The organism is Lewinella sp. 4G2 (assembly GCF_001625015.1).
Lineage (GTDB): Bacteria > Bacteroidota > Bacteroidia > Chitinophagales > Saprospiraceae > Neolewinella.
Window position 1 is genome coordinate 3,171,929 of record NZ_LVWJ02000014.1, and the last position, 57,671, is coordinate 3,229,599.

Annotated in this window: 46 protein-coding genes and 1 tRNA gene (2 of these 47 running past the window's edge); 17 read left to right on the top strand and 30 right to left on the bottom strand. The window is 55.9% G+C overall.

Annotation, left to right across the window (positions count from 1 at the left end):
* Positions 1–376: the 5' end (the start) of a DUF547 domain-containing protein gene (locus A3850_RS20030; RefSeq protein ID WP_082921806.1), read on the bottom strand. It extends 749 nt beyond the left edge of the window; the window shows 376 of its 1,125 coding nt (coding positions 1–376); its start codon is at positions 374–376; its stop codon lies beyond the left edge, outside the window.
* Positions 377–553: 177 nt separating this feature from the next.
* Here A3850_RS20030 and A3850_RS13170 point away from each other — a divergent pair.
* Both A3850_RS13170 and A3850_RS13175 read left to right on the top strand, forming a co-directional pair.
* Positions 554–638: transfer RNA gene (locus A3850_RS13170), tRNA-Ser, on the top strand.
* A 141-nt stretch (positions 639–779) separates the two neighbouring features.
* Positions 780–1,904, top strand: coding sequence for an Mrp/NBP35 family ATP-binding protein (locus A3850_RS13175; RefSeq protein ID WP_197494054.1), 1,125 nt, complete (start codon positions 780–782; stop codon positions 1,902–1,904).
* 3 nt (positions 1,905–1,907) lie between these two features.
* Here the strand turns inward: A3850_RS13175 and A3850_RS13180 are convergent, their stop codons facing one another.
* Both A3850_RS13180 and A3850_RS13185 read right to left on the bottom strand, forming a co-directional pair.
* Positions 1,908–2,768 carry an NlpC/P60 family protein gene (locus A3850_RS13180; protein WP_157501139.1) on the bottom strand — a complete coding sequence of 287 codons (861 nt, stop codon included), beginning with the start codon at positions 2,766–2,768 and terminating at the stop codon, positions 1,908–1,910.
* 494 nt (positions 2,769–3,262) lie between these two features.
* Positions 3,263–4,093, bottom strand: a complete 831-nt coding sequence (locus A3850_RS13185) for a queuosine precursor transporter (RefSeq protein ID WP_082921807.1) — start codon at positions 4,091–4,093, stop codon at positions 3,263–3,265.
* Between the two features lie 254 nt (positions 4,094–4,347).
* Here A3850_RS13185 and A3850_RS13190 point away from each other — a divergent pair, with 254 nt between their 5' ends.
* Positions 4,348–5,247 (top strand): hypothetical protein, encoded by a 900-nt coding sequence (locus A3850_RS13190; RefSeq protein ID WP_157501141.1) that lies wholly within the window; start codon positions 4,348–4,350, stop codon positions 5,245–5,247.
* A gap of 23 nt (positions 5,248–5,270) precedes the next feature.
* Here A3850_RS13190 and A3850_RS13195 read toward each other — a convergent pair whose 3' ends face one another.
* The 7 genes from A3850_RS13195 to A3850_RS13225 all read right to left on the bottom strand — a co-directional run bounded on the left by A3850_RS13195 (position 5,271) and on the right by A3850_RS13225 (position 16,739).
* Positions 5,271–6,287, bottom strand: a complete 1,017-nt coding sequence (locus A3850_RS13195) for a hypothetical protein (protein ID WP_068217214.1) — start codon at positions 6,285–6,287, stop codon at positions 5,271–5,273.
* Positions 6,288–6,344: 57 nt separating this feature from the next.
* The gene (gene gldG / locus A3850_RS13200; protein ID WP_068217216.1) at positions 6,345–8,081 is read right to left on the bottom strand and encodes a gliding motility-associated ABC transporter substrate-binding protein GldG; all 1,737 of its coding nucleotides are present in this window, start codon (positions 8,079–8,081) and stop codon (positions 6,345–6,347) included.
* 120 nt (positions 8,082–8,201) lie between these two features.
* Positions 8,202–9,425: a DEAD/DEAH box helicase gene (locus A3850_RS13205; protein ID WP_068217219.1), complete on the bottom strand. Its 1,224-nt coding sequence runs from the start codon at positions 9,423–9,425 to the stop codon at positions 8,202–8,204.
* 29 nt (positions 9,426–9,454) lie between these two features.
* Positions 9,455–11,872 (bottom strand): TonB-dependent receptor domain-containing protein, encoded by a 2,418-nt coding sequence (locus A3850_RS13210; protein WP_068217222.1) that lies wholly within the window; start codon positions 11,870–11,872, stop codon positions 9,455–9,457.
* Positions 11,873–11,968: 96 nt separating this feature from the next.
* The gene (locus tag A3850_RS13215) at positions 11,969–13,099 is read right to left on the bottom strand and encodes a DUF4249 domain-containing protein (RefSeq protein WP_068217229.1); all 1,131 of its coding nucleotides are present in this window, start codon (positions 13,097–13,099) and stop codon (positions 11,969–11,971) included.
* A gap of 98 nt (positions 13,100–13,197) precedes the next feature.
* Positions 13,198–15,042 carry a DUF1501 domain-containing protein gene (locus tag A3850_RS13220; protein WP_068217232.1) on the bottom strand — a complete coding sequence of 615 codons (1,845 nt, stop codon included), beginning with the start codon at positions 15,040–15,042 and terminating at the stop codon, positions 13,198–13,200.
* A gap of 74 nt (positions 15,043–15,116) precedes the next feature.
* Positions 15,117–16,739 carry a DUF1800 family protein gene (locus A3850_RS13225; protein ID WP_076639951.1) on the bottom strand — a complete coding sequence of 541 codons (1,623 nt, stop codon included), beginning with the start codon at positions 16,737–16,739 and terminating at the stop codon, positions 15,117–15,119.
* Between the two features lie 227 nt (positions 16,740–16,966).
* Between A3850_RS13225 and A3850_RS19560 the strand changes: the two genes are divergently transcribed.
* The 4 genes from A3850_RS19560 (at position 16,967) to A3850_RS13240 (ending at position 20,872) form a co-directional block, all read left to right on the top strand.
* Positions 16,967–17,347 carry a single-stranded DNA-binding protein gene (locus A3850_RS19560; protein ID WP_076639952.1) on the top strand — a complete coding sequence of 127 codons (381 nt, stop codon included), beginning with the start codon at positions 16,967–16,969 and terminating at the stop codon, positions 17,345–17,347.
* 20 nt (positions 17,348–17,367) lie between these two features.
* Positions 17,368–17,694: a single-stranded DNA-binding protein gene (locus tag A3850_RS13230; RefSeq protein ID WP_068217237.1), complete on the top strand. Its 327-nt coding sequence runs from the start codon at positions 17,368–17,370 to the stop codon at positions 17,692–17,694.
* A 199-nt stretch (positions 17,695–17,893) separates the two neighbouring features.
* Positions 17,894–20,170 (top strand): glycogen debranching protein GlgX, encoded by a 2,277-nt coding sequence (gene glgX, locus A3850_RS13235; RefSeq protein WP_068217240.1) that lies wholly within the window; start codon positions 17,894–17,896, stop codon positions 20,168–20,170.
* A 207-nt stretch (positions 20,171–20,377) separates the two neighbouring features.
* Positions 20,378–20,872: a phosphoribosyltransferase family protein gene (locus tag A3850_RS13240; protein WP_068217243.1), complete on the top strand. Its 495-nt coding sequence runs from the start codon at positions 20,378–20,380 to the stop codon at positions 20,870–20,872.
* A gap of 50 nt (positions 20,873–20,922) precedes the next feature.
* Here the strand turns inward: A3850_RS13240 and A3850_RS13245 are convergent, their stop codons facing one another.
* Together A3850_RS13245 and A3850_RS13250 are read right to left on the bottom strand one after the other, a co-directional pair.
* Entirely contained in the window at positions 20,923–21,735 is an 813-nt protein-coding gene (locus A3850_RS13245) for a ChaN family lipoprotein (protein WP_231915324.1), read from the bottom strand.
* Positions 21,736–21,834: 99 nt separating this feature from the next.
* On the bottom strand, positions 21,835–23,457 hold the full coding sequence (locus tag A3850_RS13250; protein ID WP_068217248.1) for a CTP synthase: 1,623 nt from the start codon (positions 23,455–23,457) through the stop codon (positions 21,835–21,837).
* Between the two features lie 165 nt (positions 23,458–23,622).
* Here A3850_RS13250 and A3850_RS13255 point away from each other — a divergent pair, with 165 nt between their 5' ends.
* The 3 genes from A3850_RS13255 to A3850_RS13265 are packed head-to-tail and all read left to right on the top strand — an operon-like array spanning position 23,623 to position 26,115.
* Complete coding sequence (locus tag A3850_RS13255) at positions 23,623–24,594, top strand: aspartyl protease family protein (protein ID WP_068217251.1); 972 nt, start codon at positions 23,623–23,625, stop codon at positions 24,592–24,594.
* Between the two features lies 1 nt (position 24,595).
* Complete coding sequence (locus A3850_RS13260) at positions 24,596–24,832, top strand: hypothetical protein (RefSeq protein ID WP_068217254.1); 237 nt, start codon at positions 24,596–24,598, stop codon at positions 24,830–24,832.
* A 47-nt stretch (positions 24,833–24,879) separates the two neighbouring features.
* On the top strand, positions 24,880–26,115 hold the full coding sequence (locus A3850_RS13265; RefSeq protein WP_068217256.1) for a pyridoxal phosphate-dependent aminotransferase: 1,236 nt from the start codon (positions 24,880–24,882) through the stop codon (positions 26,113–26,115).
* On the opposite strand, the gene A3850_RS13270 is transcribed toward A3850_RS13265, so the two are convergent.
* The 8 genes from A3850_RS13270 to A3850_RS13305 form a co-directional block, all read right to left on the bottom strand.
* Positions 26,088–28,595 (bottom strand): TonB-dependent receptor domain-containing protein, encoded by a 2,508-nt coding sequence (locus tag A3850_RS13270; RefSeq protein ID WP_068217257.1) that lies wholly within the window; start codon positions 28,593–28,595, stop codon positions 26,088–26,090. The two genes, A3850_RS13265 and A3850_RS13270, sit on opposite strands and share 28 nt — an antisense overlap.
* Positions 28,585–29,937 (bottom strand): HTTM domain-containing protein, encoded by a 1,353-nt coding sequence (locus A3850_RS13275; protein WP_068217260.1) that lies wholly within the window; start codon positions 29,935–29,937, stop codon positions 28,585–28,587. The genes A3850_RS13270 and A3850_RS13275 overlap by 11 nt, the downstream gene beginning before the upstream one ends.
* Positions 29,938–29,953: 16 nt before the next feature.
* On the bottom strand, positions 29,954–31,021 hold the full coding sequence (locus tag A3850_RS13280) for an imelysin family protein (RefSeq protein WP_068217264.1): 1,068 nt from the start codon (positions 31,019–31,021) through the stop codon (positions 29,954–29,956).
* Between the two features lie 41 nt (positions 31,022–31,062).
* A complete protein-coding gene (locus A3850_RS13285; protein ID WP_068217268.1) occupies positions 31,063–32,256 on the bottom strand; it encodes a DUF4856 domain-containing protein in 1,194 nt (397 codons plus the stop codon).
* Between the two features lie 119 nt (positions 32,257–32,375).
* Entirely contained in the window at positions 32,376–32,855 is a 480-nt protein-coding gene (locus tag A3850_RS13290; protein WP_068217271.1) for a YkgJ family cysteine cluster protein, read from the bottom strand.
* Entirely contained in the window at positions 32,855–33,625 is a 771-nt protein-coding gene (locus A3850_RS13295) for an SGNH/GDSL hydrolase family protein (RefSeq protein WP_197494055.1), read from the bottom strand. Before A3850_RS13295 ends, A3850_RS13290 begins: the two co-directional genes overlap by 1 nt.
* A 49-nt stretch (positions 33,626–33,674) precedes the next feature.
* On the bottom strand, positions 33,675–33,896 hold the full coding sequence (locus A3850_RS13300) for a 4Fe-4S binding protein (protein WP_068217280.1): 222 nt from the start codon (positions 33,894–33,896) through the stop codon (positions 33,675–33,677).
* The gene (locus A3850_RS13305) at positions 33,893–35,071 is read right to left on the bottom strand and encodes an NAD(P)/FAD-dependent oxidoreductase (RefSeq protein WP_068217283.1); all 1,179 of its coding nucleotides are present in this window, start codon (positions 35,069–35,071) and stop codon (positions 33,893–33,895) included. The genes A3850_RS13300 and A3850_RS13305 overlap by 4 nt, the downstream gene beginning before the upstream one ends.
* A gap of 169 nt (positions 35,072–35,240) precedes the next feature.
* Here A3850_RS13305 and msrA point away from each other — a divergent pair, with 169 nt between their 5' ends.
* Complete coding sequence (gene msrA / locus A3850_RS13310; RefSeq protein ID WP_082921809.1) at positions 35,241–35,822, top strand: peptide-methionine (S)-S-oxide reductase MsrA; 582 nt, start codon at positions 35,241–35,243, stop codon at positions 35,820–35,822.
* Positions 35,823–35,863: 41 nt separating this feature from the next.
* Positions 35,864–36,889, top strand: coding sequence for a low specificity L-threonine aldolase (locus tag A3850_RS13315; RefSeq protein ID WP_068217286.1), 1,026 nt, complete (start codon positions 35,864–35,866; stop codon positions 36,887–36,889).
* On the opposite strand, the gene A3850_RS13320 is transcribed toward A3850_RS13315, so the two are convergent.
* Both A3850_RS13320 and A3850_RS13325 read right to left on the bottom strand, forming a co-directional pair.
* Entirely contained in the window at positions 36,886–37,596 is a 711-nt protein-coding gene (locus A3850_RS13320) for a hypothetical protein (RefSeq protein WP_068217288.1), read from the bottom strand. The two genes, A3850_RS13315 and A3850_RS13320, sit on opposite strands and share 4 nt — an antisense overlap.
* A 108-nt stretch (positions 37,597–37,704) precedes the next feature.
* A complete protein-coding gene (locus A3850_RS13325; protein WP_068217291.1) occupies positions 37,705–38,610 on the bottom strand; it encodes a thymidylate synthase in 906 nt (301 codons plus the stop codon).
* Positions 38,611–38,885: 275 nt separating this feature from the next.
* On the opposite strand from A3850_RS13325, the gene A3850_RS13330 reads away from it, so the two are divergent.
* From A3850_RS13330 to A3850_RS13340, 3 genes are all read left to right on the top strand, one after another.
* Entirely contained in the window at positions 38,886–39,752 is an 867-nt protein-coding gene (locus A3850_RS13330; RefSeq protein WP_082921810.1) for an SDR family NAD(P)-dependent oxidoreductase, read from the top strand.
* Positions 39,753–39,918: 166 nt separating this feature from the next.
* On the top strand, positions 39,919–41,223 hold the full coding sequence (locus tag A3850_RS13335; protein WP_068217295.1) for a dicarboxylate/amino acid:cation symporter: 1,305 nt from the start codon (positions 39,919–39,921) through the stop codon (positions 41,221–41,223).
* 338 nt (positions 41,224–41,561) lie between these two features.
* Positions 41,562–43,001: an NAD(P)/FAD-dependent oxidoreductase gene (locus tag A3850_RS13340; RefSeq protein ID WP_068217298.1), complete on the top strand. Its 1,440-nt coding sequence runs from the start codon at positions 41,562–41,564 to the stop codon at positions 42,999–43,001.
* A 345-nt stretch (positions 43,002–43,346) separates the two neighbouring features.
* Here the strand turns inward: A3850_RS13340 and A3850_RS13345 are convergent, their stop codons facing one another.
* From A3850_RS13345 to A3850_RS13380, 8 genes are all read right to left on the bottom strand, one after another.
* Positions 43,347–44,834 (bottom strand): Na+/H+ antiporter NhaC family protein, encoded by a 1,488-nt coding sequence (locus tag A3850_RS13345; RefSeq protein ID WP_068217301.1) that lies wholly within the window; start codon positions 44,832–44,834, stop codon positions 43,347–43,349.
* Positions 44,835–45,007: 173 nt separating this feature from the next.
* Complete coding sequence (locus tag A3850_RS13350) at positions 45,008–45,376, bottom strand: diacylglycerol kinase family protein (protein WP_068217303.1); 369 nt, start codon at positions 45,374–45,376, stop codon at positions 45,008–45,010.
* Positions 45,373–45,588, bottom strand: coding sequence for a hypothetical protein (locus tag A3850_RS13355; RefSeq protein ID WP_068217306.1), 216 nt, complete (start codon positions 45,586–45,588; stop codon positions 45,373–45,375). The genes A3850_RS13350 and A3850_RS13355 overlap by 4 nt, the downstream gene beginning before the upstream one ends.
* 89 nt (positions 45,589–45,677) lie before the next feature.
* Positions 45,678–47,039, bottom strand: a complete 1,362-nt coding sequence (locus A3850_RS13360; protein WP_068217309.1) for a vanadium-dependent haloperoxidase — start codon at positions 47,037–47,039, stop codon at positions 45,678–45,680.
* Positions 47,040–47,456: 417 nt separating this feature from the next.
* On the bottom strand, positions 47,457–48,875 hold the full coding sequence (locus A3850_RS13365; protein ID WP_068217312.1) for a cytosine permease: 1,419 nt from the start codon (positions 48,873–48,875) through the stop codon (positions 47,457–47,459).
* A 64-nt stretch (positions 48,876–48,939) separates the two neighbouring features.
* Positions 48,940–50,313 (bottom strand): FGGY-family carbohydrate kinase, encoded by a 1,374-nt coding sequence (locus tag A3850_RS13370; RefSeq protein ID WP_068217315.1) that lies wholly within the window; start codon positions 50,311–50,313, stop codon positions 48,940–48,942.
* A 56-nt stretch (positions 50,314–50,369) separates the two neighbouring features.
* The gene (locus A3850_RS13375; protein ID WP_068217318.1) at positions 50,370–51,647 is read right to left on the bottom strand and encodes a TIM barrel protein; all 1,278 of its coding nucleotides are present in this window, start codon (positions 51,645–51,647) and stop codon (positions 50,370–50,372) included.
* A gap of 263 nt (positions 51,648–51,910) precedes the next feature.
* Positions 51,911–54,016, bottom strand: a complete 2,106-nt coding sequence (locus A3850_RS13380; RefSeq protein WP_068217321.1) for a bifunctional aldolase/short-chain dehydrogenase — start codon at positions 54,014–54,016, stop codon at positions 51,911–51,913.
* A gap of 811 nt (positions 54,017–54,827) precedes the next feature.
* Between A3850_RS13380 and A3850_RS20520 the strand changes: the two genes are divergently transcribed.
* Positions 54,828–56,138: a tyrosine-type recombinase/integrase gene (locus A3850_RS20520; RefSeq protein WP_082921812.1), complete on the top strand. Its 1,311-nt coding sequence runs from the start codon at positions 54,828–54,830 to the stop codon at positions 56,136–56,138.
* 449 nt (positions 56,139–56,587) lie between these two features.
* On the top strand, positions 56,588–57,671 hold the 5' portion of the coding sequence (locus A3850_RS13395; protein WP_068217328.1) for an IS256 family transposase. Its footprint extends 164 nt past the window's final position; 1,084 of the gene's 1,248 nt are visible here — the first part of the coding sequence; it begins with the start codon at positions 56,588–56,590; the stop codon falls past the right edge of the window.

Consider the following 57,671-nt stretch of genomic DNA (forward strand, 5'->3'; position numbering starts at 1 on the left):
CCGCCACGGGAGCGTTCACGACCGGACTGGAGGTGACGGGCTCCGCTGCAGGACGGACCGGCGTAGAAGGAGCTGATGCGGTAACCGCTGGCGCAGAGACGGCCGTCGGCTTTACTCTTGGGTTGATCTTCGGTTTTTCAGTATCAATAGAACTTGGGGTGGGTTCCGGCATTCTTTCTGGCTCGACGGTACTGGGGTCCACATTACGGGTGAACTCTACCTGATCCTGTTTGACGGGTAGGTCTTTTTGGACGGGTGCCTCCGCCACGGAGGGCTGACTTTTGGTGCTAGCATCGTCACTCCGAGCCCGCGTTCCACAGGAGATGAGTAGAAGAACGGTGATAAGAAGGCTAAGTGATTGAAGGGTTAATTTCATTATTCGGCTGGGTGGTACGCTGGGGTAACGTTCAATCAGGCCTACGGGGTTTGCCAGTACCGATAAGATTCTACGCAGCGGCGGGTGGAATACTTTGTGTAAGAACTTTTGCGAGCCAAATTGTTGTTCCTTCCCCGGCGGCGATATACCTTTGCGGCCAGCTAAATCAGCACTACCGGAGGAATGGCAGAGCGGTTTAATGCACCGGTCTTGAAAACCGACGTACCGAGAGGTACCGGGGGTTCGAATCCCTCTTCCTCCGCAACGAAATGGCCCGACGTTCCCCCCCGAACGCTCGGGTCATTTTGGTTTTGGGCTGCCTTCAACTACTACTGGACTTCCTTTCCCCGTACGCTCAACCCTGGGGTAGGGGAGGCGTTAGTCGAGTTAACTGCTTATTACTATGGAAGAATCGAAGATCGTCCGGGCACTGGCCGGCGTACAGGACCCCAACACCGGTACGGATATCATCACCGCCAATATGGTCCTGCACCTCAAGGTGGATGCCCCGAACGTCAGCTTCACCCTCCAGCTGCCGAAGTTGGATAATGATTATAAGCAGCAACTAAACTTCGCCTGCCAGGAGGCCATCTTAGGCATTTATCCCGAAGCGAACGTGCACGTCCACATGCAAAACCCATCTTCCGCTGCACCTGCGTCAGCGCCAAATGGAGCACCGGGTGGGCCGCAAAAAGCGAACCCGCTGCCGCACGTGCGAAACATAATCGCCGTGGCCAGTGGTAAAGGTGGGGTAGGGAAGTCTACCGTGGCCGTCAACCTGGCCCTGGCTTTGCAAGAGATTGGTGGCGCCGTCGGCCTGCTGGATGCTGACGTTTACGGGCCCTCTGCGCCAACGATGCTGGGCCTGGTAGGGCAGAAACCGAAGGTGGAAAAGGTATACGGTAAACCGAAGATCAAGCCACTGTTCGCCTACGGAATGCCAGTGATGAGTACCGGATTTGTGGTGGAACCCGAACAAGCCGTCGTCCTCCGGGGCCCCCGCCTGAGTGGTATCATCAAGCAGTTCCTGGAAGAATGTATCTGGCCGCCACTGGACTACCTCATTATCGACTTACCCCCAGGGACAGGTGACGTGCAACTCAGTTTGGTACAAACGGTGCCCGTAACTGGTGCCGTTCTGGTTACGACCCCACAGGATGTCGCCCTTGCCGATGCGGTAAAGGCAATGAATATGTTCTTCCTGCCAGACGTTCAGGTTCCCGTGCTCGGGGTCGTCGAAAATATGTCCTGGTTCACTCCCCGCGAACTGCCGGATAACAAGTATTACCTCTTCGGGAAGGATGGTGGAAAAACGCTGGCCAAAAAATCCAACAGTATGCTGCTGGGCCAAGTGCCGCTGATCGAAGGCATCCGCGAAGGGGGAGACGACGGCAAGCCGGCTTTCCTAGACCGTGACGACGAAATGGTCCGTGAGGTCTGGTTGAAGGTAGCCAAGAACGTTGCCCGCCAAACCGCCCTGCGCAACGAAATGATGGAGCAGACGCCCATTGTTCAGATCAAGTCCTAGACCTTAAAAGATCGCTAGCTGATTCTCGGCCTGTTCTTCAATTCGCTCCTGCTTGCTGAGGAGGATGCCCGTGTTGTCGCTATCCGGCAACAGGCGTTTGGCGATGCGCAGCCGGTGGGTATAGCGCCCGAGCTCGTAGTTGTAGATACCGAAGTGATCGACGGCGTCAATCCGCACCCGGTCCCCCACGTGGAGGATGGTGCTATCCGGCAGCAAAATGCCTACGTGGTTGATTTCCCGCTTCCGGTTATCGAAAAACGCCAGGTCACCTACTTGGGCCTGGACCATGAAGTCTACCATCCGCCCACTGCCGGCCATGGCCTCTGCGGTACGTGGCAGCTTAACGTTGATGAGCCGGTACAGTAGTTGGATGAGCGCAGAAGCATCCACGCCAACTGGCGTCCGACCACCGCGCATGCCGGGAGCATACAGCCATTTGCGGGCGAAACGAATGAGCAGATCAGCATCCGTTCGTAAATCCTCGGAAAGGGCCGCCTGCCCTGAGTAATTAAAGGTTTTGCCGCCGTGGGTGAGTCGCAAACCATCATATTCCGGTAGTCTGGCCCCGAAGGTGATGGGGATACCTTCCCGTTCGCCGAGGATGGTAGAGAACAGGTCGAGATTGAACGCAGGGTTATCCCGCTGCAAACGGAAAGTTCGCTCATCCACCCCAATCAACTGGTCGGTGCGGACGTAGCCTTCAAACTCATCATCGGAGCAACGGATGTGTGCAAAGTGCTTGCCCGCTTCCAGGATGGTCACGGGTTCACCGAAGAGCAGTTGGGAACTGAGCTCCGCGTCCTTTTTGGGGCGGGCCAGGATGGCTGCGGCGGCGAATTTGCCGGTGGCGAACTTTTGCATCATGGGGCGAAGGTAAGCACCTTGTTCTTCACGTTGGTTGACCTCCGGTTGGTTGACCCCAGGTAGGTTGACCCCAGGTTGGTTGACCTTTAGGTCAACACTGATCTGCCGGTTGCTAATAATTCCAGTCACGTTTAGTCGTATTCAGTATTTAATCTGGTTTAGCACATGTTCGTTACACTTCTTTTGTGACCACCACGAAGTAGCAGCGCAGCTAAAAGAAGCAAAAGCTTTGTCCTGTAACCGTGGCTTAACGCGATTTTCCGGTGGAAAGGCTAAAATCTGCCAACTCGCCAAACGTCCTTTGCGCTAAGCTTAAATCATTTGATTGCATTATTCTTTTGGCCTTCAATCAATCTTTCGCGTGCTCAAACAGTGCAGATTTCTTAACGCCTTTCCACCGGAAAATCACTACCACGGTTAAGGGACGGATGCCGTTTAGGGGAATAGGTATCTCGTCTAAATCTAAAATCTAGCTTCTAATATCCCTAGAAATTCTAACGTCCTCGAAGACTTCTCTGCCGCAACGCCAAACTTACCTCTTCCCCCAAATAGTTATTGATCAACCGGTGGGCTAGGTAGATCACTGGGGTGAGGAGGATGGCGGAGACAAATTTGAAAACGTACTGAACGGTAGCTACGGCGAGGATGCGGGACCAGGGCCAAGGATCGGCAACCCCGTCAAAAAGCTCGGGGCCAAGTTTGAAGGCGACGTAGAGGACGACAAAACTGTCCACTAACTGGCTGATGACCGTGGAGCCGGTGCTGCGGAGCCAGAGCATTCCTTCCCCAGTGCTGCGTTTGATGCGCTGAAAGACGAATACATCCGTCAATTGGGCGAGGAGGAAAGCGGCGAGGGAGCCCACGATGATGAATAGCCCTTGACCAAAGGTGACAGCAAAGGCCGCCTGACTATCCGATACTCCTCTATCCACGGATTGGGTCACCCACCAATCCGCTGGGCTCAGGGATATGGCGGCGAAGATCATGGCGAAGGCGTAAAGGATGAGCCCAACCGTTAGGTAGCTCAGCAGTTGAACGCCGTGTTTGCCGTAGTAATCATTGAGTACGTCCGTCATCACGAAGACGATGGGCCACAGCAATACGCCGGCACTGAACTGAAGGGCGCCTACTTCACCGAAGAGGTTGAAGTTCCAGGGGACCACCCCCAGGGTATCTTCCAACGCAAAGATTTTGACGCCAATTAACTCCGCTACCACGGCATTGGCCACGAAGAAGCCGGCCAGGATGATGAACAAGCGGCTGGGTTTGTGGGACGTTACGTCGAGGGCAACTTCTGGGGTACTGTGCGGAGATACGCTGGGCATAAACCATGAATTGAGTCAGGGGCGGGAAGGGGCAAGCAGGGAATATCAATCGAATTCCTTTCGGTGCGGATGGGCAAATGTATTCAGAAGCAACGTAACCGTCTTCCTGGAATGGCTCGCCGTCGGTGGCCGCTCTCCTTGCATTCACGCTAAGCCTCTCGACGAATCTTGCTACTTTTAGCGCCAAGCCCCCAACGTTTGCGCTTCGTATGAACGTCTAGCGAATAATTGAACTACTACCGAGATTGCCCCAGATGCGTATTACACTCTTGCTGTTATTTTTCCTGTCGGTACATTCGCTTACCGGGCAGAAACTAAGGGGCCGGATTCACCACAGCGTGACAATGTTGGATACTACGGTGACCCATCAGCTGATACTGCTGGACTACAGTAAGTTGCTCGGGACGGCCGTCCGCTTTACCCCCGATTCCCTGTTCTTTCGGATGCACGCTGCAGCGGAGGTCTCCGCATTCCCGGCGGAACAGGTACGTTACTTAGGTGTCTATCAGCCCAAGTTCAATCCTGATGACGAGCAATTTGCGTCATCCGCACCCGGCTTTCAGGACCTAACCTACGAGCGTACCGCGCTACCCTTCCAGGAGAAGGCCAGGTTTAAGATCATCAACCTGCTTTACCTGGGTACGGAATTTGCGCTCAACGACAATTTTGAAGTTGGGGTAGGCTTAGCTCCGGTAGGATTACTCCTAACCCAACGAGCTCGGGTAAGCATTACGCCAAAAGTGCACGTGGGAGTCAGTAATCAATCGATCTACTTTCCATTTTTTGGTAATACCAACCGGGGTGGGACGGGGGTACTGGTTGGTGACGTCACCGCACTACTTACCCTCGGCGACGATCGCGGATTTCTGAACATTGGTAGCGGGTATTTTTACAATACGGACGTCCGTAATGAAAGAATATTTCTACAACGACTGGCAGCGGGCGGACGTGTCAGCAAGTACTGGCACCTCTACGCAGAGGCTATGGCATCCTTAAACCGCCGCAATGATGACGCGGAACTCTACCCTAGTTTCACCGCCGCCTACGGGAAGCGGCGCCACCGTTGGCGGTTCGGAGTCTTTACGGTGTACCAGCAGGAACGTAGAGTGCGGATACCACCTTTACCTTACGTTGGCTACACGCGCTACTGGTGATCAGCTGATTTTCTAGCTCAGCCCTAGAAGTAGTCGTAGCCGACCAGTAAGGGTTGCATGGTATTGGCGTGCAGCAATACCCAATCTTCGCCACCGTTGATGAAAGCACTGTAAGCCGATACGCTACCACTATTGATTTGTAATTCCCCTTCCCGGGAATCACCGCTGAGCGGATCGTCCGAATAACGGGGGTAGACGGCCATGGTCTGCGGCTTCTGCCCCTCCTGAGTGATGGAGATGATGGCAAATGGCACCTGATTGTTGGCCCTTTCAATCACCTTTAGGTCCTTATTCTCAAAACTGGAGATGTAATACTCTTCGTACCGGGAGAGGACGCCTTCCACACCACCTTTGGGAATCATACGAGTCTGCTGAGGGCCTTCGTACAGTGGGGCTAACTGGAATCGATCCTCCATCTTAGTCAGTTTGAAGCTTGCGCCCTGTTGTTTGGGGTAATCGATCTTAAACTCCGTGACTTTATCCGGGTCAACGCGCCAGTACACTTTGTCCCGCCATTCATCATCCCAGTGCATAAAGCGCTGGCGGATGTTGCCGGTGAAGCCGGGAAGGTGAACGACGTAGGGGTCCTCGACGCCTTCTTTGATGGCGTAAGTACCCAGTTCATCATTGTTGCTTCCTCCTAGATAGTAGCCCTGGAGTTTCTGGCCGGACTCATCAAACAGTTGTACCAGAATGCCGGAAGTCGCAATATCCTCAATGATGTTGGGGATGGCTTTGTAGCTGGGGAGCGACTGAATGTCCAGACCCCGAACCACGTGCAGAATACCCTTCACAATGTTGGCGTTGGCTGGCTCACCGTCCGCCAGCCAGCCGGAGACACCGCCTCGGGTGAGATTGACCTGGTGGCCATTACGATCGGCAATGAAGATGCGGTCGATCGCCTCCACGTTGGCGTAGCTGAATTGCCGGCTCTCCGCCTTATCGGCAAGGCTAGTCTCGGTGTCGTCACTCCGCAGGGCGAAGTAGGTGATGCCTCCCAATACGAGGACGGCTAGTAGCAACAGGAAAGTACGGTTCATGCTAAGTCAGGTAACGTGGTCAGGGGCACCTCGAAAGGCCAGGAAGTAGGTGAGCGATCAGGCGCGTTTTTTCGCGTAGCGACGCTTGCGCACAAAGTTAAACCCAAGGCCGAAGAGGGCGAGCAGCAGCAGCGGAAGACCGATGTTAAGTAAGCGCCACGACGTAGCGTTCGCCACCGCCGCTTCCTTGTCAGTGAGGCGCAGTTTAACCTCCTTGCCACGAGCACCAATCACCCCATTCGGGTTGAGCAGGTATTCGATGGCATTCAACATGAAGGTTTTGTTGGCGTACTGAAATTTCTCAAATTTGTTGAAGCCCAACGGGTAGTAGGGATTCTGTTTTCCCACCTCGTTGGAGAGCACGTCACCGTCAGCGATGATCATCATCCGGGTTGGCTCGGATTTGGCTTTGAACGCGATTCCATTCTCCCGTAACATGGCTTCGTTTTCCTTGCGCAGCCGGTTAGCATAAGGGCTGGTGAAGGAACCTTCCAGCAACATGGCCAGGGGTAAGGCCTCCTCGTCAAAACGGTCCAGGTCGAGACTGAATTTCTGCGCGTCCAGATCAATGGGGGAGGGAAGCCGTTGCCGGCGGGAACGGGGGCTCGTCGTCAGCAACACCGTTTTCTTGACGTCGGGGTCGTCGCTTACCGACTCGATCACAGTAGGGAAGCGAAGATCTACCGGGTCCAGATTTTTTACTACGGGGTGGTCTTCGCGCGGGATGGATTTTACGTGGTAGGGAAAGTCCACGAGAGTAATGTTGGTCCCTTCCGCACTCCGCCCCGTCGCCATAGCAATCTTGGTGTTTGAAAGATCCAGGGCGAGCACCGGCGGTAGGCGGAATCCGTATTTAAAGAAGATGTCCTCCAGCCCAGTGGAGTAAGGTTGGGGGTAGAATTCGTTCCGACCCTGCAAAGAGTCTAGGTCCATTGAAACGGCATCCACGGCCCAGAGGACTTTGCCGCCATTCATGATGTACTGGTCCAACTTGAATGCTTCAAAATCAGAAAAGGGAATGGTGGGCTTGGCGACAATCAGCAATTCAATGTCGTTGGGAATGAGCGCGAAGCTATCCAAATTCACTGGCCCCAGGTCGTAATCTTCGCGGAGGTTCCGCACGAGGTCGATCGTATTGATGCCGGGTAATTCCCCGTGGCCCATCGTGAAGCCAATGAGCGGCTTATCATTATTGGTCAGTCCCTCAATGGCGCGGCTCAGGTTGTACTCCAGCAAACTCTCCGCCTGGTTAATCCGTCGGATCTCACTCATGCCGGGTAGGGAAGGCGCAAGAAAAGGAACGACCCGCTGGCGCGTACCGTACGTCAATACGGCGTAGGGATAGACGGCGTTCAGGCTTCTTTCGGCTGCAGTGGCGGCAGAGTAAACCGTTACCGGGACGATGCCGAAGTCTTCTTGCAACTGCCGTTGGCGGTCGCGTACGATCTCGGGGTCACCACTCAGGGGATCGGAGAACTCCCACTCAATATTGTTGGTGTAAGAGGAGAAATCCAGCAGCAGATCGGAGACCTTTTCCTTCAGTCGTTCGTAATTGGCGGGCAACTTACCCGTGAGGAGAATGCGGATGGTGAGGCGCTCTTCCAGGTTCTCCAGCTGTTCGGCGGTATTATCCGTAAGCGTGAAGCGCTTGTCTTCCGTCAAATCCCAGGCGCCGTAGAGGGCCGTCCCGCCGATGCGTGCATTGGCCAGCACGTTGATGATCACGAGCAGGGCTACGGCCAAGGCGAACTGGACGAGCGATTGGTTGCGGTGTTTCTTTTCTAGTTGGGGCATACGTACGCTAAAAGAACGCGAAGGTAGGGCTTTGTATTTGGTCCGAAAACAGATTGCGGGCCCACCATCATTGGTTTCGTCGGCCAGACTTTAAACGCCAACCCTAAAGCATCCGCCGGCCTACTTTTTCTTCTTTTCCCAGGCTTCCGCCTCCTTCATCAAGTCCTCCAGCGACATATTATCGGTGCGGCTGAAGTGCAGCGTTTCTTTGTATTCCTGCCGGTCCAATTCCACTATTTTGATCTCGGTTCCGGTGTAAGCTTCGATGGCCCGCAACTTGTCGTGCTCATTCGGAGCGCAGAAGGTGTAAGCGATTCCCCGGCGGTCGCCACGGCCGGTCCGGCCCACACGGTGGACGTAATTATCGGGCTGGTCCGGCAGATCGTAGTTGATCACGTGGGTCACGTCGGCGATGTCAATTCCGCGGGCACTTACGTCGGTGGCGACCATCATCCGGGTAGCGCCTTCCCGGAAGTCTTCCAGCGCTTTATTCCGGTCGTCCTGGCTCATGTCTCCGTGTAGGACCAGGGCTTCAATACCGACGCGTGCCATTGCTTTTGTTACTCTTTCGGCGCGGACGCGGGTGCGAACAAATGTAAGGAGCTTCGCCTCCGGGTTTTCTTTGTAGAAGCGCTCGAGGAAAAATCGCTTATCATCCATTTCGATGAAGACGACGGAGTGATCGACGTTGCGAGAAATAGGATCCTTCGGTGAGATCTGAATTCGTATCGGCTTTTTGACCAGCGTGTAGGCCAATTTCTTGATCTTCTCATTGATGGTGGCCGAAAAGAACAGGGTCTGCCGTCGTTTGACGAGGTGGCCCATGATGCCACGGATATCATCAATAAAACCAAGGTCGAGCATCAGGTCCGCTTCGTCCAGTACGAGGATGTTGACGCGGCTGAGGCGCAGCGCTCCCTGATTCAACAAGTCAAACATCCGGCCGGGGGTGGCGATGAGGATGTCGACACCATCCTGCAACTGCGCGATCTGTGGGTCCTGTTCCACCCCTCCGGTCAGGGCAAATATATTGACGCGGGTACCCTTCGCCAGGTCGGAAAACACCTGATCCAATTGCATGGCCAACTCCCGGGTAGGGACCATTACCAGACACTTGATGCCGTCCTTCCGCCGCTGCCGTTCTTTCCCGGTGTGGATCAACTGGATGACCGGGATGGCGAAAGCCGCCGTCTTCCCCGTGCCGGTTTGGGCGATCCCCATCACATCTTCACCTTTCAGGATATGGCGGATGGCCTTGTACTGGATATCCGTAGGTCGTTTCCAACCCAGCTTACCGATTGATCTTTTGATTTCCGGAGCGAGGGGATATTGGTCGAATTTCATGCTGCGAAGGTACGGCCCCCCGGGGGCAGTTACTGAAACTTAAAGCTGTACCCGAGGCTGATCACCGGAGCTCCAAAAATGGTCAGCCGGAAGCTCTCCAGCGGGCTGCCGGAAGTCTCCGCGGTAGCGGCGCCAGAAGTGCGGGGTTGGTAGTAGATATTGTAGGCGTTCTTCCGGCCGTAGAGATTGTAGACCGTAAAGATCCAGTCGCCCACCCATCGTTTTTCCTCCAGTTTGGCGTTGTGAATGCGCCAACTGAAATCCAACCGGTGGTAAACGGGAAGCCGCGCATTGTTGCGTTCCAGGAACAACGGAACCGGCGTCTCACCAATCTGCAGAACCCCGTTAGGAACGGTGTACGGACGATTGGATTGCACCACGAAATTGAGACTGATTTGGTTAGCCTTCTGGTCGTCCAGCGTCAGGTTGAGGTTGAAGGTGTGGGGTTGATCGAAGTACCCATTGTACTGCTGGCCGGCGTTAACGCTGGTATTGAAAGTTGGCCCATCCACCGTGTTAAGGCTGCGCGCGTAAGCGTAGTTGATCTCTCCGGTAAAATTGCCCTTCCGTCGTTTGATGCCCGCCTCAATACCGTAGGCTACTCCTTGTCCCTGGATGAGGTCGGTCTCGACCGTTGGGTTGAGAAAAAAGTCCGCGCCCGGTTTGTATTCCAGTAGGTTATCGATGTCCCGGTAGTAACCTTCCAGGCTGAGTTCGTAGCCCTTGTCGCCCGGCAGCCAGTAGAATCCGCTGCTGTAAAGGGTTGCCTTCTGTGGCAGGATGTTGTTGTCCGACAGCTTCCATCGGCTACTAGGCAGTGGCGTTGTGGAGTTGAAGATGTTCTGGAGGTACTGGCGATTTAGTGCGTAGGCTGCCTTAAAACTCAGCTTCGGGGATAGCTGGTAACTTAAGCCCAATCGTGGTTCGAATCCATTGTAGGTCTGCATATTCTCGCCGCTTCCGAACTCCTCCGTTTCGGTAAGGCGGTCGGGATCCAGGATCTCCTCGTTGTCGTAAATCCGGTTTGTTCCGGGGCCCAGTTGTGCGTACTGGGTGAAGCGGAGGCCGGCGGAAAGAGTGAGGGCGTCACTGACTTTCCACTCATCCTCCACGAAAAGACTGGCTTCCAGCGATTGCTCGGTATCCAGATTCACCGGAAGGATGGATTCCACGCCGTCGGGGTCCAGACCGCCGGGGTCGATGTCATAGCGAATCAGCTGTCCTCCACCGGAAAGGCGGTGACCATTCTCGGTGTTATAGCTGAATATGGATTGCGCGCTGTGGTACTGAATGCGGCTATCGAATTCTATCACGTTATCCGTATCCGCTTGCGGGAAGAGCAACCGGGGTTTATGGTCGCTCCGGACCAACTGGGTATTCAGGCTCGCCCGATCGTTGAAGATCTTCAGCCACTCCGCCGTTCCATTCAAAGTGGAGTACGTATACTGATTGCGATCAGACGTTATGCCACTAAACTGATTGAGGAGATCGATCTGGTAAAAGTCAGCACTGTAAAAACCGGACACGGTGAAGATATTCTTCTCATTCGCGGTGTACCGTAATTTGACGGTGGCATCGGCGAAGCGGGATTCCGTATTCTTCAGGCGGTCGATCTGTTTAAAGATGAAGTCGTTGAATCCACCCCGTACTGCGGCCAGAACCTTCACCTTCTTCTGTTTGTCAACCGGTGTTTCAATGCTGAGGTGGCTCGATACGATGCCAATACCTCCCTGCATTTTGAAGTTGTCTGAAGTGGGATTACGACTCTTGACGTCGAGTACCGAACTGATGCGGCCGCCGAATTTAGCGGGAATGTTTGCCCGGTAGAGGTCGACGCCCCCAATAGCATCCGGTGTAAAGACAGAAAATAGACCGAAGAGGTGAGTCGGGGTAAAGACGGGAGCCCCATCGTACAAAACCAGATTCTGATCAATGGTACCACCCCGCACGCTTAGCCCATTGCTCGCTTCTCCGGCAGAGTTTACGCCGGAGATCAACTGAAGACCTTTAAATACATCCACTTCACCCAGGGCTACGGGGATTAGCTCAATGGCTTCAATGTTGAGTCGCTCCACACCCATCACCGGCCGGCTCAATCGTTCACTGGCATCGTTTGAGGTGACGGTGACCGTCTCAATCTGCTGAGCGGAGGGTACGAGCATAAGCTCAAGGGTTTGGGTAGGGCCGGCCATCCGCACGGTTTGGCTGAGTTGTTCGTAACCTAGAAAGCTGGCCAAAACGGTGAAGTTTTTGCTGTCCGTTTTCAGCACAACCGTACCTGAGCCGTCTGTCGTTCCGTTTATCGCGGCATCTTCGATCTGGACGTTCACGAATTCCAGCGGAGTCTTGGTCGACCCATCCGTCACCCGAACGGTCAGTTCATAGGCTTGTCCAGAAGCGAAAGTACTCAGGGTGATAGTCAGTAGAGCAACGATAAAAATCCGCATGCGTGGCTGCTTTGGCGTGTCAGTTCCAGACGGTGGGAGTGACGCTGAATAAGGTAAATGGGGGTGGGTTATCCGGGAGGACTAGCTAAGTTTTGCCTAATCGATCCATCCGGCGGGCCGGACGGTCGTGCGGTTCAGACCAATACACGGGGCGGCGGGTGGTGGTGGGATACGGGGCTCGAGCCGTAGCGTCCCGTCGAAGGGCAGGCTACGACCACCGAAAGTATCCCGCTCAATCATGACGCGGTCAACAGTCAGTGCGGCCGCCTTCACGTAACCCAGGACGGGCATGTTCCCCTGGCTGACGTCACTAAGATTACCGACGAGGGCCGCGGGTAGGGGAGCGTTGAGCCCGCCCGATCCTTCGGCCAGGTCCTGGACCAAGCTGCTAAATTCAAATGCCTTACGCGTTACGTTGAATTGTCGGATCTCAAACAGGAGCCGGCCGGGCCGGTTGTAGTCCGTCCGGTTAGCCACCACACCGGAGATCAACTGTCCATCACTGAATTCGTCGGAGAAAAGATCGACGTTGGCCGACTCGCTCGTCACCCAGCAGCGCGTATCGCACAAGTAGTCGTACCGTTCTACGAAACGGGACCCGGGCGTCGGCATACATTCTCCGTTATTGTAGACCGACCGAAAACAGGAGGCACATACCTCGATCGTTTGAAACGTCCCTGAAGTGTACTCGTAATAATTGGCCTCACCCGCCGGATCCTGTACATCCACCAACACTTGGAAGGCGGGAATGAAACGGTCACGTGCCTCGCTGAAGTAGGACTCCTGTTCAAACTCCACCCGTACGTTTTGGAAAGGCACGGGTTCGGGTAGTACTTCCGCGGTGGACTCCACCATTTCGCCCCGTGGCGTCGCAATTTGCAGGCGGTAGCTTTCGCCGGGGATGCCCGCCCAGTCGGTTGGGGGCACGTAGACGCCTGGTGTGGAGGTACTAATCCAATTTACCCCTTGTCCTGCTCCGTCAATACTGGTTACAACGACGCCTTCGATGGGTTGCAGTACGGAATTACCAAAGAGCAACTCACTACGACTGACCTTTACCTGGCTTTCTCCGGCCACGTTGGTGATGGTGCCGTCCACCAACAGGAAGCCTTCCTCGAACTGGAATTCGGGAGCTACGGCGTCAGTACACGTACAGAGTAACAGGAGGAGCGGGAGCAACCCCATCAGTCTCGCTAGGGGCCGTCTCAGCATTTTCGTTTCATTCATCGGCCGCAAGGTAAGTCTTCAGGGGGAAGTGTGATCCCACTATCCTTGCTTCGCACCTGCGGCAGCGCCCAACTGAATGGTAGCTAGAAAACTAGCCTCTATTGCTTGATGAATTTGCGGGAGAAGACCTTGCCATCCGCTGTGCGCAGTCGGTAAACGTAAGTGCCGGGAGCAAGACCACCGGGCCGCAACGCGACGCGGGTATCGACGCCGCCGGGAAGCGTGACCGTGCCCGTGCGTAGGCGCTGACCGCGAACGTCGAAGACCTCGAAGTTGGCCGTGCTATCAACGGGAGCGTAGACCTTAAGGTAACTATCGGACCGCACCGGATTAGGGCGAGGAAGGCCCACCGCCCAGTCTCCCTTGGCCGTGCCGCGCAGCCGCGCCGTCTGGATGGGGCTGTATTCGAAGGAGCCGGAAAGATCCTCCTGACGCAGGCGATAGTAGTAAAGTGCCCCGAGGCGGACGTCCGTATCCTCAAAAGAATACTCGTTGATGCTATTACCCTGCGCGCCGGGTCTTACCCGACCGATGGCGCGAAAATTGCGCCCGTCCTCGCTGCGTTCGACCACGAAACCGGCATTGTCAGTTTCCCGGGAAGTGGACCATTCTACCTTGATAGACTTGGTTAGGCCACGGGCCGTAATACTCATCAGATCAACGGGTAAGGATAGGTTACATCCGTTAAAAATAGGGAGGTACTGGAAGCCGGGGTAGACGAGGTTTTGCACGGTGGTCTCCGGCACGTCGAACCAATCCATCAGCACCGAACCGTAGACGTCGCGGAAATCATACTGGTACGGGACGCCAGTAATTTGGTCTACCTCGGTGTCAATGACTGGGTTGGTTCCCGTGATGCCACCGGCGACGCAATTGCCGAATACAAAGAGGGAGCCGGCGTCGCCGTGGTCGGAACCATTGCTCGCGTTGTCCTTAATGCGGCGGCCAAACTCGCTGAACGTCATGCCCATAACGCGGTCCGCCAGCCCGAGCGCTTCGAGATCATCCTGGAAAGCTTTGATGCTGTCGGATAATTCCGTCATCAATTCCGCGTGGCGGCCGGTCAGGCGATCGCCGTCGTTTACCTGCGCGGAGTGGGTATCGAAGCCAGTCAGCGTAGCCACGTACACCTTTGTCTTCAGCCCGCCACTAATGAGGTAGGCAATGTCCCGCAACTGTTTGCTGAGGCGGCCGGTCGTGTAATTATCGGCGAGGCTGTTGCCGGCGTTGGCGGCATTCTGAACGACTTCACCGTACTCGTTACTCTGGCCAATCAGGGTGCGTACGAAGTCAACTTCCGTACCGTAGTTGGTACCCACGGGTAACGGCGTATCGCCTCCGGGGGCAATGTAGAGGTAGTTGAAGGGGTTGTTGACGGCAACGCTAAAGTTGGAGCTCGTGCCCTGGCAGGTTTCGCTGATTACCGTACCCATCGTCATCGCGAGCGGGTCAGTGTATTCAGTGCTCGGGTATCCAGTCGGATATTCGGGGTGGTCATTTTCGAGGTAGCGACCGAGCCAACCGGTGGTGATGACTTCGTCGGCGTCGGAAGCGGACGTCCAAATGTCGGTGCTGCGGAAGTGAGAGCGGTTTTGGTTGGGATAGCCAACGGCCTGAACGGCGCCCAGTTTGCCCTCGTCGAAGAGCGTCTTCATCCCCGTCATGGCGGAGTGGAGCCCCGTTTCTGGCGTAAGATCAATGATGCCGGAATCGGGTAGGGCGATGTTGGGCCGCACGATCCGCAGGTTCTCAATCTGGTCGGTACCGATGAGCGTATTCAAGCTATCGTTACCGCCGGCAAGTCGTATCAGCACGAGGACCTTGTCGCTATCCGGGTTGATAAATTGGGTGAAAAGTTGGAGGGGAGCACCGGCCACCCCATTGTTCAGGAGGGCTGGGATACTCAGCGCACCAACGCTGCGGAGGAAGTTTCTTCTTTTCACTTGAGAGCTATTCTTGGGGCCGGAAGCGGCGGGGTAGGCTTAAAAATTGGAGAGAGGGGAGGCAAGGTCGGTGACTAGTGCACGTGGAATTCAGCCAGTTGCATGAGGCCGTACATCATGCTGCGGATGCGGGACGTGACGGCATCGATGCCGGCCATATCGTTGGGGTTCGCCTGGTAATCTGAGTATTCGTTCGTCCAGACGAAGTCCTCCTGGCCACCCAGCAGTAATTCAACGAGGGCGTCGGTTTGCTCTTGTTCCAAAGGTTTGGGGAGGAGGATGGAGCACATTTCCTCGACCACGGAGATCGAATCGTAGGGGTTGTTCAGTCCGTCGACTACGCTCAGCCAATCGCAGCGGTAGGCAGTTTGGTCCCAGTAGAAAGCACCCGTCGTGCACCTGCGGGCGTGGCTGGTTCGCGCCTGAATGGTACTGGTGTTAAGCCAGATACGGTGGAAGCTGGGCTCCTGGTAGTAGGCCGTCCATCCAGCCACGGACGGTGGGGTGAGCAAGTCCATTCCCGTATCCCGGGCGTGAATGAAGCCTCTGCGCGCCGCTTGTTGGCCGTTTTGTACGGTGTCCTGTTCGTAGAAATTGGCCACCCGAAAGGTACTCTGAACAAGGTCCAGCGGCGTCTTGATCATCCCACCAATAATGGAGGTTTCGTAAAAATGCTCGCAGGATAAGAGGGCGCGTAACGCAGGTGCAATGTCGTATTGGTTATCGATCACCAATTGCGACATGGGGGCGATGATGTTCGTCTCCACCTCATCAGTGACGTCGTAATAAACGAAGTGGCGGTAGAGTTTGCGGCAGAGGTAGCGGGCGACTTCGTCCTTAGTGAAGATGATATCGACAACGTCGAGGTACTCGTTCTCTTCGTTGTTGGTGATGACTTGATTATCGAAGCGGTAGCTCAAAGTTTTATCCGTCCGGTCGTGGCGGTTAGTGACGTATTCCGCGTAGCTGTCGAGGCCGGGGGAGATGGTATTGAAGTTGATTGTCCGCCAACCGGTAAGGGCGCGGGCTAATTCGGTGACGTCCTGCTCGGTGTAGTTGGTGTAGTCTCCCGGAGCTACCTGCGGCCCCTTACCGATGGTGAAGAGTTCGAGTAGTTCTCGCGCGTAGTTCTCGTTGGGGTTCTGGCGGGTACTGACGTGGCCATCCAAGAAGCGGAGCATGTAGACGTCGATGGTCATTAGTTTGACCAATTCTTTAAAGTTGCCCGTGGCGTAATCCCGGTAGGTATTGAGGAAGCGCACACGTTCCCGGTCGGCGTTTATGCCACCCATCCCGAAGTGGTTGTGCCAGAAGAGGACCATTTTTTCCCGAATGTTGAACCCGGCTTCGGCGGTGGATTGAAACCACCAGGCCTGAACGCTCCGTGCCCGGGCACTCCTGTCGGCACTGGCGTCAAATTCTGATACCGCAAGATTCATCCACTCATCACCGATACCGGCCTCACCGTCGGGGCGGACGTAGTCGACATAGGTAGGATTAGCGGGAAGAGCAATCGACTCGAACAGCCGGTCCAGCGCCGCATCCAAACCGAGGGAAGTCGCCTCATCCAATTCGGCTTTAGTGGGGGCAAAAGTGGCCCGCCGTAAAAGGTGGCTTGCCTGTTGAAATTCCCACGGGCCCGAGTAAGCAGCGAAAGAGGTGGAAACAGCAGCCGTTAGTACTGATGTTGAAGACATGAAGTAGAAAATCTAAAGTGAAAATCTGTGAACACGAAGGTATGAATTCCACGAATCCTCCGTGCCCGCATTGTTCGGAAGTGTTACCCGTACGTCCATTCTCATGACAGAGGCGACGCAGTTTCGATACCATGCAGGCGAACGTAAACGCTTAAATTCGCAAGTATTCGTTTAATGCTCGATTAATTATTGGATGGGGCAAGATCATTGTGGCATAATCGCTACGAATGAACCCCAATAACCACGTGCAACTCTACGGACGGCTTGCCTCCCAGCCGGAGATAACAACCCTAACCGACGGAACCTCCCTGGCACGAGTACGGCTGTATCCCCTTACTACCTCGGCCGTGCCCGATGAGCCAGACGGGCCGCAATCCTTTCATTTGGTGGCCTGGCACCGACTAGCAAGCCTTATGCACCAAGAGCTACGGCGGGGTGACCGCATCCAGATCCAGGGTGAACTACGTAACCGCAGGTGGGTCCAAGCCGGCCGGACCCAGGTACGTACGGAGATACACGTCCGCCACTTCATCAGATCAGCGAATAGCCGGACGGAGTACCCGCCTTCGCCGCAGCCAGCTAATTCCTCCTCACCAACAACTTTCTAACCATCAAAATTAAACTACCCATGAATCAACTTACCCTCATTGGCCAGGTCCGCAAACCCATGACTTACCACTGCACGGAAGGCGGCCGCGATATGCTCCGCTTTGCCGTGGCTACCGGTGGGACGGAGACGGCCAGCAATTCCAAAGCGGGAACAACGTACTATCCCGCCCTCACCGAACACCACTGTATTGCCTGGGGCCCGGCTGCGCTGGATCTCCACGCCCACCTCGGAAAGGGGGACCGCTTAATGATCAACGGAGAACTCCACTACCGGACCCACCGTAATAGGAAGGGAGATCTTCAGCGATTCGCGGAGATCTACGTGCGGGGGTACACTTATCTGTAAGGACTTGCCGGATTTGATCGTTTGGGGGCAAACAAATTTGCAAGCCTGGGGCTTAAACGCCGTGAGGAATGCGAGAAGCCTCCCTGACGATTACCTTCGCGAACCGGCGGGGACCAACGACCCGGCCGCTTTTTGATAAACTATCCCCCGAGCCAATATTTATTGCTCAATCCGTACCCCAGTTTTAGTGATCAAGTGTATGACGACGACCCAACAAATTTGTGACCTCCAGGAAATTAAAGCCTACGGTAAATTCGGTGACATCGAAGTGTGGCCTGGCCGGCCCTATCCGTTGGGCGCTACCTGGTCGCCGAAGGGCTGCAACTTCGCCGTCTACAGCGAAGACGCTACCCGGATGGACCTCTGTCTTTTCCGTGAGGAAGCAGCTGACGTCGAAGTGTACCGGATCCGAATGATGGAGCAAACCGACTTGGTGTGGCACGTCTTCATTCCGGATCTACCCACCGGCTGGCGCTACGGCTACCGGGCCCATGGCGAATGGAACCCCCGTACCGGACGACTTTACAACCCGAACAAATTGCTGATCGACCCCTACGTAAAGGCGGTCGATGGAGAGATCAAGTGGCACGAAGCCATGTTCCCGTACCCCGTCAAGGAACAAGCCGAAGACCGGTACTTCCAGATGGACGAATCCGACAGTGGCCCTTATCTCACCAAAGGCGTTGTGATCGATACCAGCTACGATTGGGAAGGGGATACTCTCCTGGAACGGCCAATGCACGAGACGGTCATCTACGAAGCCCACGTCAAGGGTTTCACCCAGCTGATGCCCGAAATCCCCGAACAAGAGCGGGGTACTTATGCCGCGCTCGGGCATCCGGCTACCATCGAATACCTGAAAAATCTGGGGGTGACGGCAATCGAGCTGATGCCCGTCCACCATTTTGTGCAGGACGAGCGGCTCGTCAATATGGGATTACGGAACTACTGGGGTTACAACAGCCTCTGCTTCCTGGCTCCCCACGCTGACTACGCCGCAGCTGAGAAGCCGGAGGACCAGGTGCGAGAGTTTAAGGACATGGTCAAAAAGCTTCACAAGGCCGGTCTGGAGGTTATCCTTGATGTAGTGTACAACCACACCGCCGAAGGAAATCACTACGGCCCGATGCTCAGCATGAAGGGCCTCGACAATGACCATTATTACCGCTTAGTGGATGGCGACCGGCAGTTCTACATGGACTACACCGGAACGGGAAATACCATTGACATGACCAACCCGCGGACCCTCCAGATGGTCATGGACAGCCTCCGCTACTGGATCACCGAGATGCACGTGGATGGGTTTCGTTTCGATCTCGCCAGCGCCCTCGCTCGTGGCCTGTACGAAGTCGGCAAACTGAGCACCTTCCTTGATACGATCCACCAGGACCCGGTCATCAGCCAGGTAAAGCTGATTGCGGAGCCCTGGGACGTTGGCCCCGGTGGTTACCAAGTCGGTGCCTTCCCCGTCCTTTGGTCAGAATGGAACGGTAAGTACCGCGATAACGTCCGGGCTTACTGGCGGGGTGACGACGTTGGGGTGGGGGAGTTGGCCTCCCGCTTAAGTGGATCCTCCGACCTTTACGAGTTAAGTGGACGACGCCCAGCAGCCAGCATCAACTTCATTACGGCCCACGATGGTTTCACCCTCCGCGATCTGTACAGCTACAACGAAAAGCACAATGAGGCGAATGGGGAAGGAAACCGCGACGGCGAAAGCCACAACCTCAGCTGGAATTGCGGCGTAGAAGGACCTACCGATGACCCGGAGATCAATGCCCTCCGTCTACGGATGCAACGGAATATGCTCACCACGCTGTTCTTGAGCCAGGGCGTCCCGATGCTCACGATGGGTGATGAGTACGGCCGGACTCAGGGCGGTAACAACAATGCGTACTGTCAGGATAACGAGATCAGTTGGTTCAATTGGGAATGGACGGCGGACCAAACTGCACTACATTCCTTCACGCGTAACCTGATCGCGCTGCGGCGGGATAACCCCATCTTCCACCGCCGCCGCTTCTTTAACGGGCGGACAGTCAACGACTCCACCCTCGGCGACATCCTTTGGATCAACGCCAACGGTGACGAGATGCAAGGTGAAGAATGGAGCAGTACCCACACCCGTAGCCTCGGCATGCTCCTCAACGGCGAGGCGATGGATGAGTACGATGAGCGTGGCAACCGGGTAAAGGACGATATCTTCCTGGTCATACTCAATGCTTACTGGGAGGGTGTCGACTTTCGCTTGCCCGGTGTAAAAGAGTTCAGTATCTGGGAGGAGATTATTGACTCACACACCAGCGAAATCCCGGTAGAAGGAGATTACCCGGCGGATAGCAAGTTTACGGTTGGTCCACGCTCCATCCACGTATTCCGCCTCAAAACGCGGAAAGCAAACATCACGCCGGAAGGCCGCCGCAAGGTCACCATCGTCGATCAGGTGCGGAGATTGTGGGATATGATACAGGAGTAAGTTGGATCCGTCGCATCAGAAGAGCACCTTCGCAACTTGCTAAATACACCACAACCGGTGTGTTGACAAGACCAGCAGGAAGGCGACGCCTAGCGCTGGTTTCGCTGGGTAATTTAACTCGGACGTTCAGTCCATAGCCGCAGGGCATGGATTAGGGTACAGCCGTTTATCTTTGCTCCTCTACCTTCTAAAAGTAAGCTTGCCCCTATGGAACTCCTCAACCATCAGCAGATCAACGCCAAGATTGACCGTTTGGCGATGGAGATCCTGGAGCGGAATACTGCCGAGCAGGAGTTGTACATCATCGGCATTAACAACCGGGGTTTGGAATTGGCGGAACGGCTCGTCAGTTCCTTGCGAACAATTAGTGAAGCGCCCATTCACTTATGGCCACTGACGATCAGCCCAGCGACACCGCTTGACCCAGGCCCTTCGCTAACGAACGACGTCACACAACTAACCGATAAGGCCGTCCTCATAGTCGATGACGTCGCCAATACGGGGAGGACGCTATTCTACGCCATGCTTCCCCTGCAACAGGTGCTGCCAAAGAAGATCGAAGTTTGCGTACTCGTTGACCGCCGCCATAAAAACTGGCCGGTCTACGTGACCTACAGTGGGATGGACCTCAGTACGACCATCGAAGAGAACGTGCTGGTCACCTTTTCCGGACCCAACGGTGACGAGGCTACTTTGGAGTAGTAATTCAGCTACAAGGTTAGCCTAATATCGAGTATCAAACCTGCTTAAAACTAGTAGGTCTTCGTCATCGTAGCCGGGACGGTAAAGATGAAGTCCGCCTTTCCCTCATTCTCTTTCAGCAAATCATCAACTTCTTCTTGTTCCACGACGGTGATTGTCATCACTTTCTTTTCTGGAGCGTATCTGTCCAAGTACCAATAAATGCCTTGGTAGTTATCCGAATGAAAGCTGCCGTTAAGATGGAAGAGCCGACCGTTTTCGGGTAGGACCTGGCTGATGCGCCAAGCCATGGTAGCATCCTTGATGGCCTGCGCTTTGGGGAAGTTTTCACCGCCGTGGCCGCCGGGCATCATTTCCAACATTTCTACGTAGGCGGGTTGATTTGGATCGTACGGAATTGGTAAAGGGGGGAATTCACCACTTTCCGCCATTGGCCGTAGCCCTTTAAAGCCTTCCCGGAATACGACGCGGGCGTACTTGCGGGGAACGTTCGTGCCGTAAACGCTGATACCGTTTGCCTGAGCCCACTTGGCGATGGGTTCGTAGTCCGTACGGAAGTTGGGCCAAACGCCTTCGCCGACTTCATCCAGTGCTTTGAGCTCTATGTCGCCTACCAAATAATCCTCCAAAGCTTGCTGTTGGTCTACTTCAAACATCTCCATCCCCAGCGCGAGGGGGCGACCATCAAGATCCTGCAAATCACGGAAGACGGTATTCTGCAGCCAGTGACCGAGTGCGTCGTTGTGGGATTCGCCGAATAAGATGATGTCTGCCTTGGCAGCCGATTTAAGCAGCTTCTTGTACTTCGTCGCTGTCCCCTCCTTGGTGAAAAGATTATAGGCGAGTGGTAGCTTTTGTCCCATCGATAAGGTACTAGTCAGGCAAAGTAACAGGGGAAGCAAAAGTCGGAGCATGGCGAATCGATTAAGCAGCTATCAAAAGGGGAGCCAATTGCCATTCTACTAGTCCGTAGAGCTGGCCTTATGCTTCATCGCTGCGGCAACGAAAGCCGTAAACAGCGGATGTGGTTGCTCCACGGTGGACTTTAATTCCGGGTGGAACTGAACGCCGACGAAATAGGGGTGATCTTTCAATTCTACTACCTCCACCAGTCCGGTCTTGGGGTTTGTACCGGTGATCTGTAGTCCGGCGGATTTTAACTGATCGAGGTACTCATTATTGAACTCGTAACGGTGGCGGTGGCGCTCGCTGATCTTCGTCGTCCCGTAGGCCTTTGCGGCGTTAGAGCCCTTTACCAGTTCGCAATCGTAGGCGCCGAGGCGCATGGTCCCGCCCTTGGTGGTTACGTCTTTCTGGTCGTTCATCAAATCGATGACCGGGTGGCTAGCCTTTGGGTCAACTTCCGTGGACATGGCCCCCTCAATTCCAGCGACATTGCGGCTGAACTCCACCACGGCACACTGCATCCCCAGGCAGATACCGAAGAAGGGGATCTTGTGCTCGCGCAGGTACTTGATGGCGTTGATCTTACCCTCAATTCCACGCTCCCCGAAGCCGGGGGCTACCAGGATACCGTCGAATTTTTCCAAGAATTTCCCGACGTCTGCGGAGGATCCTTCCAATTGTTCGGAGCTGACGGGGACCACCTTGACCCGCGTTTCGTTGACGGCCCCGGCGTGAATGAAGGCTTCGTAGATGGATTTGTACGCGTCCTGTAGGTCAATGTACTTCCCGACGAGACCAATCGTCACCTCACCGGTAGAATTTTTGAGGCGGCCGAGGAAGTTTTTCCAGCGGCGCAGGTCCGGTTCTTTCCGGTCCTGAATGCGCAGTTTGCTGATCACCTGCGCGTCAAGGCCTTCTTTCAGCATTAGCAGGGGTACGTCATAAATGGTACTCGCATCCAACGCCTCGATGATGCAGGATTTTTCGACGTTGCAGAATAGCGCAAGTTTGCGGCGGATGCTGTCGTCAATCTCGTGCTCGGTCCGCACAACCAAAATGTCGGGTTGAATACCGGAGCTAAGCAATTCCTTGACGCTGTGCTGCGTCGGCTTCGTCTTGAGTTCTTTAGCGGCGGCGAGGTAGGGAATCAGGGTGAGGTGAATGCATATACAGTTGTCACGGCCGAGTTCCCAGCGCAATTGCCGCAGGGATTCCACGTAGGGTAGGGATTCGATATCGCCCACGGTACCTCCCAGTTCGGTAATTACGATGTCGTATTCACCCGTCTGGCCGAGGAGTTGAATACGGCGCTTGATCTCGTCCGTAATGTGGGGCACCACCTGTACGGTCTTGCCCAGGAAAGCGCCTTCGCGTTCGCGTTCGATGACGGTTTGGTAGATCCGCCCTGTCGTCACGTTATTGGCCTGGCTGGTGGGGGTATTGAGGAAGCGTTCGTAGTGCCCGAGGTCGAGATCGGTCTCGGCGCCATCGTCCGTCACGTAGCATTCCCCGTGTTCGATCGGGTTGAGGGTACCCGGGTCCACGTTGAGGTAGGGGTCGAACTTTTGGATGGTAACGGAAAGGCCACGCGCCTGCAACAACTTGGCCAAAGAGGCGGCAATAATGCCTTTTCCGAGGGATGAAGTCACCCCGCCCGTAACGAAAATATACTTGCTCATAAACTGCGATTACGGGGCACAAAGGTACGGCAAGAATGTCCCCCTGCGACCGTTCTCCGGCAACTATTATTTGCTTGCCAAAACAACTTTATTCCTTCCAATGTTAAGCCAATGTAAATTTTGGATTAACTTAGCCTTTACAAGACCCATCCAGTGTTAAGAGTAATGTCACATCCCAGCTCCAAAAGTCGCCTCCTCGGTGTTTTGGCCCTGCTCGCCGCTTTCGGCCAGTGGGCGCTGGCGCAGGTGCCCAATACGGTGGCAAGCAACGAGGTGGCCAACTATTTACGGGTGGACGCTAACGATAAGTTCAAGGACCTACGTCCCGGTCTGACGGCCGGCGCCCAGTCCTTCGACTTCTCCAACAATCTCATTTACTTCACCGCCGTCGCCGATGGGAAACGCGGAAACTTCATTCTCGATACCGGAGCCCCCGAGGTACTGATCAACGACCGTGGCCTGGCATCCCGCGGCAGCGCCCCCGTGGGAATTGCCGCCGGAGGCGAAGTATCGTTGGCAGATCATTTCATCAAATCGTTTGTGTTTACCGGAAAGGAACACCGCAAAATGTGGGCCTATTCCCTGGACCTCCGCCCCCTCGAAACCAGGATCGGCAAAGAGGTAGACGGATTCGTAGGCTACAACTTGCTCGGCGACAGCGAATTGCGGATTGACTATTTCGCACGGACATTTCAGTTGGTAGCCTCAGAGAAAAGACCGGTGCATTTCGGCCGCCAACCCGATCATGAAGTCGCCTTCTCGATGGTTGGTCATCTACCGGTAGTCACCGTAAAACTGGGAAAACAGAAACTGCGCCTTGCGCTAGACACCGGCGCTAGCGTAAGTCTGATTGATGCCTCCGTCGCGCAGACTAAACCTTCCGGTTCGAAAATGAATATCCAGGGGCTGGACGGCGAAGCCTTCGTAGCCAACCTGGTGAACCTGGACGGTAACGCTGACCTTCCACAACTGGAGAATCTTGAGTTTGCTTCATTTGAGGTAACCCAACAAAGTGCTTCCCGTAGTGGTAAGGACATTCACGGAATTTTGGGTAGTGATTATTTGTCCAAATTCGTGATTGGTATTGATTACCGTCGCCGTCGTTTATATCTTTGGAACCCCAGCCTAAGCAAATAAAGTGGATCTCAACCAATTCCCAGAGCGCCTCCGCTCCCGTGTCCTTTCTTCCGTCGTCCGCAACCTGCGTGCCGGTATTTCCGTGCGCCTCGGAAAGCTGGAAGGGGAAACGTTGCCGCTCACCGTACAACAGGTAGCGAATAACCAGGTGACTATCCTACAGCCAGCAGAGCTGGAAGCCCGGGCCCGCGCGGAGTTTTCTACGCTTCCTTACCAGCTGCGTATCCGGGTAAGTTGAACAGGTTGGCATTGTTATAGCCTGATGGGGCGGCTTACCTTTGTGGTATGCCAACTGTATCCCATCGCTCCGAAACGGTCCCGCTATCACCTTTCCGTAAACTGATTCCCGTCGCCGACGCCGCCAAGGCAGCCGGTCGCCACGTGTATCACCTCAACATCGGGCAACCGGATATTCTTACCCACCCCGCTGCCGTTGAGCAATTCAGGAAACTGGATTGGGAGATTCTGGACTACAGCCCCAGCAATGGCATCCCGTCCTACCGGGCAAAACTGACGGACTATTACGCGCGCTTCGGTATTGAGCTGGAAGCCGATAACATCATGGTCACCACGGGTGGTTCCGAGGCGATCCTGTTCTTCATGCTCAGTTGTCTCGACCCCGGTGATGAGATCATCGTGCCGGAACCTTTCTACGCGAATTACAATGGCTACGCGCACATCGCGGACGTGCGGGTAGTGCCCATTACCGGTCGCATTGAAGATGGCTTCAGCCTGCCCAGCCCCGAAGCTTTCGCCGCTAAGATCACCCGTCGTACTCGGGCCATCATGATCACCAGTCCGAATAACCCAACCGGTGCCTGTTACAGCGCCGCCGAAATGCAAACCTTGGCTGACATCGTCGTGAAGAACGACCTCTTCCTGTGTGCCGACGAGGTGTACCGGGAGTTCGCCTACGATCACCCTGTGCAATCGGTACTTGAATTTGACCAACTGCACGAGCACGCCATCGTTATCGATTCCGTGTCAAAACGGTACAGCGCGACGGGAGCCAGGGTAGGAGCTTTGGTATGTCGCAACTCCAAGATTTTAGCGGGTGTAGACCGCTTCGCTAAACTCAGACTTAGCCCTCCCGGTCTTGGGCAGATGCTAAGCGAATGCATGCTGGAAGGGGATACGGCGTACCTCAACGGCGTAAAGGAAGAATACCAGGCCCGCCGCGACGTAGTATTTGAGCGTCTGCAAGCCATGCCGGATGTCTTCAGTTATCGGCCCGGAGGAGCCTTCTACTGCTTTGCTCGGTTTCCCATCAGCGATAGTGAGGATTTCTGTCGCTGGCTACTGGAAGACTTTGAATACGAAGGGGCAACGGTGATGCTCGCCCCCGGCCCGGGTTTCTACGCTACGCCGGGCCTTGGCCGCGACGAATGCCGTATCGCCTACGTACTCAATCGAGATGACCTCAACAAGGCGATGGATTGCCTTGAACGCGCACTCCTTGTCTATCCGGGAAGAACGACGTCTCTTGCCGCTGATCAGATCGTGATGCCCAGCGTCAAATAAAAGCTGCGCGGTGCGGAAGGGATGATGCCCGGCCCCGGGTATCCGGTAGCCCTGCGGGTGAAGTAACGTTCGTCCAACAAATTCGTCGCCCCGGTTTCCAGTATGAGCTTTCTCCACCGATAGGATAGGCTGAGGTCCATCACTCCGTAAGCGGGGATTTCCCCCACGATTCCAGACTGATTATCCCGCCGGTCCTGCGGCGCGTTGCTCGCATCAGTGAATTGGGTGGAGAGATAGGCATACTGCAGGCTGGCTAACAGATTTCCGTGACCGGCCCTGAGCCCCGTTTTTAGATTGAGGGTAGGGATGAATTCTACTTCGTTGCCGGCTACTCCGATGATGGCGGACTCGAGGTATTCCGATCGCGTCACGCTCGTATTGGCAAAGCCTTCCAGAAAGTAGCCGGTCTTTTTACTGTTCGTCCCCCGCAGGACTTCATAGCTGATCAGCGACTCTAAGCCATAGATAAACGCCGAACCGATGTTAGCCCGTAGCCGAATGATGCGCCCGGTTCTAACCTCGCTCCCATCAGCCCTTATGGTGACCTCCGGCGTAAGTACCTCCCCGAGTCGATCGTTGTAACGGATGCCAAAGACATTGGCGTTGAGGGATAGTCTACCCACCTTTCCGCGGAAACCGGCGTCCGCCGTATACCCATCCTCGTCGGAGATATCTGGGTCTACCCGAAAGGAAGGATTGACGGTCCGGATGTCGTTAAAAGTGACGGATCGATAATTCTGGCTTATGTTGGCGAAGAACTCCCATTCCGTTTTTGTTCGGTAACTGAGACCGAGACCGAGCAATAGTAGGTTCCGCTCAAAGGTCCGCTGATCCTCAAAGGTGGCATCCCGGATTGGGTTGCCCGCCAGATCAAAGTCGATGCGCCGAAAGGTACCGTCGCTGCCCGTATTGATGTACTCGTAGCGTGCACCGGGCGTTACGCTGAAGCGGTCGTTGAGATAAAAAATGTGTTCACCAAACAATGCAAGATTCCGGTTGGGGAAGTCGAAGGAACTCTGATTAGGGAAGGCGGGGAAGCGATCAGTTGCCAGGTTAAAGTCCGCCGTCGCATCCGCCGTTCCGGGGCCCTGGAAAGCGGAATTATTCGCGTGGTAGTACTTCAATCCTACCAATCCAACCGCTTGTTGTTCCCCAATTTGGTAGCGGTGCAGGAGCCTGGATTCTACTCCGGCGTTGGCGAACTCGTTCTCAATCAGATCGCGGGGCGCCGAGAGGTCGTCCACCTGGCTCACCCGATTGGTGCGGAAGCCGACGGCGGAGCGCTTTGCCTGCAGCCCGAAGGCATTCACGCTCAGGGTAGTCGCATTGCTCAATTTATTATCGTAGCGTAAGCTGAACAGGGACCAATCCACCGCAAACCAATTACGCGTGCGGTTGCTCTGCAGTGGATCCTGATAAAACTGGGCGTCCGTCAGTCCGCCCGCTTGTTGGGCCTGGTAGGTCAGAAAAGTGTATTCGAAGCTTAGCTTGCTACGGTCGCTTAGCGCGTAGTCCAAGTGGAGGTAGGCGTTGTTGCTGTCAAATGAGGAATTGGGGCGAAATCCATTACCACCCTTGTAGTTGAAGTATGCGTAGTAACCTAGCTTTCCAGTATTTCCGCTAACACTGTTGAAGCTCGTGAAGAGGCCGAAGCTACCGACTGTTTGCCGGCTAGTAATCTCCACTGTTTTGGTGCGCACCGGTTCCCGGAACACGAAGTTGACGAGCCCACCAAACTGGGTGCCGTATTGCAAACTCGCTGCACCACGTACGACCTGAATTTCGCGGAGTGCTTCCGCTGGCGGCGTGTAGTAGCTCTCCGGGTAGCCCAGCACGTCCGCGGATATATCGTACCCATTCTGCCGGGTGTTGAAGCTGGCCGAACGATTGGGGTCCAGCCCGCGCCCACCGATGCTGAGTTGTAGGCCCGCATCGTCACTCTCGTAAATATTGAGGCCGGTCACCTGCGCGTAGATCTGCCGGGCCTGATTGGACGCCAGGTTCACGGTAAGGTTGTCGAGACTTACCACCTCGGTCTTCTTGCCCGCGTAGATCGCCGTCCCTTCAACCGCGCGTAGTCTTCTAAGGGCCGCTGTTTTCTCCCGCTCAGCGACTACCGTCACCGCGTCCAGTTGTAAGTTTAAGGGCTGAAGGGGGTAGGACTTGACAGTAATTTCTCCAGCCAATTCAACGTATTCGCGCCGCGTGGAAAAACCCTCCAGAAAGATGGTCAGGTTTACTCCTCCAATATTTTCTGCAAACGGAAATGAAGCTGATCCATCTTTGTTTGTTATACCAAATACTCCCGTTTCCGCAACGTAGATCTCCGCATTTGGCACAGGCGATGCATCATCCCCGTTCGTCACCTTTAACTCCAGGACCCGTTGGGCGCTGACGCAGGTGCCAAACAATGGGGTAAGCAGGACCAAGCCCGCCACCAAATTCCAAATCCAAAAAGTTCGGACGGACTTATAATCCATAGATCGTATCCTTAAAGGGCATGAGCCACTCTGTGCGAGGAGTGGTGGGGGAGATGGTCACTAGGTCGATATCGCTGCGAAGGTAGGGCTGGCTTCGGCGGCCATTGAGGGCAACGAAACTATCCACGTAAACCTGAGGGACCGTACCCGTCCGTTTTGCCTCCCGCTCGGCCAGGAAGTGGGCGAACTCAAGTAGGAAGTCCGGTTGAGTAGCTAATTGCTTGTTCTGGAAGGTCGTCAAATACTGGCTGGGCTCCACCGTTCGCGACCGACCGGTTTCGGGATTGACGAGCCGGTAGCTCACGTACCCCGCCTTCTCCATGAGCATCACCCGCCAACTGAAGCGGTAGCCTTCTTCGGTCCAGAAGAGTTCCCCATCGTGCAAAAGGTAGCGCCAGGGGAAGATCAGATGAAAGGCGAGCAAGGCTATCACGGCAATCTTCGCGAATGGTAGCGCAGGTTTACGATCGGCGTCAACCTCCATCGACGGGCTTGACTTGAATTCTGAGTCTTGTCCAACCGGAAGGAACCGCCCTATCCACGCCAGGATTCGCTGGTGAATTGTCGGCTCGAAAAAAATCAGGGCACTCACGATCATGATGTAGGGAAACATACCGATGGGGAAGAGCACCCGCGTCAGTACGTGGAAGATCACCACCGCTACGAAGGCCAACTTGCGCGTCGGTTTCCACAGCAGCAGAAAGGGGATGAGCAAATCATACGCCGCCCCGCCCCAGGCGAAGGCAAACTGAACCCAGCGCTCCTGGAGTAATCCGCCAAGCAGGGGAATGCTGTACTTCCCCGGCAACCAAATAGCGAGCGGTTGCGCGTGCAGCAACCAGTCCGAATTCAACTTGGCTAAACCGGCGTAGAAGTAGACGACCGCCACGAACAACTTGAGCGACTGGATGGTCCAAGTTGGCACTTTAAGATCCCGCCACCCAGCATCCAGGGAATAACTCTTGCCCGCCGGAAGAAAGATCATCGCCAGTGCCAGCAGACTCACGAAGTAGTAGTGGTTGAGGTAAGTCGTCTTGTCCATCAACTCGACGTAGGTAAAGCTGAGAAAAAAGGTGATTGTCGCCAATCGGTATTTCCAACCCAGCGCGATGGCCAGGGCGCTCAAACCCACCACGGCAAAGAGTGCGTAGGTGCCCTCGCCAAGCGGGCGGACCCATTCGAAATAGTCGTACTTAAAAAAGTAGGTCGGCTCCAGGTACAGCTTTTCGATCCAACCGTTGGCCCAAAAACGAATGACGCTCAGCACCATCATGGTACCGAACGTGATTCTGAAGAGGGCAAGCGGAGCTCCGCTTACGGGTCTGTTGTCAAAAAGAGCCAAGGGCGCTGTTTAAGGATCAATCACCGTCCGCATCGACGTAGTCTACGTTGATGTTCATCAGTTGGAGCATATCCACTTTGAGGAGTACGGTCAGCTTTTGCATTTCATCGTAGACGGCGAGCATCTCGGTGTTGTCTTCCAATACTTGCTCCTGGAAACTATCGTTGAGGCCGGCGGCCCGGTTTTCGATGGCGGTAAATTGACGGCTCAGTACGGGACTTAATTTATCCCCTACGCTGCTGCCTTCGATGGCATCCATATATTCCTTGAGACCATCCTGGTTGAAGAAATCCTTGCTCGCTTTGAGCGCTTCGAAGAAGTAGGGTTTGGACTTACCCTGGTAAAGGCTCTCCGCATTATTGGGCAGCGGATCGTCGCTAAACACGCCAGCCGGGATGGCCACCTTCCCCGCCCGGAGAAATTTCTCGTAGTGAAAAAGGTAATCATTCACCGTCCGGTCAATACTCGCCGTAGCGCTGTTCCCGTCGTTAGCAATGTAGTCTTCCCGGTTGTCCTCCAGTACGGTGAGGTGTGCTTCGTGTACCTTCAGTAGTTGGGTAACGATCGCCTGGGCGTACGCAACGGCAGCGGGGTTCGTTACCACGATGGGCTCGTCGTTCAAAGGCCCTTCGCTGAAGAGCAGGTAGTCCAAAGCTGGTAGCCCCTGTGCGTCGGTATTGCTCGGGAGGTCCAGGTTAGCGGACCCACCGAAATTGGCCTGGATTTGCTGGACGTCCGTCGGGTAAGTATTCGTCAGTTCGCGCAAACGCAGTCCCTCTCCGTAGGAAAGGATGAAGGGGCTCATCTGCTGAAAAGCCAGGTAAGTATTATCGAAAGAAGTACGCGCTGCACGGAGTTGGTTACCGCCGGAGGTAGTAGCGAGCGCATTAAGGTCAAGTTGCAGCTGCTCCAGTTTAGCGATGACGTTCTTTTGCTTAGGGATGAAGATATCCTCCATCCAGTGCGTAAGCATATCGGCTCGGTCGAACTCCACGGTCAGACCAGTGGGGCCCTGATCGTCGTCGGAGCCTCCACAGGCGCTGATGAGTACGAGAACGAGAAGCGGGAGAATGTATTTAACCATTGCTGGAGCAATTCAATCGTTAATAAAGCAGTGAACAGTAATTACTGTGCGGCCTTTGCTACGTCAATACCGTAAGCAGCGCCAATCTCGTTGGCCAGCGTTTCCAGTACTGCGGGGTCGAGCGTCCAGAACCCGCCGTTGTCTTCGTTGAGCAAGGTCAGCAAGTAGGCGTCACTTCCGGTGCGGTCGCCGCCGATGAAGCGGAGGGAGTAGATGAAGCCGTAGCCTTCACTGAGGTCGTGGAAAGCACCACCCGTATTTTGGGGGTTCGCTTCCAAAGCTGCTTTGCCCTGCATCAGGTAGTAGATGGCGCGGATGGCGATCACGTCACTAAGGTTCTCAATGATGATATCCGCTTGGCGGTCCCGTTCGGCGTAATCGCCCGCCACGATGGCGGCGCGTCCGGTCCGGAAGGCCGTCGCAACCGTCTCGGCAATGCCGGCGTAGTCCTCATCTCCCTCAACGCGGCCGAGGTACTTGTTCAGAAAGCCATCGGCGGAGCCCAGGTCATCCAGTGGGGTAGCGGGGGTTGCGGAACCTCCGAAGAGGTAACCAAAGCCTTCGTCCCACTTGTGTTCCATCGTTGTGTAGGGCTTGCCGTCGGCGGTGATGGCTGCATCGTTATCCGCACGATTGGTACCGGCGTCCAGTACGCTATTGTCGAGGTAGTTATTGGCTAGCTGGTCGTACATGAGTCCACCGATCAATCCCTTGACGAAGGCCTGGTTGTACTCCAAACCGAGAGCGCTCACGTAGCGGGCGCTCCCGCCGTCGGCGACCTGTCCGGGTTGGCCGGGCGCGGCCATTTCGTTCCAGTTGGTGAATACCTCGAGGGACTGGCCAGTGATGTAGGCATCAAAGTCAGCTTTGATTGCTGCGGCATCCACTGAGTTCGTGGCGAAGAGAGCGGAACTCGCGGCTACTTTACTGCGTACGGATTTAGTACTGGCATTCAACTCCGCGTCCGCAAAAGGGGTAGTCCCGGCAGTATTGCGAAACATATTGTTTAGGTCGTCGCGAGACTTTGTCGGGTCCAACAACGCTTCGTTGAGCTCGGCGGCCATCGCGAGGCGCGTGGTCTGCCCGGAGAAGCTGACCGTACTGGTTCCAGCACGTTCGAAAGTATAAGTGTCCGGTACTTCCAGTGTAGGAGTTAGGGAGGTGTCGTCGTCCTCACAGGAGGCAAAAAATCCGATGAAGGCGAGAAGGCTGAGGAGGCGAATGGTGTAGGTCATTTGGCGCTATGTTTATCTGTATCAAATCCAGATAGTGCAAATGTCGCCCGCCAAAACCACCCGTGCAAGTGTTTTGCGGCTTATCTTGAATTTATCTTAATAAGGGTTTCGACTTTAACTTAAGCCTGCTTCAAACGGCGCACAATTTCGCCGACGGCAGGACAAACCAGCGTATTTCTGAGCGTCAGCGGTAGGATCTGCAGCATATTCTTCCGATCCGTGTGCGGGTATTCCCGGCAGGCCTTCGGGCGGGCGGAATAGACGGAGCAGTAATTGTCCGCTCCCAGGAATGGGCAGGGTGCTACGTTGAGTACGTAGTCGCCATCTCCATCTAGGTGGAGGTATTGTTGGACTAACTCCGCCGGCCGGATCCGCAGGTGGCTGGCCAACCGATCGATGTCCACGTCGCGGAAGATGGGGCTCGTCGTCTTACAGCAGTTCGCACAGTCCAGGCAGTCAACCTCCTGAAATACTTCGTCGTGCAGTTCGTGAAAGCGCTCGTCCAGGTTGCGCGGTGGGCGGGCCTTGAGCTTGCTGAAATACTTCTTGTTGCCCTTCTTTTCCTGGCGGGCGCGTTCGATGTGGGCCGGAACGTCCATCAAGGTTGTAGTTGCACCGCCAGGGCGGGGTAGAGCACCTCTTCCACCCAGCGGCCGTACTGGCTGGCTGACGGGTGAAGACCATCCGTGGCTACCAACGAAGGATCGTTCAAGCCCTCCCGGGAGATATCAGTGATGAAGTAGTTATTTACCCCGGCTGCATCCGTGATCTCTTTCGCCGCGGCGTTAAAACGGTCCACGCCCCGACTGATGTCTTCCCTTCCGTTACCAAACGGCGTAAAGGCATAGTCGGGGATTGATACTACAAACACCCTGTCGCTTTCACCCCCGGCCCGCTCAATGGCTTCTTGTAAAAGCTGCATAAATTCCATCCGGTATTCCTCCAAACTCCGGTTCTGAAATTGGTTGTTCACGCCGATGAGCAGGCTTACCAAATCATAGTTTTCTCGCAGATCATCGCGCCCCTTTATTCCGCGAATGAGATCGCCCGTCGTCCATCCATTCACCGCAACGATGTCCAGTACGTTAGCTTCGGTGGGCCAGGTGACGACCCCCTCCGTCTCCAGCCGGCGTAGCAATTGGCGGGGCCACTGCCCTTCCTCCGCTACGGAAGTACCGACGGTGTAACTATCTCCCAGCGCGAGGTAGGTGAAGGGAGCATCCGGAGTTGGTTCGGGTGGGGTTGGGGTAGTCATTCCATCGTCGTCGTCAGCACAAGCCAGGGTGAAAAATAGCAAGCACAGGTAGCAAAGATTTTTCATGGGCGCTGTCGCGGGTGCCGAGGTAAGGGCGAGTAATTTGTAGGACACGCCCAGTTGAAGTGATCCAGTTCAGCTTGGTCTCACCCACCATAAAAGGCTATTCCTGGACTAAGGTTTGGACAACAACCTTATGGGTGATCGCCCGCGTCGGACAAATTTCTTCGCACAACAGGCAGGCAATGTCGCAGGGGCGGTCCACTGCGATGGTATCGAAGGGGCTAATGAAGCCGGCCTCCTGCGGGCAGATGGCCACGCAGGCTCCACAGTTGATACAGGCGTTCCAGGATACGTCGAATAGGACGGGTTCTTTTTGGCTCATATCTTTTTGTATTCGGAGTTGGGGTCGAAGTAATCCGACATCGTTTCGTACAAATAGGCATCCCGGGTGGGGATATCCTCGTGGTGGAAGACGGCCGTTTTCTTGCGGTAGAGCTTCCACATCTTGTCGCCGAGGGCTTCCAGCCAGGCGTCCTGGTAGCCCTTCATGTCCGCGGCAGTGAAGGAGTTGCCGCCCTTCGCTAGGTGATCAATCAGGAAGCGGGCGGCAATCTTCCCACCGTTGAGGGCCGTGTGGATGCCACCGCCGGTGATGGGGTTGACGTGCCGCGCAGCGTCGCCCACCAAGATCATATTGTCCGCGTACTGAGTTCGTAAAGGAGCCGCCAGCGGAACGCCGCCGCCCTGCACTTCCAGGATCCGACTGTTGGCAAACCGGTCCTTAAAGAAGGACTGCTTGATGAACTTATCCAAGTGCCACTGCGCAGATTGCTTGGTCATGGTGGGGATCACTCCCAATCCGATCTCCGCGTAGCCGTGGCCCTTCGGGAATACCCAGGCGTAGCCACCCGGTGCCCATTCGTGGCCGGTGATGATCTCGAGTAAGCCTTCGGTTTCTACGTTGTCGACGATAAACTGCAGGCAACCCGCGAGCTCGGTGATCTTGATGTGGGTTTGCAACCCCGCCCACTTCCCGACCTGGCTCATCAATCCGTCAGCCCCGACGAGCACTTTGCAGGTAACGGCAATCTCTTCGTTGTACCGTTTTAGCTGAACGACGCAGCGGCCGTCGGGTAGGGGAGCGTAGCCTTTGGCCTCGGTCTTCAACCAGGTATCTACGCCGGCCCGTTCGGCCTGGGTCATGCAGTAGCGGTCGAAGCGGCGGCGGTCGACGACGTAGCCGAGGGGTTTCTTTCCCGGTTCCGGTCCGTATTCGTCCTCCTTCAGTTTGCGGTAATCGATCTTGGTGGCTTCGCCCACCTGGTTGTAGATGGCGAATCCGTAGATGGGTTCCAGGATGTACTCTTCGTCGAGGGGCAGATTCACTTCTTCGAGGGCGTGGCGGCTGACGGCACCGGAGCACTGGATCGGGGCACCGAGCTCCTGTTTTTTGTCCACCAGTAAGACGGAGAGACCTGCTTCCGCGGCGTAGCGGGCAACGGTGGCGCCGGCGGGTCCGGATCCGACGATCAACAGATCATATTCCAATGGGGTCATTCCTACGTGTTGGGTTGTCGCTCTGCATCAGGCGAGCAACTGGGTTGGCCGCTAATGTACCACCTTCCCCCTGCACCTGCGTCAGCGCCCGAATAAATAGGCGCCGGTTACTAACTCGCGGTGGGCGAACTAATTCTGGCCACAGCGATTTACTTGAAAAAGAAAATCAATGGCACATTTTGCGGAAGTTGTAACCGATGTAACGAATACCCCGACCCACGAAACGATCATCCTCGGCGGCGGCTGTTTCTGGTGCGTAGAGGCGGTCTTCGTAGAATTGAAGGGCATCAAGCGCGTGGTAAATGGTTACGAGGGCGGAAAGGAAGCCACGGCTAACTACGAAGCCGTGTGCTCTAAAAGTACTGATCACGTGGAAGTTGTACTAGTTGACTTCGACCCGACTATAATCTCTGCGAAGGAAGTATTAGAAGTGTTTTTTGCCACTCACGACCCCACGACGCCCAACCAACAGGGTAATGATCGCGGGCCGCAATACCGGAGCGCTGTTTTCTATACCACTGAAGAACAGCGGGAACTAACGGAAACCATCATGAAAAACACGGTACCGGGCCTGTACGGTAAGCCGGCCGTGACCGAGGTGGCGCCCCACACGACCTTCTACGCCGCAGAAGCTTACCACCAGGATTACTACCGCAAAGTTGGCGCCCGGAATAGCTATTGTAGCTTTGTGATCACGCCGAAGGTGGGTAAGTTTCGGAAGCAATTTTCTCATTTGCGGAAGGGAGCGTAGGGCGCAAAGCGCTGATTTCGACTATAGAATAAAACGTAGTGATGCCCGGCATTAACCTAATCTCCGATACCGCCACCAAACCAACAAAAGCCATGCTCGCCGCAATGATGGCGGCCGAAGTGGGCGACGACGTATTCGGACAAGACCCCACCGTAAACCGGCTCGAAGCGACGGCCGCCGAACGGTTTGGCATGGAGGCGGCACTGCTTTGCCCGTCCGGAACGATGACGAATCAGCTCGCCATTAAGTGCCATACCCGGGCCTTGGACGAGGTGATTTGCGAAGAGAAATCACACATCTACCAGTACGAAGCCGGGGTGTACAGTCTGCTTTCGAGCGTAAGCGTGAATCTGATCAAAGGGGAACGGGGGAAGATCAGCCCCGGGCAAATTTCCGCCGCGGTGAAGGACCACCAGGACTGGTTACCGATCTCCAAACTAGCTGTGCTGGAAAACACCTGTAACAAGGGTGGTGGCTCCATTTATACCATCGCACAAGCTCGGGAGTTAGCCGAGGAAGCCCGCCGCCACGACCTGGCCGTTCACCTCGACGGCGCGCGCCTTTTCAACGCCCTGGTGGAGACCGGCGAATCGTGCACGGATTGGGGAGCTACCTTTGATACCATTAGTATCTGCCTTAGTAAAGGATTGGGGGCGCCAGTGGGCAGTTTGCTACTGGGTGATAAAGATTTGATCAAACGGGCCCGCCGTTTCCGCAAGGCGATCGGAGGCGGAATGCGGCAGGCGGGCTACCTGGCCGCCGCTGGTCTGTATGCTTTGGAACACCACGTTGACCGGCTGAAAGAGGATAATGACCGAGCCAAACGATTGGGCGCAACCCTGAGCGAGTTGCCCTTCGTGGCCGGAGTAGAACCGGTGGAAAGCAACATCTGCATCTTCCACCTGGCTGGTGAGCGAAAGGCGGCGGACTTCCTCAAAGTGCTGGCGGACAAGGGAATACAGGCCGTGCCCTTTGGGCCACAGACCATCCGTTTCACCACGCACCTGGGCGTTAGCGATGAGGACATTACTCAAGTAATCTCTACCCTGGAAGAACTGGAATACTAACCGTATTTGATCTTGTGAGCGAGTGCATCCAGCATCTTCTGGTGGCGGCCCATATCGAATACCGTTTCCTTCAGGTTGCTGTCGACGACCAGCTCAACGCGGGTTTTTCCCTGTGGCAACGGTGTGATCCACAGCAGAATCTGTTCCCCAAAGCGGGCGTGGGAATTGCCGGCCGTCATTGCCTTTAAGGTTCCGCCCTCCCGGTCACCTCGTTCGATCTCGACGTTCTGGGCCCGCAGCGCCTGGACGCAGCGGTGGTAAGTCGCGCCGTAGGATTTGTCCGTTTCGACGGTGGTCCGCTTGGCCGACGGGCTACCCTGATAACCGATGGTTCCGGTAAATCCCTTCGCTTCCTCACTGTGGGCCGCCGGTTCTGGTTCCGGGTCTTTTTCGCGGTCCTTAAACTCGGGATCTAACTCCCGACCGAGGATGTCGGCGATGGAGCGGGGTTTCTCCACGATGGGGATGCGACTCAGTAGTAACTGCAATTGCTTGACGAGCGCATCGTTCTCGTTGCGAATTTCCAGCGGTGTATAGTCGCCCCGGCGCTTGCCCTGAAAGTGCTCGTACTGCCCGGTAAGCTTGGCCAGTTTCTCCCGATCGGCGGTAGCAGTCTCCGCAATGAGTGGCTCAATCAGTTCAATGGCGGGGCCAATGCGGTAGGCGCTGAGGTGCTGGTGGATGGTTTGCTTTTGCTGGCTGGTCATGATGGTTGGGAACTATTCGGTCACGCTCAAGATAAGCCTAAGCCAAAGAATAGTCGGTCTACAAGCACATCTTCCTACTCCTATGACTACCTCAGATCAGGACAAGCATCACACTGCCACCGGAGCTCGAATCCCCGGCGCGGGATCGTAACCTTCCAGGATAATGTCGTCAAACTCAATCTCGAAAATGCCGGGGGCACCGTCGCGGAAGGAGATGGTAGGTAGCGTTTTTGGCTCCCGACTGAGTTGCAGCGCTGTTTGCTCGAAGTGGTTGTTGTAGAGATGGGCGTCGCCCAGGGTGTGGACGAATTCACCCACTTCGTAACCGCACTCGCGAGCAACGAGGTGAATCAGCAGCGAATAGGTAGCGATGTTAAAAGGAACACCTAAGAACGTATCCGCCGAGCGTTGGTAGAGCTGGCAACTGAGCTTGCCTTCCGCCACGTAAAACTGGAAGAGGGTGTGACAGGGAGGAAGGCCGGCTTTCGCCATCTCGGGAATGTCTTCCGGGTTCCAGGCGGTGACGATGTGGCGGCGGCTGTTCGGATTTTGCTTGAGTGATTCGATGACGCCCTTCAACTGGTCGACGCCATTGAAGTTACGCCACTGCTTTCCGTAGACGGGGCCGAGCTCCCCCCACTTGGCGGCAAACTCATTGTCCTCGATCACGCGTTGTACGAAGCTTTTCATCTCCGTTTTCCAAGCATCGGAGTACTTAGGGAATTGCTCTTCTAAACCGTTCTCCTGCAGGTAATACTGAAAGGGCCACTCATTCCAGATCCGGACGCCGTGCTTGACGAGGTACTGCAAGTTGGTATCGCCGCGGATGAACCACAGTAATTCGTGGACGACGCTTTTCCAGTGGACTTTCTTCGTAGTGAGTAGCGGAAATCCCTGCGCCAAATCAAAACGCATCTGGTAGCCGAAGACGGATTTGGTGCCCGTTCCGGTGCGGTCGCCCTTTTCTACGCCGTTGTCCAGGATGTGTTGCAGGAGATCTTGATAGACTTTCATGGGTGGAGATTTCGGTAGGCTGGATTCTGGACAACTTCTTGTTAGAAATTGTGGCCCGCGTCCGGCATCGAAGAAAGGGCCGCAAAGCTAAGTGATTCCTAACGTTAGTGACGATCCACAGGCGCGACCGTCTCACGTGTAGGTACAACAAACAAAACGTTCACGCAACCCAAATTGTAGTTGGCCACTTTTAGATGGCGTAACGAGCGGAGACGTACCCACGGAATTTGACGCGGCCGCTTCTATTTCAAGTTTCATTTTAGTCCAAACCAAGCATGAACTATCAACCTTTTATCGGCAAGACTGCCATCATCACCGGTGCGGGTGAGGGTATCGGTTTTGCCATCGCCCAGCACCTCATGAATGAGGGCGCTAACGTTGTGATCAACGACATTAACCCGGACGCCATCGACAAAGCTTTAGCCAAGCTGAACGACGGCCACCACGACAACGTCGCTTACGGCATGCCCGGTGACGCCGGCAACGTAGAATTCATCCGTACAATGGTTGAATTCGCCGACAGCATCGAGGATAGCAATCTGGAAATGATCGTCCCTAACGCCGGCCTCACGGAGTTCGGTGACTTCTTTGAGTTTAATCCCGACAGCTTCCAGAAAGTCGTTGACCTTAACCTTCGCGGTACCTTTTTCCTGTGCCAGATCGGCGCGGCGAAGATGCGCGACAACGGCAGCCAGGGTAACATCGTACTCATCGGCAGCAACGTCGGTGAGCGGGCTTACCTCAACCTGGCCGCTTACGGCATGAGCAAGGCTGCCATTTCGATGCTGGCCAAGCAACTCACACTTCCCCTCGGTCCCCTGGGCATCAGCATCAACTGTGTCTCTCCGGGCGCCACGCTCACGGAGCGGACGGCCGCCGAAGTGGAGGATTACGCCGGCACCTGGGCCATCCTCAACCCCAACGGACGGGTCGGTACGACGGACGACGTGGCGCACGCCGTGTCTTTCCTCCTCAGCCCGCAGTCTCGCCACATCACTGGCCAGACTCTCCTGGTTGACGGTGGCTGGACGGCTTACGGACCTTCCCCGTACACGGCGGAGAAGATCAAGAACGCCAACCCGAGCTCAAAGAATACCACTAAGAATGGTGCACGAAAGGTCAGCATAGAGACTGGAAAATAGTCCGCTCGCGACCTTAAGCTACCTCGGCCAGCTGGTTGAGTGCGAAGGCGTGGTTCCCAACCGTTGTGGTGGGAGCCACGCCTTTCTTTTTGTCCGCAGGTGATGTGGTTGGAGAGATTTGTTGGTGGAGCCTATTTAATCCATCTCCCAAACTATCTTGCGGACTATGAAAAATCTCGCCCTCCACTGGAAGATCCTCATCGGCATGGCTGCCGGCATCCTGTTCGGTATCGTTGCCAATAAATTTGGCTGGGCGGAATTTGTCGGCGATTGGATCAAGCCCTTCGGGACGATCTTCATCAATAGCCTCAAACTCATCGCCATCCCACTGATCGTCGCGAGTTTGATCAAGGGCATTACGGACCTTAAAGACATCTCCAAACTCTCCGCCATGGGTGGCCGGACCATTGCTATTTACGTAGCAACGACGGTGGTGGCAATCGTCATCGGCCTCGGGGTGGTGAACCTGGTTAAGCCGGGCGCATCTATCGATCAGGGCACCCGCGATTCCCTGCTCGCCGATTACGCTGCGGATGCCGGCAAACGCATTGCGGCCGCTGAGGGGCAATCCGCCGCCGGACCGCTGCAGGCTTTGGTTGATTTGGTGCCTGATAATATCGTCGGCGCCGCTTCCAGCAATGGCAATATGCTCCAGGTCATCTTTTTCGTCATCTGCTTCGGCATCGGTCTGGTCCTGATCGCTCCCGAAAAGGCCAAACCGGTCAAAGATTTCTTCGACGGGGTGAATGACGTGGTCCTCAAACTCATCGATCTGATTATGATTGCGGCCCCGTACGGCGTTTTCGCGCTCCTGGCTGCCTTAGTGGTGGAGTCGCCTTCGCAAGCCCTATTCATTGCGCTCATTAAGTACAGCCTGTGCGTACTGGCGGGCCTGGCGGTGATGATTTTCATCGTTTATCCCGTGCTGGTGGTGACCTTTACGGGCCGCAGTTACGGTTCTTTCTTCGCGGGTATGAGCCCGGCGCAACTGTTGGCCTTCTCGACCAGCTCATCCGCCGCCACCCTGCCGGTTACGATGGAGCGCGTCGAAGAGCACCTCGGGGTAGATGAGGAGGTAACGAGTTTTGTTCTCCCCATCGGCGCCACCATCAATATGGATGGCACCAGTCTATACCAGGCCGTTGCCGCAGTCTTCATCGCCCAGGCCTACGGGATGGAGCTGGGTCTCGGTGCCCAGTTGGGTATCATCACAACGGCGCTGGCGGCGTCCATCGGCTCCGCTGCCGTCCCCGGTGCGGGGATGGTGATGTTGGTCATCGTCCTCGGCCAGGCGGGTATCCCCGAAGCGGGCCTCGCCCTCATATTCGCCGTTGACCGCCCGCTGGATATGTGTCGCACCGTCGCTAACGTGACGGGGGATGCTACGGTGGCGATGCTGGTGGGTAAATCGGTTGGGAAGTTGGGGGAGCCGGTGGAACGGCGGTTGGATGATCATTATGGGGTGGGGTGATTGATTCTTTGGTAGACACGAAAACCCAGGGTCGCATCGGCTACGCCTCTTTGACCCTGGGCTAGTGGGGACCCCTTTAGGGTCCAACGATGGAAGGATAGAAGACTCGGGATCTCTAGAGACAAAGCAGCGCCGCAGGCCTCTCCATCTCTCCAACCTCCCCAACTCCTGCGAAATAAATCCCGCGAGTAGCAGGGGGCGCTGCCGCAGGTGCCAAACAATAGGCAAGCAATCAGTATCGGCCAAAATCGCATGTGGCAACTGTCGCCAACGGACGGAGCACCAACGGAAAGAGTAAACCTTCACCAAGGGAAAACCTTCTACCCAAAAACCAACCCGTGGCCAAAGACTCAACCTACGACCTAATTGTAATCGGCGCCGGCGCCGGAGGACAGGGCGCCGCCGGCTTCGGCTCCATGATCGGGTTGAAGGTGGCCCTGATCGACAAGGAGGCGAAGAACTTCGGCGGGGATTGCCTGAACTACGGTTGCATTCCCTCCAAAGCCTTGTTGCACGTGGCCGCCCAATTTGCCGGCGCGAAGGAAGCGGAGAAATTTGGCCTCCAAACTTCGGGCAAGGCCGACTTTAAAAAGGTGATGGCGTACGTCCACGCCCAACAGGAGGTTATCCGGGCTAAGGAGACGCCTGAGTATTTCGCGGAGGAATTTGGTACGGAATGCATCATCGGTACCGCCCGACTGAGTGAAAGACGAGAGGTAACCGTAAACGGTAGAACGTTACGGGCACGGCGGATTGTTTTGGCGACGGGTAGCGTCCCCCGCCACCTGGACTTGCCCGGTTCGGATGCCGTGAAACAGTGGGACAACGAATCTCTCTTCTGGGAACTAGACGAATTACCGGGACATCTCCTCATCATCGGTGGTGGTCCCATCAGTTGTGAGATGGCCCAGGCTTTCGTCCGCCTCGGTAGCCGGGTGACGCTGCTCGTGCGGGGAAACCGGCTGTTACAAAAAGATCCACCGAAAATGGGAGAGATCCTGGCCGAACGGCTGCGCTATGAAGGGGTTGACTTAAGGTTGGAGACGGAAATAGCGTCCTTCTCGCAGCCTTTCCAGGCCTTGTTGAAAGATAGTGGAGAGGAAGTTGATTTCTCTCACTTGCTGGTGGCGATCGGCCGCACCGTCCGCACGGAAGGGCTCGGCCTCGCGGATGCTGGAGTCGAAGTAAAAAATGGCAAGATCGTCGCTGATGATTACTACCGGACGACGAACAAGCACGTCTACGTCGTCGGGGATGCCTACGGCCGGGAGATGTTCAGCCACGGCGCCGAAAAACACAACACGGATCTGTGGACCAACCTCCTCAGCCCCATCGACAAACGCCACCGCCTCGATAATTTCTCTTGGGTCACCTTCACCGACCCGGAGATCGCCCACTTCGGCCTCACCGCGGACCAACTGGACGAACGCGGCATCAGCTACCGCACCATCCACCAATCCCTGGAACATGACGACCGTGCCGTCGCCGCCGATTTCCGATACGGGCACCTGATCCTCTACGTCAAAACCAGTTGGCGGGGGAAGGGCAAGTTACTCGGTGGTTGCCTCGCCGCCCCGGCTGCGGGAGAGATGATTCAGGAGTTGTCTCTACTGCAAACCCTGGGCAAGAAGTACAGTACGCTTACCCAGAAGCTCTACGCCTATCCCGTGGCCAGCCGTATCCACCAAAAACCGGCGCGAGACGAGGCGGCGAAGGTGTTGAAATCCGCTGCCGTAGCTAAGGCGATGCGGGTAGCGTTCCGTCTGCAGAATAGGTAGCCTGACGTGGACGTAAGAAGCACGGCCCCGAAGGGCCCGCCTGCGTAGCGATGGCACTGGCGTCAGCCTGGCCCATCGTACAGGGGCGAAGTTGGATCAAGCGAAGGTGGCGAGAATAAAAATGATGCCTTCGAGCAAATCCGGACCGGAGGTCCGGAACCGAGAACCGTGGGGAACCAAAGGCAAAAGAAGCACGGCCCCGAAGGGCCCGCCTACGTAGCGATGGCACTGGCGTTAGCCTGGCCCATCGTACGAGGGCGATGTTGGACCAAACGTTGGTGTAGTTATCGCAGGTGATAACTAACAGAAAATCCGGACCGGAGGTCCGAAACCGGCACGGAACCTTCAAACCAAGCCCAACACCAAATACAACAAACAAGCCAACCCACCAGCAATCCCCGCATAAGGCAGCTGCGTCTTCACGTGGTCCACGTGATCAGTAGCGGAGGCCATGCTGCTCAGGATGGTTGTATCGGAAATGGGGGAGCAGTGGTCGCCGAAAACGCCACCACCCAGCACGGCGGCGATGGCCATCAGCACGTTGGCATCGAGATCGCGGGCCATCGGGACGGCGATCGGAATCATGATCGCAAAGGTGCCCCAGCTCGTACCGGTGCTGAAGGCGATGAAGCACGTCACCACGAAAACGAGGAAGGGGACGAGGCCGGGGGAAAGGAATCCCTTCGCCACGTCCGCTACGTAAATGCCGGTTTCCAATTTTTTGCATAATCCACCAATGGCAAAAGCGAGGAGCATCAGCAGGGCCAGCGGGATGAGGCCGGCGATCCCCTTTAGTACGAGGTCTACGCTTTCGCGGATGCCGAAGATCCCCTGCACTTTGTAGTAGGCCATGCTGACCAGTATGCTCAGGGTCACGGCTACCAGCACGGCGGTTGACCCGCTTCCACTGCCGATGGCCTGGAAGACCAATTCCATCGCACCTGCGTCAGCGCCCAAGAGCTCTTTGGCAGAGGACCAGCCCGTATAGGCCAGCATGAAGGGCATGAAAACGACCATCACCACGATGGGTAGAATCATGTTGCGCGCACGTTGGGGCACGCCTTCCTTGGCGGAGATATCGGTGAGTTCAGTATCGACGACGGGAGTGGCTCCCTCGCTGAGGACTTCGCCCGCAGCGGCCCGTTCGGCGGCCTTGCGCATGGGCCCGAAATCGCGTTTCAGGAGAATGATGACCGGCACCAGCAGCAGCGCAAAGATGGCGTAGAAATTGTAGCCGATGGCTTGGATCATCGTGCTGAAAGGGTTGGCAAAACCCTCCGCCGCTAGCAGCGTCATGATGAAAGCGCCCCAGCCGTTGAAGGGGATGAGGATGCTACTCGGTGCGCTGCTCGAGTCTGCGATGTAGGCCAGTTTCTCGCGGCTAATGCCCAGTTTATCGAAGATCGGTCGGTAAAGCGTGCCGACGGTGAGGACGCTGATGCTAGACTCCACGAAGACGAGTGCGCCCGTCAGCCAGGCCAGTAATTGGACGACAACCCGGCCCTTGCCATCCGCCTGCGCTTCGTACTTCGCCAGCCTCCGCTCGACGGCCGCGATGAAGCCCGCCACGCCACCCGAGCGCTGCATGAACACAATGAGCGAACCGACGAGGGCGCAGAACATGATCGTCCGCGTGTTGCCGGCATCCGCGAACACATCGACCAGCCCTTGCATCGTATCCAGGAAGCCCAGCCACGGATTACCGCCGGCCAGAATGACATAGCCCAGGAAGATGCCCGCAATCAGCGAAATGAAAACCTGGCGCGTAGCGATGGCCAAAATGATGGCGATGACGGGAGGGAGGAGGGTGAGGATGCCTAGGGTTTCTGCCATAGGGGGAAGATAAGAACTCGGGACGGTCGTCGGACGATTCACCATATTTTGCGTAGCAAAATTTGGCATCGTCCGCCGACTATTGTAAGGTCTAATCTAAGTTTAGGCATGGCTGAGTCGTCGGACGATACTAATCTTGCGCTTCGCTACAGATTAGTGAATCGGCCGACGACTTAGACAAACTCATCCACCACCAATAGAATAGCAATCACCCCCGAGGCCATACTCGCGAAGAGGACTCCGGCGGCGGCGACGTCTTTGGCTTTGCCGGCCAGGACGTGGTATTCGGGGGAGACCAAATCTACTACGTACTCTACTGCGGTATTCAAGGCTTCGGCGGCGAGGACCAGGCCTACGCAGAGTATCACGATGCACCATTTCCAGAGGGCGAAATCCAGGAAGGTGCAAACGGCCATCATGGCGAAGAAGGCGGCGATATGAATTTTGGAGGGGGCGTGGTTGGCCAGAAGATCCCACGCGCCTTTGAAGGCGTAGCCGAAGGCCGCCCAGCGCGATTTGGAGAACTCAATGAATTTTTTCATGCTTGCATCCACTCGATCTCACCGCGCAACAGTACGTACAGCACGAGTGCGAGGGCCGGGGCGAGCCAACCGGTCAGGGTGTACCGATAATAAGCGGATGCGACCCTGCTGGGTTCGATCCATTCTACAATATGGCTGATGGACCATACGGCAAAACAGATTGCGCCAATGATGGCCGCGAAGAGGGTGCCGGCGTATTCCGCCGCCCACATCAGGATGAGGTAGGCCGTCAGTTGGGCAAGGAAGGCTAGGAGGTAATTGATGGTGGAGGCTACTGGGGCGGGAAATCGCGGTGAATGGCTTACTTCTTGGAAATGACTTTCCCACGCAGCTTTTGCAATAAGTGGTTGCCTACGTTTTCGCCCTGAATGACGCCTTCGGTGATGGCGGGCATGTAGTGAATGCCTCCGTACAAACGGCTGATGGCGGCTTCCTCACTGGCGTGTTTGAAGCTGGTGTAGCTTCGTTCCGGGAGGTCATATTCTACTTCGGAGTCGTCCGTGAAGGCAAAGTCTTCGCCGTAGAGGTCCGTCAGCACGATCGCACAGGCGCGGCTCACCACGCTGTGGCCGGAGGTGTGCTCGGGGAAAGGAGGCGTCTGGAGCAGCGGTGCCCAGTCTTCGTCGATGTGGGTGTTGATGAAGGTTTCGGGGCGGACGAGGTTGGAGCGGTATTTTTCGTCCCAGCAACTGATGAAGCCGTCGTGCATGGCCATGCTCACGAGGGCGTAGGCTTCCACGGTTTTGGCGAAATCGGCCTTTGCGAGGCGGCTGGTGATGGCCGTAATGTTGATCCAGTGGCCGCCGGGGGTGATTTTTTTCGTGGCGAACATCATGTGCCCCACGTGGTGGCTGACGTAGGGATTGCAGTCCCAAAATTTAGCGATGGCGATGCGTTCGGCGCGTTCGGCTTCGTCCTCCACTTTCAGGGCGTCGTAGACGATCTCGGCGCCTTTGAACCAGTCCGAGCCTTCCTTCGGGTCGTACTCCGTGGGTGGTTTGGGCTTGAATTGGTCGGCGCTTTCTAGGGTGAAGGGGCGAATCTTTGCCCAGCTCGGTTCGATGCCGTCCATGTAATCCGGCGGGGTGGGTTGCCACTTCGAGGGGTCGCGCGTCACGCTGTATTTCGGGAAGGTCCGCGACTGTTTGTAGAGGTCACCATCGTACCAGGCAATCACGTGGTCGGCAACGCGGTGGCCGTATTCGATGGAGGCGAACAGCACTTCGTCGGGCACCCCGATGTCGTCGATTTCTATGACGAGGGAATCGGTGAAGGTTTGCAGCCGATCTTCAGAAAAGATGAGGGATTTGCCCACTTTCTGCTGGGCGGCGATGGCGGCGATCGGGTAGCTGATCTCCACGTCGGAGTTGGGCGCTGGCGCGGGTGCGAGGTGGGGAATACGGCCAGCCAGACTCTCCAGTTCCGGATCACCCGCAGCGAGGGCTTCGTAACCAGCAATGGAGGAATAGGCATAAATACGGCCGGCAACGGGCGGGGAAAAGATGTCGTGCACAATCACGTCCGTCAACTGCTTAACGGACCGGTGGTAGAACTCTGGTTGGGCGACTTCTTCCTGGTAGTTCGGGTTGATGTCTTCGCCGCAGGAAGTGACCAGGAGGGAAAGGGTTACTAGCGGGAGGAGAAGGTGGCGGGCGAGTTGCATGTCACGCGGGTTTTATTCGGTACGGCTACGCCGAGTTCAAAAAAGGCGTATTAAGGAAACAAAGGTACGCAGTTGGGTGGTTGAGGGAGATGCGTAGGTTGTTTGTTGTTAAGAGGACCTTTTTTTGATTCTCGATTGGCGATTCTTGATTGGCTCCGCACGCGACAGATACTCGATACTCGATTCTCGATACTCGATTCTCGATTTGCTCCGCACGAGGTCGATATGTGACATTTGATAGGTTATAGTTGATATGTGATTTGCTCCGCACGCGACAGATTCTCGATTCTCGATACTCGATTAGCGATTGGCTCCGCACGGCTCAGGCACTCGCCACTCGCCACTCGTCACTCGCTACTCGAAACTTGCTACTCGCCACTCACTACTCGCTACTCGAAACTTGCCACTCGATACTCGTCACTCGCCACTCGATACTCGCTGCAAGCGTTTACTGAAGACCAAAAACAACACGCCACAGAGCAGCCAAGCCGGCAGAGTTACGAAGGAGACGAAAATGTTGAACTGGAGGGAAAGGAAGTAGAAGAGGCCGAAGCTGATGGCCCAGGCACCCAGCACCGCAGGGTTGAACTGGAGGCCGGCGACTTCCGCGTAATTCTTCTGAATGCCCGCCTGTTTGTGGAAGAAGTGCTCGAAGACGATCACCGCACCGAAGGGGGCCAGGACGAAACCGTAGAAGCCTACGAAACCAAGGAGCTGCATGGCGAAAGCGGGGAAGAGGCCCGCCACCGTCGCCAGGGTGCCGGCGATGAGGACGCCCCAGGCCGCCGGCTTTTTGGGGATGAGGGTTTGGAAGGCCAGACCGGCGCGGTAAATGGTGGGGTTGGCGGTCGTCCAGCCGGCGAGGACTACGGCAATGATGCCGAACCAGCCGATGGCGTTGTAGGCAAGAGGGCCGGGAGCCACTTTGATGTCTCCACTTTCGAGCATGGCTACGCCTTCGGGGGTGCGGAGGAAAACGGCGAACAGCAGGGCGGCGGCAATCCAGGCCATGTAGTGGCCGACGTACATGCCGGCGGCGGTCGTCCAGCCGGAGGAGGCTTTTTTGGCGAAGCGGAAGACGGAGAGGTCGGACATCCCGATGTGCATGGCGGCGTTGGCGAACCAGGACCAGATAACCACGTGCCAAAAGGTGTACTTGATGGAGCCGCCCATGGGCTCACCGCCGTCGCCCCAAATCGCCCAGAACTCGTCAAAGCTACTGACGCCCAGTTGGCCGAGGGCCACGAAACCACACACCAGGAAGGCCAGGACGATAATGGGGGACATCCAGCCAGCCGCTTTCGACACCGTATCGTAACCCTTCGCGGCGATCAGGGTAGTGACGGCACCCACCAGCAATACGATGATGACGTAACTGATTCCGTTTGGCCCGACGGCATCGAGCGCGGGCATTTCCATCCCGACGGGGATACCGATGGCCGTTGCGGAAACGGTGAACATCGATCCGGCCAGGAAGCAGAAGAGCACCCCGTTTGCGACATTGTAGAACTTCACGAGGGTCGCGCCACTTATCTTTTCCAGCTGAAAATAAAGCGTCAACCGGTTTTTGATGGCTACCTCCGCCGTCAGGAAACGCCAGCTGAGGACGGCCAGGAAATTACCCAGCAGCAGACCGACGATGAGGTCGAAGGCGCTTACACCGGCCGTCAGAAAGAGGGGGCCAATCATAAATTCGGTACCGGCAGCGTGTTCGCCGGCGTACATGCCGAGGAAGCTTTTCCAGCCCTTCCAACGGGAGGCGGGGACGGGTTCGCGCTCGAATTCACCGCCGGCGGCGTCTTCCAGGTATTCTTCTTCTTGGGTGTTCTGTAGCATGATCGGAAAAACTAAGGTGGAGGGAAAGTTGTAACGGCGGTTCGGAATCTACTTCTGGATCGGTCTAATTTAAGATGTACGGTTGGTGCTTGCGCAATCCGTAATTCTGTTTCAGGAATTTGGAGTCCAGGGTTTTGTCCGAAATGGCGATCGCGGCGCCGAGGGCGGAACCCAGGGACGAGTCCGTCGTCCGGACTTTGAGGTGGCGGTAGCGGTGGGCGATTAGTTTTACGTAGACGGCGTTGTCGCTGAAGCCACCGTCGATGAAGAGTTTGCGGACTTTCGTTTCGCCCAGGGCCGCGTCGAGGCTGCGGCACTGGAAGTCGACCAATTCGCGCATGAGTTGGTGGTAGGCGCGTTCGTAGGTCCAGGACTTCGGCAGTTTGGTTTTGCCCGGCTGCCCGGTGTTGTCCAGGTGCTTGAAGTGGAAGCGGGGTTTGGGCTTGGCCGCTAGCTCATCGTTGATCTTCCGGTTGAAGGTGACGGATTTGTGGCGGCTGCGGTCTACTCCGTAATGTTCGGCCAGGGTGGTGATCTGGTGTTTGTACTCCTCGCCGAGGAAGAGCCGGGCGGCCTTCACCGGTTTGCCGTCGATACGCATGTAGTTGATGCAGTTGCGGTCGAGGTCCTCCTGCGTAAGCTGGCCTTCGGCGAAGGGGTTCAGCGAGATGCTCCAGGTGCCGGTGGAGATGAGGACAAAGGGCTTCCGTTCCGAGCGGATGTACGGCAGCAGGGCCGCCGAACTGTCGTGAATCCCCACGCCGATCTTCATCCGCCGACCGTTGTAGTTCATGTTGATGCTCGTCTCGGTCGAAACGATGGGGGGAAGTACGCGGTGGATGTCTTCCTTATATACCCATTTGTGATAATCCCCCTTTCCGTAATCCCACAGCGCCGTGTGGCAGCCGATGCTCGTGTATTCGCTGATGGGAATTCCCGTAAAGACGTAGCTCAGGAATTGGGGGAGGTGGAGGGAGTACTTGATCTTCCGAAACACCTTCGGCCGGTGGTGCTTGAGCCAGTACAATTGCATCCCCGAATTCAACATCCCCGATGGGGGAGATCCGGTGCTCATGGTGAGGGTATTCCCGGGCCCATACCTGCGTTCAAAATCCTTGCTTAGCACCTGCGGCAGCGCCTTCTCGTAATTGTAGAGCGGCGTGAGGACCTGGCCGTCCGCATCGAGGTGGACGAAGCTGGCGCCGTAGCTCGAAAAATTGATGGCCTTGACGTGGTACTCGCGGGCCTCGAGGATGCGGTGAAACACCTCGCATAGCCAGCTGCTGAGGGCGTCGACGTCTTCGGTGGGGAAGCCATCCTCGTCCTCGATCATCTCGAAAGTGACGTATTCCCGGTGGACCTCGCGGAAATCCTCGTCGAAGAGAAAGAACTTCTTATTGCTGCGGCCAATGTCGAAAACGGCGGTGACGCTTTGCATTTGGGTGGTTTGTGGAAATGATCGGACCGGTTAAAGAGGAAGCGTAAGAGGCTGAACTACAGTCCAGTAGCCACCGTGTGCTTACCCCGCTCCTTAATGAGGCCGTCGCGCACCTGCAACGCGCGGTAGGCACCGATGGGGTCGAGGGCACCGCCAGTGGAGAGCCGTGCGCGCTGGAGGAGGGGCCTAACGTCCGTCCGGTAGGCGCCCTGGAGGATCTCCTGGCACTTGACGACGTCGTGGTTTTCCTGAGCCTGGGTGAGCGCATCCTGGTCGATGAGGAGCGCCTTGGCGTAGGCTTCCTGGATGGCTTCGAGGCTCTGGATGAGGTCTTCGAGCGGGTCCTTGATGTTGTGGCTGGCGTCGATCATCCAGGCCAGATCGGGATTGTGGGCGTTGTGTTGCATCCCGTAAACGAGCTCGTTGAAGATGAGGAAGAGCGCGTAGGGTTTGATGCTCCCGACCGTGAGATCGTCGTCGCCGTACTTGCTGTCGTTGAAGTGGAAACCACCCAGTTTGCCCTTGCTCATGAGGGTCGCTACGACCTGCTCGATGTTGGAATTGGGTAGGTGATGACCCAGATCCACGAGGGTGTAGGCGCGGTCGCCGCAAGCGTTGGCGAGCATGAAACTGGTGCCCCAATCCATGATGACCGTACTGTAAAAGTTGGGTTCGTAGGGCTTGTATTCGATGAGCAAACTCCAGTCGGCGGGCAGGCCGGCGTAGATTTCTTTACAGCTCTTTTCCGTCTGTTGAAGCGCCTTCTGGAAACTCCGCTGGCCGGGGAAACTGGTGCCGTCGGCGAGCCAAACCGTGAGCGCCTTGGAACCCAGTTTTTCGCCGATGCGCACCACTTCGTGGTTGTGCTCGACGGCCTGCGCGCGAATCGCCTCGTCCGTGTTGGCGAGGGAGCCGTGCTTGTAGCTGAGTGTGGCGCCGGGCTGGTCCTGAAAAGTATTGGAATTGATGGCGTCGAACACTATCCCGTGCTGGTCGGCGATCTGTTTAACGGCTTCGTAATCGGTCGGGGTATCCCAGGGAATGTGGAGGGAAACGGCGCCGGCCGTCCGCGTCAGGGCGTGGAGGATACCGACGTCGCTGATCTTTTGTTCGAGCGTGCCGGGTTCGCCGTGGAAGGAGAAGCGGCCGAAGCGGGTGCCGCCGGCGCCGAGCGCCCAGCTGGGGACGGCTACTTGGAAATCGGCTACTTTTTTTACTAGGGCGTCTACGTTTATGCCACTTGCGGAGAGGTTATTGGCTAGGTGGTTGTAGTTGGACTCGTGGGTGTTGAGGGGGCCGTTGGTGGTGGCTATTTGGTCTTTGGTTAGCTGCATGATGGGTGTTGATCGTTTTCGACAAGAGGAAAAAGAGGGAAAGGAGGAAAAGGGGGCTTCGCTTATCTCCTTCAGCTTCGCTAAAGGTTGTTTCGCAAAGAAGTATAAGGCGAAAGAGAGGATTGAGAGGGCGTGATAGTGAGACATCACGTTTGCTGAATGTCACGCCTATCACGCCTATCAAATCTGCCACGCCTATCACGTCTCCCCTCTCCTTCGGAGAGGGGTCGGGGGAGAGGATTTCTACGCGGGGAGCGGGCCTCCTACCTAACAAAAGCCGTAGCCATCCCTCCATCCACATTAATGATATTACCCGTTGTTTTTGTGAGGATGCCTACGCAGGCGAAAACGCCATCGGCGATATCGTCCGGGCGGATGATTTCGTTGAGGAGGTTGCGTTTGGCGTAATGGGCGGGGAGTTCCTCGACGGTGATGCCGTAGGCTTTGGCGCGCCCTTCAGCCCACTTGCCTTCCCAGATCTTGGAGCCGATGATGACGCCGTCGGGGTTGACGGTGTTGACTTTGATGTGGTCTTTGCCGAGTTCGGCGGCGAGGAGGCGGCTCATGTGTTGCTGGGCTGCTTTGGCCGTGCCGTAGCCGACGTTGTTGGGGCCGGAGACGAGGCCGTTTTTGGAGGCGATGGAGATGAAGTCGCCACCGGTGCCCTGGTCGCGCATGATGCTGGCGGACGCCTGGGCCAGCATGAATTGGCCCTTGACGAGGACGTTCTGGAGGATGTCCCAATCCTTCTCTGTGTGGTCTTCGAGTGGCTTTGAGATGGCCAGGCCGGCGGAGTGGACGACGATGTCTACGCCACCGAATTCGAGGGCGGCGGCGTCGAATGCTTTTTCGATGGAGTCGGCGCTGGTCACGTCGCAAACGGCGTAGGTGGATTGGTCGCGCTTGTAGGTGGCGTTGGCTTCTTTGAGCGCTTCTTCGTTGATGTCGGAGAGCACCACCACGGCGCCTTCCGCAGCGAGCTTATCGGCAATGGCCTTACCAATACCGCCACCAGCGCCGGTGACGAGGGCCACCTTGCGGCTGAGAGTTTGTTCGGCGGGCATCCGCTGCAGTTTGGCTTCTTCGAGTAGCCAGTATTCGATGTCGAAAGCTTCCTGACGTGGCAGGGCCGTATACTCGGTGATGGCCTCCGCGCCACGCATCACGTTGATTGCGTTAATGTAAAATTCACTCGCCACGCGGGAGGTCTGTTTGTTCTTCGCAAAGCTGAAGAGACCGACGCCCGGATAGAGAATGATGACGGGGTTCGGGTCGCGTACGGCGGGGGAGTTATCCCGTTTGTGGTCGTTGTAGTATTTATGGTAACCGGCGCGGTAGTCTGCGAAGGCGTCCTTGAGCTTGCTTAGGATGGCGTCGCGATCGGAAAGATCTTCGTCCGGCGCGAGGTCGAGCACGAGTGGTTGGATCTTGGTGCGCAGGAAGTGGTCCGGGCAGGAAGTCCCCATCGGCGCGAGGCGGTCGATGTCGTAAGAGTTCGTGAATTGCAGCACGACGTCGGTATCCTGAAAGGTACCCACCTGCCGCTTTTCGCTGCTGGTGAGGCCGCGGAGCAGTGGCATCAATTTAGCTGCCTGCGCTTTCCGGGCGTCCGGCACGAGGCTTTCAACGCGTTGCCCGCCGAATACTTTATCGCCCTGAGCGGCCACCTTTTTTTCGATGTATTCGGAGGCCATCTCAATCACCTCCAGGCTGTTCATGTAGCTCTCGTAACTGGTATCGCCCCAAGTGAAAAGTCCGTGGCTCCCGAGCACGATCCCGCGGATTCCGGGGTTCTCGGCGAGGCAGCGTTCGAGTTGTAGGCCGAGGTCGAAACCCGGGCGTTGCCACGGCACCCAGCCCATCGTGTCGCCCCAAATTTCCTTGGTCACCTGCTCGCTGTCCTTGGCGGCGGCCACGGCGATCAGCGCGTCGGGGTGGAGGTGGTCGATGTGCTTAAACGGCAGTAGCCCGTGCAGCGGCGTATCAATAGATGGCGCGCGGCTGTCAAGATCATAAATACAGTGTTGGAACAGGCCGACCATGCGGTCTTCGTCTTCGAGGCCCCGGTATACTTTTTTAAGGTCGCGCAGGCGGTCTACGTAGAGCCCGGCGATGCCTTGGCGCGTCAAAGTTCCAATGTCCCCACCGGATCCTTTGACCCACATGACTTCCACGTCTTTTCCGGTCAGCGGATCCTTTTCGATCGTCTTGCAGCTCGTGTTTCCGCCGCCGTAGTTGGTGATCCGGAGGTCCGCCCCGAGGATATTCGAGCGGTATAAAAAGAGGGCAACCTGGTCGTCGCCGAGGCTGGCGGCGTGGGCGTCGTCCCAGAGGTAATCGACGTATTTAAAGGTAGTTGCGCTGGTCATGTGTGGGTAATTAATGATGAAAGTCGGCCGTTTTGGCGGGTGTTGCTAAGTTATGGAGTGGGGTGGCGGGAGGTGTCCCTTACTGTGCTTGCTACTTGATTCTCGATACTCGATTCTCGATACTCGATTCTTGATTCTCGATACTCGATACTCGATTCTCGATTCTTGATTGGCTCCGCGTGGGGGAGATATGTGATAAGTGATATTTGATGGGTGATATTTGATTTGCTCCCCACGGCTCAGGGACTCTGTTGATTTGGGCGCTGGCGCGGGTGCGGGGTTTTGGGGGAAGGGGTAAGGATTTTAGACGTTAGATTTTGGATTTTAGACGGGAGGGTGGTGGAGGTATTAAAAACCCCGAGGGGGTGGAACGAAAACCCGGAGCGCGTCTTCGACGAACACCGGGCTACGAGGTTTACCCCTTCGGGGCAAGGTGAGGGGTGGGGCATTGTCGTCGGGGTTGACGTGAGTTGAAGGTTGGTTGGCTCGGTCTCCTTGACTAACGAAAACCCGGAGCGCGTCTTCGACGAACACCGGGCTACGAGGTTTACCCCTTCGGGGCAAGGTGAGGGGTGGGGCATTGTCGTTGGGGTTGACGTGAAATGAAGGTGGTCGGCTCGGTCTCCTTGACTAACGAAAACCCAGGGTCGTTCGGCTGCGCCTCCTTGACCCTGGGCTAACTTGCTTGTCCCTCCGGGACAATTGGTCTTGGGAAGGGGCTAGAGTGGTCTGCAAACGTTTTTATTCGGTTAAATTCGCAAGTATACGTTTGTAGGTAGGTGGTTAGGATGGGGTGGGCGCACCTTTGGGCATGAGCGTGAAAATTAGTATCGAGGAGATTGAGGTGTCGGGGTACCGGCGCTACCGGATTCGGCCGCGGGGGTACGTGGACAATTATTTTGGGTTGACGGAGGGGATACCAGGAATTTGGTACGACAATACGTCGAGATGCCTGACGGCGCCGGTTAGGGAGGAGACGTTGAGACATCTTCGGGAAATATTTGGTCCTAATTGCTTGGTATGGAAGGATCGCCCCGAATCAGGATGGAAAGATTACCCTGATGATAGAACTATTGATAGATCTGCGTATGCTAGCCAGCAACCGTGGGATCGGGAAAGGCACCAGGATCAAAGAGCTCCGGATCCACCGTGGGCACAATCTTCCGGTGATACATTCGACGGAAATGGTAGTAGGTCAGCGCATCCGCGTAAAGGAGGTTGGGAGCAAAGACAACCACGTGAGACGGCACCGAAGCGTTCGTTCCTGAATACAAAGGACTTAGCACCCCACTGGAACGAGGTAGTACACCGCACGAAGGAGCAGTTGCAGGTGCGGCGGTACAGTCCGTCCACCCTGAAGAGTTATCTGGCGCACCTGCGTCATTTCTGTGCGACCTACCCGAAGAAAACCCTGGCGGACGTCAATGATGAACTGCTACGGTCTTACCTGGTTGGGCGGGCAAAAGGGGGCAATTTTTCCGAGTCGACCCAAGGGCAGGCCTTGAACGCGCTGAAGTTTTGGTTGGAGCAGGTAGAGGGGCGACCAAAAGCTTTTATTGATTTGCGGGCGAAGAAAAAGAAGTCGCTGCCTACCGTGCTCAGCGTAGCGGAAGTGAAGCGTCTCTTCGAAGTGGTTGATAACCGCAAGCACCGGTGCATTTTGAAGATCATTTACGGCGGTGGCCTCCGTTTGAGTGAAGTATGCCGCCTACGCATAGCAGATATCCAGAGTGATCGGTTGCAAATCTTTGTTCACGGCGGGAAAGGGAAGAAAGATCGGTACACCACGCTGTCCGCCCGGTTCCTGGTGGAGTTGCGGGAGTACTATAAAGAATACCGTCCGCAATACTGGTTATTTGAGGGGCAGTCGGGTGGTCAGTACAGCAAGCGGAGTGTCCAGGCTATCCTACGGAAAGCGGTGGAGCGGAGTGGGGTGAACCCGTATTGTACGGTCCATACCCTACGCCATAGTTATGCGACGCACTTACTGGAGACGGGGACGTCCTTGCGCCACATCCAAGTGTTACTGGGCCACGCGAGTACGCGGACGACGGAGATTTATACGCACGTGAGTAATAAGGAGCGGCGGCAGGTGATTAGTCCGTTGGATCGGTTGGAGTAGGGGGGGAGTTTCTAGTGGCTAGTTTCTAGTTTCTAGTTTCTAGTGGGGAGTTTCTAGATGTTACGATCGGGGTTTGCTTGCTGAGATGGGTTTTAGCAGCGATGGTTGGGTTTATGCGTGGAGTTTGAGCGTTTCAGGCGGAGTGGCTTGGTTTGGAGTTTATTCCACGCTGGATGGAAGGCGGCTGGTTGGGTTTGGTATTTACGTAGTGGGTTGCGGGGATAACGAAAACCCGGATCGCGTCTTCGACGATCACCGGGCTACAAGGTGTACCCCTACCGGGGTAAGGGGTTTGGTGGGGTAGAGGGCTGGTTGAGGACTTTATTTGGTTTAGTTAGGTCTAACTAGACTAGGAAAACTAAGGTCGTTTGGTTGTGCTTCCGTGGATAACGGAAACACGGAGAGAGTGTTCTAGGAACTGTGTCTGACAAAACTTGTTATATCAGATTATGGCACAAACTAAATCAAAAACCAAAGCCTCCGAGTTTGACTTCGAGGCCTACCGCACTCAAGTTGTCCAGGGATTTATCAAAGGCCAAGCCCTTACGGGGCAAGATGGGCTACTTAAGCCCCTCATCGCTCAGTTTATCGAAGCCGCCTTGGCCGCTGAGATGGACGACCACCTGGCTGACGAAGCACAGCGAGGCTTGACGAACAAGCGCAACGGACAGTTGACTAAAGAGGTGCAGACCACGCTCGGTGCGGTTGACATCGACTACTCGCGCGACCGTGCCGGACGCTTTGAGCCCGTTACGGTGCGCAAACGTAGTCGGCAACTCGCCCTGGGTTTCGAAGAGCAGATCATTGAACTCTACGCTTCCGGTTCTTCTTTGGAAGATATTACCCGAACGCTGAGCAAGCTCTATGGTGCTGAGATGAGCACGGCTCGTATCTCGGGCGTCATCAATGCGACCTGGCAGACGGTCGAAGACTGGCACAGGCGGCGCTTGCCAGCCTGCCTAGTCGTACTATTTATCGATGCCATTCATATCGATGTGCGTCGTGAACACGGGGTAGCTAAAGTGGCCCTTTACGTCGCATATGGGATTACTTTGGAAGGCAAGCGTGAGGTAATCGGTCTTATCCCCGGTCAGGGCACCGAGGGCGCCGTTGAGTGGGCGCGCTGTCTAGAGTCGTTCAAACAGCGCGGGCTGGAGGACGTACTGATTACTTGCAGCGACGGCCTGGCGGGACTCAAAAGTGTGATTGCACAGACATGGCCACAGACGCAAATCCAGCGCTGTGTCGTCCATAAGATCCGCAATACCTTCCGTTTACTGGATGACAAGGACTCTAAACAGGTCCTGCGTCAACTAAAAGAGGTTTACAATGCCGTTAACGAAGCCGAGGCAAGCCGCCGGTTGGAGGACTTCGGTAACTACTGGCAGGGTAAGTATGATCTAGTGGTTGCACTTTGGCGCAAGGACTGGGACGAGCTGATGACGTGTATGAAGCTGAGTCCGGCGTTGAAGAAGTTAACCTACACGACCAATGCGATCGAGAACCTTAACCGTGAAATCCGGCGAGTTGTCA

Excerpts from the sequence above, each read along its gene's own strand:
- A3850_RS13175 (WP_197494054.1), top strand. The coding sequence starts at position 780 with ATGGAAGAATCGAAGATCGTCCGGGCACTGGCCGGCGTACAGGACCCC.
- A3850_RS13180 (WP_157501139.1), bottom strand. The coding sequence starts at position 2,768 with ATGATGCAAAAGTTCGCCACCGGCAAATTCGCCGCCGCAGCCATCCTG.
- A3850_RS13185 (WP_082921807.1), bottom strand. The coding sequence starts at position 4,093 with ATGCCCAGCGTATCTCCGCACAGTACCCCAGAAGTTGCCCTCGACGTA.
- A3850_RS13190 (WP_157501141.1), top strand. The coding sequence starts at position 4,348 with ATGCGTATTACACTCTTGCTGTTATTTTTCCTGTCGGTACATTCGCTT.
- A3850_RS13195 (WP_068217214.1), bottom strand. The coding sequence starts at position 6,287 with ATGAACCGTACTTTCCTGTTGCTACTAGCCGTCCTCGTATTGGGAGGC.
- gldG (WP_068217216.1), bottom strand. The coding sequence starts at position 8,081 with ATGCCCCAACTAGAAAAGAAACACCGCAACCAATCGCTCGTCCAGTTC.
- A3850_RS13205 (WP_068217219.1), bottom strand. The coding sequence starts at position 9,425 with ATGAAATTCGACCAATATCCCCTCGCTCCGGAAATCAAAAGATCAATC.
- A3850_RS13210 (WP_068217222.1), bottom strand. The coding sequence starts at position 11,872 with ATGCGGATTTTTATCGTTGCTCTACTGACTATCACCCTGAGTACTTTC.
- A3850_RS13215 (WP_068217229.1), bottom strand. The coding sequence starts at position 13,099 with ATGAATGAAACGAAAATGCTGAGACGGCCCCTAGCGAGACTGATGGGG.
- A3850_RS13225 (WP_076639951.1), bottom strand. The coding sequence starts at position 16,739 with ATGTCTTCAACATCAGTACTAACGGCTGCTGTTTCCACCTCTTTCGCT.
- A3850_RS19560 (WP_076639952.1), top strand. The coding sequence starts at position 16,967 with ATGAACCCCAATAACCACGTGCAACTCTACGGACGGCTTGCCTCCCAG.
- A3850_RS13230 (WP_068217237.1), top strand. The coding sequence starts at position 17,368 with ATGAATCAACTTACCCTCATTGGCCAGGTCCGCAAACCCATGACTTAC.
- glgX (WP_068217240.1), top strand. The coding sequence starts at position 17,894 with ATGACGACGACCCAACAAATTTGTGACCTCCAGGAAATTAAAGCCTAC.
- A3850_RS13240 (WP_068217243.1), top strand. The coding sequence starts at position 20,378 with ATGGAACTCCTCAACCATCAGCAGATCAACGCCAAGATTGACCGTTTG.
- A3850_RS13245 (WP_231915324.1), bottom strand. The coding sequence starts at position 21,735 with ATGGGACAAAAGCTACCACTCGCCTATAATCTTTTCACCAAGGAGGGG.
- A3850_RS13250 (WP_068217248.1), bottom strand. The coding sequence starts at position 23,457 with ATGAGCAAGTATATTTTCGTTACGGGCGGGGTGACTTCATCCCTCGGA.
- A3850_RS13255 (WP_068217251.1), top strand. The coding sequence starts at position 23,623 with ATGTCACATCCCAGCTCCAAAAGTCGCCTCCTCGGTGTTTTGGCCCTG.
- A3850_RS13265 (WP_068217256.1), top strand. The coding sequence starts at position 24,880 with ATGCCAACTGTATCCCATCGCTCCGAAACGGTCCCGCTATCACCTTTC.
- A3850_RS13270 (WP_068217257.1), bottom strand. The coding sequence starts at position 28,595 with ATGGATTATAAGTCCGTCCGAACTTTTTGGATTTGGAATTTGGTGGCG.
- A3850_RS13280 (WP_068217264.1), bottom strand. The coding sequence starts at position 31,021 with ATGGTTAAATACATTCTCCCGCTTCTCGTTCTCGTACTCATCAGCGCC.
- A3850_RS13285 (WP_068217268.1), bottom strand. The coding sequence starts at position 32,256 with ATGACCTACACCATTCGCCTCCTCAGCCTTCTCGCCTTCATCGGATTT.
- A3850_RS13290 (WP_068217271.1), bottom strand. The coding sequence starts at position 32,855 with ATGGACGTTCCGGCCCACATCGAACGCGCCCGCCAGGAAAAGAAGGGC.
- A3850_RS13300 (WP_068217280.1), bottom strand. The coding sequence starts at position 33,896 with ATGAGCCAAAAAGAACCCGTCCTATTCGACGTATCCTGGAACGCCTGT.
- A3850_RS13305 (WP_068217283.1), bottom strand. The coding sequence starts at position 35,071 with ATGACCCCATTGGAATATGATCTGTTGATCGTCGGATCCGGACCCGCC.
- msrA (WP_082921809.1), top strand. The coding sequence starts at position 35,241 with ATGGCACATTTTGCGGAAGTTGTAACCGATGTAACGAATACCCCGACC.
- A3850_RS13315 (WP_068217286.1), top strand. The coding sequence starts at position 35,864 with ATGCCCGGCATTAACCTAATCTCCGATACCGCCACCAAACCAACAAAA.
- A3850_RS13320 (WP_068217288.1), bottom strand. The coding sequence starts at position 37,596 with ATGACCAGCCAGCAAAAGCAAACCATCCACCAGCACCTCAGCGCCTAC.
- A3850_RS13325 (WP_068217291.1), bottom strand. The coding sequence starts at position 38,610 with ATGAAAGTCTATCAAGATCTCCTGCAACACATCCTGGACAACGGCGTA.
- A3850_RS13330 (WP_082921810.1), top strand. The coding sequence starts at position 38,886 with ATGAACTATCAACCTTTTATCGGCAAGACTGCCATCATCACCGGTGCG.
- A3850_RS13335 (WP_068217295.1), top strand. The coding sequence starts at position 39,919 with ATGAAAAATCTCGCCCTCCACTGGAAGATCCTCATCGGCATGGCTGCC.
- A3850_RS13345 (WP_068217301.1), bottom strand. The coding sequence starts at position 44,834 with ATGGCAGAAACCCTAGGCATCCTCACCCTCCTCCCTCCCGTCATCGCC.
- A3850_RS13350 (WP_068217303.1), bottom strand. The coding sequence starts at position 45,376 with ATGAAAAAATTCATTGAGTTCTCCAAATCGCGCTGGGCGGCCTTCGGC.
- A3850_RS13355 (WP_068217306.1), bottom strand. The coding sequence starts at position 45,588 with ATGTGGGCGGCGGAATACGCCGGCACCCTCTTCGCGGCCATCATTGGC.
- A3850_RS13360 (WP_068217309.1), bottom strand. The coding sequence starts at position 47,039 with ATGCAACTCGCCCGCCACCTTCTCCTCCCGCTAGTAACCCTTTCCCTC.
- A3850_RS13365 (WP_068217312.1), bottom strand. The coding sequence starts at position 48,875 with ATGCTACAGAACACCCAAGAAGAAGAATACCTGGAAGACGCCGCCGGC.
- A3850_RS13370 (WP_068217315.1), bottom strand. The coding sequence starts at position 50,313 with ATGCAAAGCGTCACCGCCGTTTTCGACATTGGCCGCAGCAATAAGAAG.
- A3850_RS13375 (WP_068217318.1), bottom strand. The coding sequence starts at position 51,647 with ATGCAGCTAACCAAAGACCAAATAGCCACCACCAACGGCCCCCTCAAC.
- A3850_RS13380 (WP_068217321.1), bottom strand. The coding sequence starts at position 54,016 with ATGACCAGCGCAACTACCTTTAAATACGTCGATTACCTCTGGGACGAC.
- A3850_RS20520 (WP_082921812.1), top strand. The coding sequence starts at position 54,828 with ATGAGCGTGAAAATTAGTATCGAGGAGATTGAGGTGTCGGGGTACCGG.